This is a genomic window from Oceanospirillum sp. (assembly GCF_048265165.1).
Classification (GTDB): Bacteria; Pseudomonadota; Gammaproteobacteria; order Pseudomonadales; family Halomonadaceae; genus Oceanospirillum.
Window position 1 is genome coordinate 1 of the sequence record NZ_JBLXCD010000009.1, and the last position, 57,671, is coordinate 57,671.

Here is a 57,671-nt window from a genome sequence, read left to right on the forward strand (position 1 = left end):
AACCGTTGCCTGAAGACTTGCTCCGTGACAACGAGGGCGAATTATACGCACAAAACGGAGCAGCACAACCCCTAAAACGCAAAAAGATTGAAAAAATGATCTTTATTTAAAATAAGGCTGCAAATCTTTAGGTGCACAGGCTCAGCAAGGTTAAAGCTCTAGTTCGATGGCTAAAGAGGTACAGCTGCAAAAATAATGCAGCATCAAAAAAGCCAGCTTCAAAAGAAAGCTGGCTTATAAAGGTGTACTCTGTTGCTAGCTGGCTTTAACTACGCTGAGCATAAGCATCAATCAGCGTTTCCTGTGCGCTGATTTCTTCTGCGCTTTCCTCTCGGTTAGCTGCTGCCGATAAATAAGACCCGTCTGTTTGTAATATCCAGCTCTGGCAATTATCCAGCAGATACGTCTCAAGGTCATTGATAACTCTTTGAGCCAATTTCTTGGCTGTAACGGGGAAGCAGGTTTCAACCCGGTTGTAGAGATTACGTTCCATTAAGTCAGCACTTGCGCAGTAAACTTCTTCTTCGCCACCATTCTCAAAATAGTAAACGCGGGTATGCTCAAGAAAGCGTCCAACAATAGAGCGAACTGTTATATTCTCTGAAACGCCATTAATACCTGGCCGCAAGCAGCACATGCCACGAATAATCAGATCACACTGCACCCCTGCCTGGGACGCCTTATAGAGTGCCTTGATCATTTTAGGGTCTGTCAAAGAGTTACACTTAAAGACCAACCGCCCCCCTTTGCCTTTCTGAGCCAGCTCAGCCTCTCGTTCAATTTTCTCCACCAGCGCTTTCTGCAATGTAAAAGGCGCATGCAGCAGCTTCTTCATATTCAGGGTTTTACCCATACCTGAAAGCTGGAGAAAAACCTTATGCACATCATCACAAAGTGCCGGGTCACTGGTCAGCATACTGTAATCAGTATAGAGCTTAGCTGTTTTTGCATGATAGTTACCGGTTCCAAGATGAGCATAATGGCGAATTTTGTTCCCTTCACGGCGAACGATATGCATCATTTTGGCATGGGTCTTATAAGCTACGACACCATAGATCACAACGGCGCCAGCCTCCTGCAGCCGGCTTGCCAGTTGCAGGTTGTCAGCTTCATCAAAACGCGCCCTTAGCTCGATAACAACCGTCACCTCTTTATTGTTGCGGGCCGCATCAACGAGAGCGTCCACTATCTGCGAGTCGGCCCCGGTACGGTAGAGTGTCTGTTTGATCGCCAGTACATCAGGGTCCCGGGCAGCCTCACGCAACAGGTCAATAATGGGTGTAAAGGATTCAAAAGGGTGCTGCAGCAAAATATCGTTTTGCTGCATCGCTTCCAGAATACTGTTTCCTCTACGCAAAGGTTTGGCGGTTCCCGGCGTAAAAAGAGGATACATCAGGTTTGGCCGGTCCAGTTCACCCATAACGGCCATCAGGCGGGTCAGGTTTACCGGGCCGTTAACCTTGTACAATTCATGTTCAGTCAACCCAAACTGCAGCAGCAGAACATCAATCAACTCCTTGGGACAATTATCCACCACTTCGAGCCGAACAGCATCACCATAGCGCCGGGAAAGTAACTCCCCTCTTAACGCGCTGGCCAGATCACTAACTTCTTCAGGGTCGACAATCAGATCCGCGTTCCGGGTCAGGCGGAACTGATAACAACCTTTCACCTTCATACCCGGAAACAGTTCTTCTGCGTGGGCATGAATCATAGAAGAGAGGAAGACAAAATTATCGCCTTCTTTATCAATTTCATCAGGTACACGGATCAGGCGAGGAAGTGAACGGGGTGCAGGGATAATTGCCAGACCACCTTCTCGACCAAAAGCATCTTTGCCTTCCAGAGAAACAATAAAGTTAAGACTTTTATTTACTAGGCGTGGAAATGGATGAGAAGGGTCGAGACCGATTGGACTGATAACCGGCTGGATCTGGTCACGGAAAAAGTCTTTAACCCAGGCCGATTGTTTTTTATTCCAGTCTGCCCGCCGAAGAAAACGAATACCCTCTTCTTCCATTGCCGGGATAAGCTTGTCGTTCAGGATACTGTACTGACGCTCAATTTGCTCATGGCAGATGTCATTGATCTGGCGGATAACATCCTGAGGCATCAAACCATCTGCATCACTTTTTTCGCGACTGAAAGCGATCTGTCGTTTAAGACCGGCAACACGAATTTCAAAAAACTCATCCAGATTGCTGCTGAAGATCAGAAGAAACATCAGGCGGTTCAATAAAGGATGCGAGGTATCCAGAGCCTGCTCCAGCACCCGAATATTGAACTGGAGATGACTAAGCTCCCGGTTGATATAAAGTTCGGGGCTATCAAGACTAATAGTATTATCGGTTTCTCCCGCAGTTTTACCACGGGTACCACTATCGGAGCGATTAATTCTCAAAATAGGCCTTCCTGCGCCGTCCTGGGCAAAATAATCCTCTGTCGAGGGTGGTACAGTTTCATTCGTTTGGTCCATGGAATACTCTCCTTAGTTTTCACCGGCCCACCCTCGCTTCACTTAGTTTTGCAGAAGAATTGCAGCACGCTTGGCAAAATAGGTCAAAATCCCATCCGCACCCGCACGCTTCATACACACAAGGGACTCCAGAGTTACGACTTCTTCTGAAAGCCAGCCATTCTGGAATGCCGCCATGTGCATCGCATATTCACCACTAACCTGATAAACAAAGGTCGGCACTTTTAATTCATTTTTTACACGATGAACAATATCCAGATACGGCATACCTGGTTTAATCATCACCATATCTGCACCTTCAGCCAGATCCAGAGCCACTTCATGTAGGGCTTCATCAGAATTGGCTGGGTCCATCTGATAGCTGAATTTATTACCGCCACCCAAATTGCCCGCCGAGCCAACCGCATCACGGAAAGGCCCATAATAGGCAGAGGCATATTTAGCGGCGTAAGCAAGAATGCGGGTATTCACCAGATTCTCCTGCTCCAGAACACTTCGGATAGAGCCAATACGACCATCCATCATATCCGAAGGTGCAACAATATCTGCTCCGGCTTCGGCGTGAGACAAAGCCTGTTTAACCAGAGTTTCAACTGTTCTGTCATTCAGGACATAGCCGTGCTCATCCAGAATACCGTCCTGACCGTGAATTGTGTATGGATCCAGAGCAACATCTGTAATGATACCGAGTTCCGGATACTTATCTTTCAACGCCTTCACTGTGCGCTGAACAAGGCCACCGGCATTAAAGGCTTCTTCAGCAAACTCACTTTTAGCATCCGGAGACAACACGGGGAAAAGTGCGATTGCAGGAATTCCCAAAGCAACCAGCTCTTTGGCTTCTTTCAACAACAGATCAAGACTCAGGCGCTCGACCCCAGGCATGGAGGCAACAGCTTCCCGGCGGTTTTCGCCATCTAAAACAAAAACAGGATAGATAAGGTCATCAACAGTCAGGCGGTTTTCCCGCATGAGTCGACGGGAAAAGTCATCGGCCCGCATACGACGCATTCGGGTTGCCGGAAATAAACGTTGGCTGGGATTAAACACTGTGCTTTACACTCCACCAAAAAGGAGAATCACCTGCCTCTTTAAAGTATCCATTATCAATATGACAAAAATATTTCAAAAAAGCAGAGTCCGTCATTAACTTATCAGGTTAATGGTCACGCTCTGCCGCTATAAAATCAAGTGGGCAAACTTAAAGCCTGATCATGGAACCCTTTTTTAAGATCCAGATCATACATCAGAGTTCCCTGAATCAGATAAACCACACTAATATTACCGGCATCTATTATTTTGCCCCAAGGTTCCCCGATGGAAGAGTCCACTATTCGTTTTACTGTGTTTTTAAGCCTGATATTTATCCTCGGGGTTGCCCAGAAATTATTCCCCCGACGCAAGCTATCTCAGTCTCAACCCAAGCGCTGGCTGACAAATTTTAGTCTTGTCATTCTGGATAGCCTGATTGTCAGACTGACACTCGGATTGTTACTGCCGGTAATCGTCGCAAACTGGGCTCAGGAACAAAATATAGGCTTATTCAATATAGCGAATATGCCCTACGCACTGGCAGCCGTTATATCTGTCTTTTGTTTGGACGCCCTGATTTACTGGCAGCACCGCATCTTTCATCGGATACCTATACTGTGGCGGTTACACCGGGTTCATCATTACGATGCCGATTACGACTTATCCACAGCATTAAGGTTTCATCCAATTGAAATCATTCTCTCTGTTATGGTCAAAAATACTGCCATTATTCTATTGGGTGCTCCGGCAGCAGCCGTTATTTTGTTTGAGATTATTCTCAACGGAATGGCGCTATTTAATCACGCCAACCTTGCCCTGCCGGAAAAAGCCGACCGCATCCTGCGTCGTTTTGTTGTCACCCCCGACATGCACCGGGTACATCATTCGGTCTACAGTGATGAGATGCACAGCAACTTTGGCTTTAACCTAAGCATATGGGACCGGCTGTTCTCAAGTTATGTCCCCCAGCCCAAAGACGGCCACAAAAAGATGAGAATAGGTCAACCGGATGCTGGGAAATTACCAACGAACAGCCTAGTCTGGTTGTTAGGCCCGGCACTGAAACAGCCCCTAAAAAAGTAAAGAGACAGGTTACTCACCAGTCTTAGTTCACAGTGCATTAACTCTTGCAGCCCTGTTTTATAAAACCAATAACATTGATCAGAAAACTGATCTGAAGGAGTCCGCGATGAACAAAAAGAAAATTGCCGTTATTCTGTCCGGTTGCGGCGTATTTGATGGCGCTGAGATTTTCGAGGCAACCCTGACATTACTGCATCTTGATCGTCATAATGTAAATGTAACTTGCTTTGCTCCTGATATAGAGCAACATCATGTGGTCAACCATCGCACCGGAGAGGAGATGGTTGAGACGCGTAATGTACTGACAGAGGCTAGCCGCATCAATCGCGGTGAAGTGTTGCCTTTGCAGGAAGCAGATCCCGATGAATTCGATGCCATCGTTGTTCCGGGAGGGTTTGGCGTGGCTAAAAACTTATCTGACTTCGCCTTTAAAGGCGGAGAGTGTGATGTCTATGAGCCTTTTGCCGCGCTGATTCGAGGTTTCCATTCACAGAAAAAACCTATTGGGATGATCTGCATTGCACCCGTTTTAATTCCAAAAATTCTGGGTAAGGGCGTCAGTTGCACTATAGGTCGTGATGCTGCCGCTTCAGGCGAGATCGACAGCATGGGTGGAATTCACATCGGTTGCAATGTAGACGGAATCGTAGTGGATCATGAGCACAAAGTCATCACAACCCCTGCCTATATGGAAGCACAACGTATCTCTGAAGCAGAAAAGGGGATCTCAGCTCTGGTAGAGAAAGTGATCAGCCTGTGCTGATCACACCATACGAGGCTTTTTCACCTGAAGCGCCTGAATCCCCCACAGGGTTGCCGGGTTAACGGCAACCTGATCCTTCCGGGTACAGGTTGCCCGGATCATAAACTCCCGAATCCCTGTATTACGCCGACGAGGGTTCAGAAACACATTGCCGTCAGCCTTGCGTACACTCGCTACTAAAGGCTCTTTTGGGCTTTTTGTACGGCCAACGACCACGGCCAGCTCGCCATTCTGTAACTTCACATAAACACCAGGAGGATAGAGGCCCAGTTCGTGTACAAAAATCGTTGTCAGGCGTTCATCAACACTCTGCCCCCGTTGAACAAAAAGCTCCCTGAGTGTTGCTTTATAGGAGACCGGCTCACGATATGGCCGTGGGGTCACCATGGCGCAATAAACATCCGATAAAGCAATAATTTTAGCCTCAACCGGTAGTACATCCGCCTTCAACCCCCGTGGATAACCACTTCCGTCCGGTCGCTCGTGATGAGACTTCACTAGCTTTAGCCAGTAATCATCCTGTACTCCAGCAGAGCCAAGCATGACAGCGCTAACCTCAGGGTGCTTCTCAATAACCTCCCGCTGCTGCTCTGTCAGTGGTTTACGCTGCTGATGCAATCTCACCTGATAAGCATTCATTGCGATATTACCGGTAAGTGCCGCCGCCAGCATAGAAAGCTTCTTCTCCTGCTCAATCTCCAGCCGGAGTGCGATAACTTCACACAGAATAGCACTCTGGACAGGATGCAGAATATGGTAAGGAAAGCTATCCATCAGGTGTACAGCCCCAATCATTGCGTCTGCATCATAAGCCACCAAGCCTTGAAGATAGGTCACAATACCCATCGTACGCTTATAAACAGCATCCTCAGGCGGATTCTCTTTTTTCTCGATATACTGAAATAACTCTGACAGGCGTAAACAAAGATCATCAAACTCTGCAAAAGGGTTAACCTGGCGATTGAAAGTCACCGGTTTAAGAGTTTCGTTCTTCTCGTCATCATCATCGATTTCACGGGCATATAATCCTACCCGCATCAGGATATCGCGCTGCCGCTCAGTTCGAATCACAGAACCTTTGGCCATCAACAGCTTGCCAAACTCATCGTAAACCGGCCAGGGAACAGGCTGATTGACTACAAGCTCATCTGCTGAGATTGAGCTAAGCTCAAAATCCTTCATGATCATAGACTTACTTCCTAACGGGCCTAGAGGCCACTAAAAGCGTTCATCCTTGTAGATCTGCTCAATGTAATCACCGCCACAACGCAGCTCACTGAACCAGTCAAGAAAGCGTTCAATCTGTTCTTCCGGGAAAATAGAGCCATGCTGAGGAACAATCATTTTGATATCCATCTGCCTTATCTGCTCAACCCAGCGGGCACATACTTTATTACTGTGCATGTAACGCTTATGAAAGCCTTCCATATAAGGCAGATGTGCATCGAAGTCTTCAACAAACATCGTACGCTTACCGGGAGGGAAGATAGCTGCCCCGATATCACCAGAGAAGAGAATTTTGGACCGGCTGTCGTAAATACTGAAGTTGCCTTCACTGTGCAAAAAATGAGCAGGGACCATGGCAATGTAGTCCCCTGTATCGAGACTGATGCGGCCACCACCATCCGGCACAGCAACAACACGCTCAACATCTTCCATTCCAAAGTGAGACACAAAGTGCAGCCACAACCGGGAGATCAGCAGATCTGCATCGGTTGTTTTCATCCAATATGGAATTGAAGAACACACATCCGGGTCCTGGTGCGTCGCAAAAAGGTAGCGGATTTGACGCGGGTTAATAACCCGCATAATGTTCTCCAGTACATGATGAAAAACATAGGTGCCACCCGGGTCAAAGAAATATCCCTTGTCGTTGTTTACCACCAGGCATTGATTGGTTTGCACAAAAGAATCAGCGCCTTCCTGCTCCTCCCAACCAAACCAAACCACCTGATGTTCATCATCCTCAAACAGGATTTTACTCTCGTCTAACCGGGTAATCTGTTCAGACATCGCACACCTCTTTCTTATTGTTTTACACAGAAATGTCTATCACGACAGTGCATTATCATAGATCTGATCGATCAGGTCGGTGCCACACTCAAGTTGCTCCAACCAGTCAAAAAACTGCGTAATATGCTCTTTAGGAATAATCGCACCATGCTGAGGAACAATCCGGTCAATATCCAGGTCACGGACGCTGGCCACCCAACGGCGAGTCGCAGCATTGTTTCCCATATAGCGCTTATGAAAACCTTCCATATATTTCAGATGAGTATCCCAATCCTCAACTTCCAGGTAGCGCTCGCCCGTAGGAAAAACGGCAGCGCCAATATCACCAGAGAAAAGAGTCTTTGAGCGTGTATCGTAGAAACAGAAATTCCCCTCACTGTGCAAGAAATGAGCGGGCAGAAGCTTAATATATTCATCGTCCAGCAGGCGGATCTGCATACCGCTATCTTCAATAGCAACAAGGCGCGAGTTATCGCTAAAGCCAAAATGAGATACAAAGCGAATCCAAAGACGGGAAACCAGAAGTCTGGCATTAGTCGCTTTCAGCCAGAGGGTAATTGATGACAGGACATCCGGGTCCTGGTGAGTTGCCAGAATATAGCGAATCTGACTCAGAGGGACGTATTTATTCACCTCTGCAGCAACATCAGAAAAAATAAAAGCCCCACCAGGATCGAACAGATAGGCATTGTCGGCATTAATGATCAGTAACTGATTAGATTGTACGAGAGATTCATGTTCATGATCTTCCCAGCCAAACCAGATCACCTGATGATCATCATCTTCGTAGAGGATTTTACTCTGATCAACCATGATCAAAATATCCTTATTATCAAATGGAGAGGACCGGCACGCCACTAAACGGCTTACCGGTTTGAAGCTGTGATGCTGCTAATAGTTATAAAACGCAGCCATGCAAAAGAGAGCCACTCAAAAACAGGTAACTGCCGCAGGGGTCTATTTAAGACCAGATAGGGAGAGATTTACTTGATCTGAAACAAGAGAGGAAAGCTATAAGAAATATCTTACAGCAACAAGTCTTTAATCTTACATTTTGAAGGGTTATTACCCCGAACAAAAAACCGCTTACTCCGGTTTTTTGCCCGAAGCCTCATCGGTGGCTGCTTCCGCTTTTTCAGCAGAGCGCCTCACCAGTCGGGACATCATGATTCCCAGTTCAAACAGCAACCACATAGGCAAAGCTAACAACGTCTGAGAGATAACATCAGGCGGAGTCAGCAACATACCGATCACAAAGCAGAAGATCACAACATAAGGGCGCTTTTGTGCAAGGGATTCAACTGTTGTAATACCCGTCCAGACTAAGATAAAAGTGGCCACGGGAATCTCAAATGCCACACCGAAAGCGAAAAATAGCTTCAGAACAAAATTCAGATAAGAGTTAATATCCGTCATTACCGCAATATCGGTGGGGCCAGCGGATGTGAAAAAGGCAAAGATTAGCGGGAAAACCACATAGTAAGCAAAAACAGCACCGGAATAGAAAAGCACAACACTGGATGCGAGAAGCGGCATCGCAATTTTTTTCTCATGCTTATAAAGGCCTGGAGCGATAAAACTCCAAACCTGATAAAGCACATAGGGGATCGCAGCAAACAGCGCTGTCACCAGTGTCAGTTTAAAAGGCGCCAGAAATGGGGATGCCACTTCTGTTGCAATCATCTGGGTTCCCGGCGGTAACAGCGCGCGCAAAGGCTCAGAAACGATCAGGTAAAGTTCATTAGAAAATGGGTATAAGGCTAAAAACGCTACCAGAATCACAACCACCGAGCGCAAAAGCTTCCCTCTAAGCTCGATCAGATGTTCAATTAAAGGGGCATGCTTGCCTTCTTCTGGAATGACCGGCGGAAGCTGCGGTGATTCGTTTTGAGTCATAACTAGCCTTTTTGATTAGAAGCAGCAGATTTATCAGAAGGCTCTGCAGAGGGTTCAGGTGAAACCGGCGTTGATCCAAACGGGCCTTCATCCTCAGGACGAACCTGAACCGTCGGTGTTTCTGTGTCGGCAGCAGACTGACCGGAGTCAACAGGCTCCCCGGATGAGGCAGGTTGCGGGCCGGTACTATCGGTAATGGTCTGCTCCTGCTTACGCAGTGTTTCTTCCAGCTTGCGGCGATTCTCTTCCAGCTGTTTCTGCATCTCTTCCATGTGCAGCTGCTGATTCACCTCCTGCTGAATTGAGCTAAGCCCCTGCTTGATACGGCCAATCCACATACCCGCTGTGCGGGCAGCCTTTGGCAAACGCTCCGGGCCCAGCACTAACAGTGCCAGAATACCGATGACGATAAGTTCAAAAAAACCAATATCAAACATGTGCGGGGCTCACCCAGTTACTTTTTCTGTTCTGTTTTTTCAGCAGTGCTGTCGATCACCTGATCCGCTTCTTTCTTCTCGATTGAAGCCTGATCTTCTTTATTTTCAGCGTCTTTATCAGGGTTGTTAACCGCTTCTTTGAAACCCTTAACGGCACCGCCCAGATCACTACCGACATTGCGCAGTTTCTTAGTTCCAAAAATCAGAATAATGATGCCCAAAACAATCAGTAACTGCCAAATGCTGATACCACCTAACATAATGTTTACTCCCGTAAGTTCAAAACTAACACTCGGAGTGTTAGCCACTGAAACCAGTGTTTATTCTTGTTTCTTTCCTGCTGTCTCCGGCCCTATTATTCAGATGCGGAAACGTCAGAAGCAGATTACTTCTGGCGGGATGCTTTCTCTTCAATACCTGACATACCAAACCGGCGCGCCAGCTCATCAATAACAGCCTGTGGCGACTGCCCCAGATGGGACAATGCAACTAGGCTGTGGAACCACAGATCCGCTGTTTCATAAACGACGTCACTTACATCACCAGAGCGCTCAGCGTCTTTTGCCGCGATAATGGCTTCTGTAGCCTCTTCGCCAACCTTCTCCAGAATTTTATTCAGACCTTTATGATGGAGCTGTGCAACATAAGAGGTATCCGGATCAGCATCACGACGCTCCGCTAGAATATCACCTAATTGTTGCAGTACATCACTCATCAGATTCAGCCTTATTCTGTAATTTTTTTGTCAGAATGCAGCCTGACATGCTGCACCAAATTTAATTATAGCGCCCTAAATATCTGTTTTATAAACAGTTGTTACCAGTCATTCAATTACCCCAAGCGACGCTCAAGCATAATAGAATTTTTAACCACGCACCATGCCTAAAAAATAATGTATTCGCCTGTCCTGTCTGCCTTTATCGGCGCACCAGAAAGAAAACTCCCAGCAACATCAACACTTGAGCGCCCACAGGAAGCTGTTGCAGCCAGGGCAAGCCATCGCTGGCAACAAAAACACCAGAAATCAGTAACAGCCAGCCCAGCGAAGATGATTTCTTTCTGCTTCGGGTTTTAGAGCTGTCGACCAGCTCCTGAAGCAAGGCTTCCTGCCTGAGCTGACGCTCCTCAGTTTTACGCACCTGATCCAACGCACCATAGATCATATTTGGCAACTCAGGTGCCTGCTCCATCCAGTCCGGGAACTGGGTACGGATGTTTTTCCAGACACCTTTTGGCCCCATCCTTTCCTTCATCCAGTTTTCCAGATAGGGCTTCGCTGTACTCCAAAGATCCAGATCCGGATAAAGCTGACGCCCTAGCCCTTCAATATTGAGTAATGTCTTCTGCAGCAGCACCAACTGTGGCTGCACCTCCATATTGAAACGACGGGCTGTCTGAAACAAACCCAAAAGCACCTGACCAAAAGAGATCTCTTTCAGAGGTTTCTCAAAGATGGGTTCACACACCGCCCGGATTGCTGTGGCAAACTCATTGACCCGGGTTCCTTCACCCACCCAGCCGGATTCGATATGCAGGCGCGCTACTTCGTAATAGTCCTGACGGAAAAAAGCCAACAGATTACGGGCCAGATAATGCTGATCTTCTTCTGAAAGGCTACCAACAATACCGCAATCAATGCCAATATATTGTGGATCACGGGGCGTCTTATCCGAGATAAAAATATTGCCGGGATGCATATCCGCATGAAAGAAGTTATCCCGGAATACCTGGGTAAAGAAAACCTCAACACCCCGCTCCGCTAACTTTTTCATGTCGGTGCCATTGGCAATCAGTGCATCAACCTCTGCCACCGGAATGCCGTAAATCCGCTCCTGAACCATCACATTTTTACGGGTCAGCTCCCAATAAACCTGTGGTACATAAAGCGCTGGAGAACCTTCAAAGTTTCGGCGTAGCTGGGAGGTATTCGCAGCCTCTTTCTGCAGGTCCAACTCATCAAACAGTGTGGACTCGTAATCTTTAACAATGGCAACCGGATGTAACCGGCGCGCATCCGGCACCCAATAATTCAGACTGTAAGCCAGAGTATAAAGCAGTTTGATGTCTTTCTTCAGAATACGGCGAATGCCAGGGCGAATCACTTTCACCACAACCCGTTCGCCTGTATTCATCTCAGCAGCATGTACCTGAGCCATGGAGGCAGAGGCCATCGGCTCGCGCTCGAAGGTTCTGAAAAGTTCATCAACTGATTGCCCAAGAGAGGTCTCGATCTCTTTTACAGCCACACTGCTGGCAAAAGGAGGCACCTGATCCTGTAGCTTTTTCAGTTCATCCGCCACATCATCCGGCAGCAGATCCCGCCGAGTAGAGAGCATCTGACCAAACTTGATAAAAATAGGCCCCAGTTCCTCTAGAGCTAAGCGCAAGCGCTCACCACGGCTTTTCTTACCCACCGGCAAAAGCCGCATCGGGTTAAGGCGTAGCAGGAGGACTAAGAACCAGGGCAAGCGCTCTTCTGGAATCAGGCTGTCTAAGCGGTAACGACTGAAGACAAAAACAATTTTAAACAGACGAAGCAGACGGGACACGGTGACTCCGGTTTATGTATGAGATTCTGACGGGAGGTGAGGCTTGAGCTGATCACCGGACAAAGCCTGAACCTGTTGCTTCAGGCGCTCAACACGGGCATTAAGACGATCCATGCTACGGCGTGCATTCAGCACACCGTCACTGTAGCCTTTCAGCTCAGCTGCTGCAGGTAATAGCGCCAGCTCATACTGCAGGTATTCCTGCCAGTCCTGCATCGCAGTTCTACTCAAAGCAGGACACCAGCGGGCAAAGCCAGTGAAAGGTGCAGACAATACAGCAGTCGGTACCACACCAATCAGCTTTTCACTAAATGAAGCCAGATCCAGATCCAGAGTTGAGACTACCTGTTGTAGCTTGCGCACCAATCCGGTATTACCACGCAGCGTTAATGCGCCTTCAAACAATAACGTTTCTCGACGATCACCCGCCAACATAAAGCGGACAAAGTCGCTCAGACGACCTTCCACTTCAGCATCAACCTTCAGGTCTGAACCAGACAATTCAGCATCGGCAGCATTATCCAACTCAAAAGACACGCCTTGCTCTGATGGCCAGATCAGTACGGCCATCTCAGGCTGGATACAGCGCACCCGAATCACTTTACCAGCCATCATTCCCAGCTGAGAGCGAGCTGTCGCATCACGCTTCAGAAGAGGGCTAATCAACTGCTCGGCGCTTTCAAGAGCCCCGTGCAGCAATATTCTGGTAGGTTGTGCGAAAGTCATATCAGAGTTTAATACCACGGTGCAGCGCCACAACACCACTGGTCATATTGTGGTATTCAACCCGTGACAACCCGGCATCTTCCATCATGCCTTTCAGCGTTTCCTGATCCGGGTGCATACGAATCGACTCCGCCAGATACCGGTAACTTTCTGAATCATTTGTGACCAGCTTGCCCATAAACGGTAGGGCAGTAAACGAATACGTATCGTAAACCTTGCTCATAACAGGATTCGTAGGTTTGGAGAATTCAAGCACTAACAGACGACCACCGGGTTTCAGAATACGCGCCATAGAGCGCAGCGCTTTGTCTTTATCAGTCACATTTCTCAGACCAAACGCGATGGTGATGCAATCAAAGGTATTATCCGGAAACGGCAGACACTCAGCATTCGCCTGAACAAACTCAACATTGCCGCTACAGCCTTTATCCAGCAATTTATCACGACCTACCTTCAGCATAGAGTCGTTAATATCAGCCAAAACAACGCGGCCATCTTTACCCACCAAACGCGAGAACTTCAGGGTCAGATCTCCGGTACCACCGGCAATGTCCAGAACAGCATTTCCCTGACGCACACCACTCATCTCAATGGTCATGCGTTTCCAGAGGCGATGGATTCCCATGGACATTAAGTCATTCATCAGATCATATTTAGCAGCAACTGAGTGAAATACCTCAGCAACCTTGCCTGCTTTCTCTTCAACACCCACTTGCTGATAACCGAAGTGGGTGGTTTGATTTTCCTTTTCTGACTCGGACATGACACAACCTTTGCTTTCAAAATTGGCGACATTGTAAACCGGTCTGACAGGTTTGTCTTTGTCTGACCACCGGATCCCGTACGCTAACAGTCCAACCTTATAGTTGTCTGATGGAGATCAGTGAAGGCTCACGACTGGCTCCAGCTTCTTCGATACGGCGCAGATAGTCCTTCCAGAACGCGTCTTTATGCAACCCCAACTCATAGAGGTACTCCCAGGCATACAGACCGGAATCATGGCCATCATCAAAACAGATCTTGATGGCGTAACTACCGGATGGCTGAATATCCAGAATACGCACATCTTTTTTACCTGTCTGCAGTGTTTCCTGACCTGCACCATGCCCGCGCACCTCGGCTGACGGAGAGTAAACCCGCAAAAGCTCAGCCTCCAGCTCAAGTCTAGTACCATCGGCATAACTGAGTTCAAGAATGTTTGTCGATTTTCGATAGTTAATATTGCCAGGTACAGATGTCGTGTTACTGCTCATCGTTATATCCTCAATCGGTTAGCCTATGGCTTCATCAGATCAAAACGAAAAATCTCAGACTACAAACAAAAAAGCCGGCTGAAAACAACCGGCTTAACCATCAGAGTTCAGGTCTTATAGAATAAAACGACTCAAGTCCTCATCCGTTGCTAGGTCGTTCAGCTGTTTGTTCACGTAATCCTTATCGATGACAACTTTTTCCTGAATATCAGCAGCCTCATAAGAGATGCTTTCCAGCAAACGCTCCATCACAGTGTGTAAGCGGCGGGCACCAATATTCTCCGTCCCTTCATTCACCTGGTAAGCGATTTCGGCGATACGGCTGATCCCGTCTTCGGTAAATTCAATCTCAAGGCCTTCAGTTTTCATCAGTTCCTGATATTGAACGGTCAGAGCGGCGCTGGGTTCAGTCAGAATACGTTTAAAATCATCCGGCGTCAGGGCGCTTAATTCAACCCGGATCGGCAAACGGCCCTGTAACTCAGGGATAAGATCAGAGGGCTTACTCAGATGGAATGCGCCGGATGCGATAAACAGGATATGATCTGTCTTCACCATACCGTGTTTAGTAGAAACTGTACTGCCTTCAATCATCGGCAGCAGGTCACGCTGAACCCCTTCCCGGGATACATCAGCACCACCTGACTCGCCGCGCTTGGCAACTTTATCAATCTCATCAATAAAGACGATACCGTTCTGCTCAACAGCATCAATAACCTGAGACTTCAGCTCATCTTCATTGACCAGCTTGGCAGCTTCCTCATCTGTCGCCTGCCGCAAGGCATCTTTCACCTTCAGTTTGCGGGTTTTAGTACGCTCATTCGACAGGTTAGAGAACATGCTCTGAAGTTGACTGGTCATCTCCTCCATACCCGGAGGTGCCATAATTTCAACACCCACCTGAGGCGCTGCAACATCGATCTCGATCTCTTTGTCGTCCAGATCACCTTCACGTAGTTTCTTGCGGAACACCTGACGAGTCGAGCTATCCCGTGCAGGCTCCTCTTCACCAAACCCAGCACGTGCAGGTGGCAGCAAGGCGTCAAGAATACGCTCTTCGGCGGCCTCTTCAGCGCGAAAACGAACGCGCTTAACCTCTTGCTCCCGCAGCATCTTCATCGCCATATCCGTCAGGTCACGGATGATGGTTTCCACATCGCGTCCAACATAACCAACTTCCGTAAACTTGGTCGCTTCAACCTTGATAAAAGGTGCATTCGCCAGCTTAGCCAAACGACGGGCAATCTCGGTTTTACCAACACCGGTAGGACCGATCATCAGAATATTTTTTGGCGTCACTTCACCACGCAGCTCAGGGTCCAGCTGCATACGACGCCAACGATTACGCAGGGCGATCGCCACAGCACGCTTAGCATCAGCCTGACCCACAATAAAGCGATCAAGTTCGGAAACAATTTCACGAGGTGTCATCTGAGACATAACAGCTACTCTTTTTAATTTTAAAATTCAGTTTCTGACGCCCTGTTTGCCGATATTACTGGCTACCACCAGGGCGAGTTCATCCTAATGCTCTGTCAACAATCTACCAGGACAGCTCTTCGATCGTGGGTGAGTGATTGGTAAAGACACAGATATCACCCGCCATTTGCAGGCTCTTTTCAACAATCTCCTGAGCACTCAGCTCAGTATTTTCGTGTAACGCACGGCCAGCTGCCAATGCAAAGTTACCCCCAGAGCCAATAGAAACCACGCCATGCTCAGGTTCAACCACATCACCGGTGCCGGAAATAATCAGTGTCGCTGTATGATCAGCCACAATCAGCATCGCCTCCAGGCGTCGCAAAGCACGGTCGGTGCGCCAGTCTTTCGCCATCTCAACCGCGGCACGGGTCAGCTGTCCGGAGTGTTTCTCCAGCTGTGCTTCAAAGCGTTCGAAAAGAGTGAACGCATCTGCAGTGCCTCCGGCAAAACCCGCCAACACCTGGTTACGGTACAGACGACGTACTTTGCGCGCATTGCCTTTCATTACGGTATTACCCAGAGAAACCTGACCGTCACCGCCCAGTACTACCTGATTATCACGTCGCACAGCTACAATCGTTGTCATCTGTTACTCCAAATTGAGTTGAAAAGGCTTAACACCTCATCAAAAAATACTCGCTGACCCGCCTTTCCTAACAAAAGGAGATATCGAAAAAAAGCAGGCCGGCCTAAAAACTATTGAGAAAGGTGCACCACCTTAATGAACCATTTTAGATGGTGGTAACGCGGAATAATTTCAAGTTTAAAACCAGGTCAACTGAGAATAAAGTAAGGCGCTACAAATGAAAAAAGCTGTCAATCCACTCTGGCAGAGCAATTAACAGCCTTATTTATGCCGCAGTTTTTATAAGATAACTACTGGGGTGGTAAGCGAATCAATAGTGACTGAATATTATCACGCGCCATTGCATCCTGCGCCATATTGAGTTTGCGCCGGTCTTTGAAGGGACCAATCCGAACCCGATGCCAGGTGCCACTATCTGTGGTAATGCTGGATATCATCGCCTGATAACCATCTGACTTCAGCTTCGTACTCAGTCGCTCAGCATCCGGGACCGCACGGAACGAGCCAACCTGCAAAATATACTCAGGCAGATTTTCAGCATCCCGTGGTGTTGATTTATATTCTTCTACAGTATCAGTAACGACCTCTTGCTGAGGTAGCAGATTGTAAAAGTCAAAGCGCTTCCGCTCTTCACTCTGAGGCGCATTTTCTTCGGCAGTACTCTCCGCAGGGGCCGCCGGAACAGCCGCCATACGGGGCGCAGGAGCAACTGGATCTTCATCCAGCCACTCCGATAATCCAAAACCCAGCACCACGCCAAAAATCAACCAGCTCCATGGCGGTAACTCACGGCGAGCCGGAGCAGTTTCCTCCTCCTGTCGAGGAGAAGCACCACCCCGTCTTGACGATTTTTGAGCAAAATCCCGGCTCATAATACTTACATCTCCTCAGGTGCGCTCACACCCAATAGCCCCAACCCATTCGCTAACACCTGCCCAACCGCTTCACTGAGCGCCAGACGGGCATTACGGATTTCAGCATCGTCTTCCAGTACTTTCAGAGCGTTGTACCAGGTATGAAAATCAGATGCTAAATCCTTCAGGAACTGAGCCATAACATGGGGCTCATAATTTAAAGCACAGTTTTCCAGAACCTCCGGATAACGAGCCAGTGCAACCATAAGGTCTTTCTCATAATCACTGTCCAGTTTTTCCAGCGCCGCAAGTCCTGCAGACTGATCAAAGCTCCAACCATGCTCCGCCAGCTTACGCATTACGCTGCAAACCCGCGCATGGGCATACTGAATGTAATAAACCGGATTGTCTTTGGACTGCGATTTCGCCAGATCCAGATCGAAATCCATATGCTGATCCGATTTACGGCTTACATAGAAGAAGCGTGCGGCATCATTGCCCACTTCCCCCCGCAACTCGCGCAGGGTTACGAAAGAACCGGAACGTGTCGACATCTGAACCCGCTCAGAACCCCGGTAAAGAATAGCAAACTGCACCAGGCGGAAGTCCAGCTTCTCCAGTGGATAACCCAGCGCCTGACATACCGCCTTCAGGCGCGGCAGATAGCCATGGTGATCAGCACCAAAGACGTACAGCAGCTTGTCAAAGCCACGCTCAAACTTATTGTGCATGTAGGCAATATCTGAGGCGAAATAAGTGGTCATGCCATTATCTCGCACCACGCAACGGTCTTTGTCATCTCCAAACGCAGTAGAGCGGAACCACTGGGCACCCTTCTCTTCATAAATATGGCCTGCTTCGGTCAACTTTTTCAGTGCGGTTTCAACATCGCCACCACGGGTCAGGGAGCGCTCAGAGAACCATTCCTGATAGTGAACGCCAAACTCTCCCAGATCCTGTTCGATATCACCACGGATATCTTCCAGTGCGATATCGAACACCTGCTCGTAGATATCAGTTCCCAGTAGCGCTTTTGCCTGAGCGATCAGGCCATCAATATGAGCTTCTTTATCACCACCCTGAGGTTCATCAGCAGGCACACCGTCAAACACATCCGCTGCACTACGAACCAGGCTATCAGCAAACTGATCCTGCACCTTTTTAGCGATGTCCAGAATATAGCTGCCTTTATAGCCATTGCTTGGAAAATCAAAAGCAGTGCTGTCAGCGTCCCCATTTTCCAGTTCTAAGTAACGAAGCCATACACTCGTTGCCAGAATATCCATCTGACGACCGGCATCATTGACATAGTATTCACGATGAACATCAAATCCCGCCGCGGCCAGAAAATCAGAAACCGTTGCACCATATGCTGCCCCACGGCCGTGACCGACGTGAAGAGGGCCGGTCGGGTTCGCCGAAACAAATTCTACCTGAATCTTCTGATGGCCACCCGCGCTGCTCAAACCAAAGCTTTCTTTCTGGGAAAGAACATCAGCAACAACCGCTGTGATCGTCGCTGCACTGGCAAAAAAGTTAATAAAGCCAGGGCCTGCGATATCAACCTGAGTCACACTGCTGCTTTCCGGCAGCGCATCAACCAGCTTCTGAGCCAATTCACGGGGTGCACAACCCGCCGGTTTTGCCAGCATCAGTGCGATATTCGTCGCAAAATCACCATGGGCCTTATCTTTGGTATTTTCCACCATGATTCGGGGTGACAGATCCGCAGGCAGGATCTCCTGCTGCTTCAGAGAGTCGATGGCACCAGCAATTAATTCAGCAATATGTTCTTTCATTTCAATCCGGATCTGCTAAGCAAGAAGTTTACCGCCCGAAGCCAACGTAAAGACTTCGACCCACTCATAATCAATAACCCGACATTATCATCTTTATTCCCGCGTCTGTTAACCATAAAACGACGCTTTTCGGTAATAAGTGCCGGCTATTTTTTCACAAATAACCCTCAGGTTGTTAAATCAGCTCCTGGGGATCTACATCCAACGACCAGCGTACCTTGCGCTGCAGCGGGTGACGACTTATCAGCTCCAGCAGGCATGAGATACCCTGGTGCAAAGGTCCACGCCGATCACAAATCAGCCAGATCTGCATATGGTAGCGACCAAAACGCCGCTCCATGGGTGATGGCACAGGCCCTGTTACCTCCAATCCTTGGATCTGAGACGTTACCGGCTCGGCAGCCTGCACAACATCCGTCAGAAAGCCGGACACCAGATCACTCTGGTTGGCCTCCGCCCGAATAATCGCCATAAAAGAATAGGGCGGCAGTAAAGTATCTTTTCGTTCCTCAAGCAAACAGCGGGAAAATTCACTGTAATCGTGCTGAGCCAATAGTTTTAACAAAGGGTCATCCGGGCGATGGGTCTGCACAACAACCTTACCCTTACGTCTTTCACGGCCGGCACGACCTGCAACCTGTGTCAGCAACTGCCCCATGCGCTCCAGCCCCCGAAAATCAGAGCTGTAAAACCCTCCATCGGCATCCAGCACCACGACCAGTGAAACCCCCGGAAAATGATGTCCTTTAGCCAACATTTGAGTCCCCACTAGCACGCAAGGTTCCTCTGTATTCACCCTGGCCAGCAGCTTCTCCATCATGCCTTTTTTACTGACCGTATCCCGATCCACACGAAAAACCGGCCAGTCTTTAAATGCCTGTTCAAGGGTTTCTTCCATCCGCTCGGTGCCTGACCCCACCGGTTTTAGTTCAGAGTTAAAACACTTGGGGCACTGATGGGGAATAGCACTGACACTATCGCAATGGTGGCAATGCAGACGTGGCGGCTCCCGGTGCAGAGTCATGCGGGCATCACAGAAGGGACAATCGGAAACCCAGCCACAGTCATGACACATCAATGCCGGAGCAAACCCCCGGCGATTGATAAAAGCCAGCACCTGACCTCCCTGCTCGAGGTGAGTACGCATCACCTGCAATAGGCCGCCATCAATGCCGTTGGTCAGCTTCTTATGTTGAATATCATGCAGATAGACATCCGGCAGCTGTACACTGCTCCCCGCCCTCTGAGTCAGCTTCAACCATTGAAAACGCTTTTCTGTCGCATTGTGCAGCGTTTCCAGGGAGGGAGTCGCCGAGCCAAGAACAACCGGACAGCTCAACATCTTACCCCGAACAATCGCCAGATCCCGTGCAGAGTAGCGGATGCCATCGCCTTGCTTATAGGAAGCATCATGCTCCTCATCCACGACAATTAATCCAAGGTCTTTAAAAGGCGTGACCGCCGCTGAGCGGGTACCGATCAACACACCTGCGCGGCCATCTCTTGCCAACAGCCAGGCATCCAGACGCTCTTTATCATTCAGGCCGGAGTGAAGCGTCATTACCGGAACGGAGAAACGCTTCTTAAATCGGTTAACTGTCTGGGGAGCAAGGCCGATCTCGGGCACCAGAACCAGCACCTGGCGCCCCTGCTTTAATACAGCTTCTATTACCTGCAGATAAACTTCTGTTTTACCGCTGCCGGTCACCCCCTCCAGAAGGAAAACTTCCGGTTGACCAAGCTGTCCTGTAACCTCGCTAACCACATGCTTCTGGTCATCATTTAGCTGAAGCGGTATTTCAGCCAATACTGAGCGTGTCTCATGATCGCGACCTTCCAAATGGCGGGATTGCAGGTAACGCTCAGCCAAGCCTTTGTCTTCAAGGGCTGCCATCTGAGTGGATGTAAAGCCGAGAGATCGCAGCATTGTAGCGGCCACCGGCTGCTGATGCTTTTGCAGTGCCCGCAATAGCTCTGCCTGCTTAGGCGCGCGGTGCATCTTTTCCGGCTCCAGAGCCCGACCACTCTGAGTTGCCATCCAGTAAGTTTCTTCCTGAATATGAGCCGCCGCCCCCTGCCTTAAAGGCGCTGGTAACATCATACTGATCACTTCACCCACCGGGCCATGACAATATCGTGCCAGCCATTTGGCTAAAGCCAGCTGATGATCATCCAGTAACGAAGCATCATCTATCACCTCCGTCAGAGGTTTGAGTTTTTCCAGAGGAATATCAGGACTGACCTGGCGGGCCATCACGACACCTACCAGGGTTTTATTGCGATAAGGTACTCGTACCCTGGCACCCAGAGGCAGATAAGCATTCTGTAAATTCGGCGGTAAAATATAGTCAAAACAGCGCGTTAACGGTACAGGTAACGCAACGCGAATGACCGGTGGCTCATCATCAAATAATGAGTGCATGCTTACCTCTTGCCTCAGAAAAAAACTCTGCTATTATGCCTCACCTTCTTATAAGGCTCATCCTATTAAGATGTTTCTGTCGCAGACAGTCGCATCGCTATAGTCGTGGTCAACACGGTATAGCAGAAATGCCTGCAAAGAATAACCGGTTAACAGCCCCTGAACGGTGCCTGGCAAGACCAGGTGGCGGTTCAAACTTATTGAGGTTTTAGAAAATGAAACAAGGTATTCACCCAGAGTACAACGAAGTAACTGCAACCTGCAGCTGTGGTCACACTTTCCAACTGCGTTCTACGCTGGCTAAGCCACTGCACCTGGACGTTTGCTCTCAGTGTCACCCTTTCTACACCGGCAAGCAGAAGCAAGCTCAGACTGGCGGCCGTGTTGATCGCTTCAAGCAGCGTTTCTCAAGCCGTATCAAGAAGAGCTAAGCCTTCTTATCCGGACCAAAAAGCAGCTACGGCTGCTTTTTTTTGTGCCTACTAAGAATCCGAAGCACACATCAAAACCACTAACCTCATCTTACTTCCTCAGAAAAAACACCTCTTTATTCTACCTGTAAGTTGGCAATCAGAAATAACAGTAGTCAAATTACAACATTATGATTTCGATAGTGTTTTTCCTCATAAAACTGCATTCTTTTTGTAAAAAAAGTTCTTTGACTTTTGTTTAATATCCGCCTTGTTCGGCTGGTTTTTTTTCTATATGCTCTGAAAGTGCTAAACCCTAACAACCGGAACTTTTCTAATGTCAGACGAAATGAAAAAAGCAGCGCTGGATTACCATGCTAACCCTACTCCAGGCAAATTAAGTGTGGAAATCAGCAAGCCTGCTGAGACCGCGCGCCATCTATCTCTTGCTTATAGCCCTGGTGTAGCAGAGCCTGTGCGCGAGATCGCAAAAGACCCGGAAAACGCATACCGTTACACGGGCAAAGGCAACCTGGTTGCTGTAATTTCTGATGGTTCTGCGATTCTGGGCCTGGGTAACCTTGGCCCTCTGGCCAGCAAGCCTGTTATGGAAGGCAAAAGCCTTCTGTTCAAACGTTTTGCAAACATCAACTCCGTTGATATCGAAATCAATGCCGAAAGCCCGCAAGCTTTCATTGATACTGTTGCCCGTATTGCTGACACCTGGGGTGGTATCAACCTGGAAGATATCAAAGCACCGGAGTGCTTTGAAATTGAACGCACCCTGATCGAACAGTGCGATATTCCAGTTTTCCACGATGATCAGCACGGAACAGCCATTGTAACAGCAGCAGGTATGCTGAACGCTCTGGAAGTTCAGGGCAAATCCATTGAAGAAGCTAAAGTAGTTTGCCTGGGCGCCGGCGCGGCTGCCGTTGCCTGCATGAAGCTTCTGATCAGCTGTGGCGCTAAAATCGAAAACATCTACATGCTGGATCGCAAAGGTGTTATCCACACTGGCCGTGATGATCTGAACCAGTACAAAGCGATGTTCGCTAACGATACAGACAAGCGTACGCTGGACGACGCCATTGACGGAGCGGACGTATTTGTCGGCTTGTCAGGTCCGAACCTGCTGGCCGCTGAGCAACTGGCGAAGATGGCTCCTAAGCCGATCGTATTTGCTTGTTCTAACCCTGATCCGGAAATCAGCCCTGAGCTGGCCAATGCAACCCGTGATGACCTGATCATGGCCACTGGCCGTTCTGATTACCCGAACCAGGTGAATAACGTACTGGGTTTCCCATTCATTTTCCGTGGTGCTCTGGACGTTCGCGCCAGCCGTATCAACGAAGAGATGAAAGTTGCTGCAGTTCATGCCCTTAAAGATCTGGCGAAACAACCTGTAACTCAGGAAGTAATCGACGCTTACGACGGTATCAAGCTGGAATTTGGCCCTGCTTACATCATGCCAAAGCCAACAGACTCCCGTCTGCTGGGTGCAGTATCAGCAGCAGTCGCTAAAGCAGCTGTTGACTCTGGTGTTGCACGCCTGCCTTACCCAGAGCACTACCCTCTGTAAGACAGCTTATAAAATAAAGCACCTGATATTCAGGTGCTTTTAAGCTTGAAAATGTCCTATCGACATTTGTTCCGGCACAAAAAAACGGCACCTCACAAGGGTGCCGTTTTTCGTTGTGGCTAATACTTTAGCCAGTCTTCTTTAGAACAGAGCTTCCGGTGCCGGTGCATCGTCTACAGAAGGCACAGAGCCATCGCCGCTCTGGATAATCTCCACAGGTGTTTCCGACGTGTTCGTCACTTCCTCTTCCGGTACATTCTCAACCCGGAACACTTCGAAAATCGCATTTTTCTGCCCCGGGCGAGCACGCTTGCCGGTTTCAGAGTCGATACGAACAGTCACCAACCCCGGAGGCTGAGCCATGCTACGCTCAGGCTTACCGGCCAGGTATTCCTGCATAAAGCTGACCCAAATCGGTAGTGCGGCTTTACTACCGTACTCACCGATATTAGAAGGCTGATCAAAACCTACCCAGGTAGCAGCCACAACATCCTGATTAAAGCCTGCAAACCAGGCATCTTTCAGGTCATTGGTGGTTCCGGTTTTACCCGCAATGTCTGAACGTCCCAACGCACGTGCCCGACGACCCGTTCCCTGTTGAATAACATCCTTCAACATAGTCTGCATAATGTAAACACTGCGTTTATCCGCAATGGCGGGCGCCACAGGATAGACTCGACCACCGATCTGAACCTTGTCGGCTTCCTGAGGGCAGTCGCGGCAGACTCTGGCAGGCTCGGCCTGATACAGCACCTCACCGTCGCTGTTTTCGATGCGCTCAATGAAGTAAGGATTTACCTTATATCCACCATTGGCTACGGTCGCATAGACCATCGCCATTTCATAAGGGGATAAGGTGGCACTACCCAGTGCTAATGATAAATCACGGGGTAGTTGATCCGGGTTCAGGCCGAAACGTGTCGCAAACCGAATAGCCGTATTGATACCAATTGAACGCAAAATACGAATCGATACCAGATTCCGGGATTTATAAAGAGCATGTCGCAGGCGGGTAGGCCCGTAAAACTTACCACTAGAGTTACTGGGTCGCCATGTGGACTCCAGCTCTTTATCATTAAAAACAACAGGGGCATCGTTAATGATGCTGGCAGCCGTCATGCCGCTTTCCAAGGCAGTCATATAGATGATCGGCTTAAAAATAGACCCTGCCTGACGCGCCCCCTGATAGGCCCGGTTAAATTTGTTCTGGTAGAAGTTAAAGCCACCAACCAATGCCAGTAAGCTACCGTCTTCCGGTGACATCGAAACAAAAGCGCCCTGCACATTGGGAACCTGTGACAGCTGCCAACGGCGCTGAACCAGCCCCTCTGCATCCGGCTCATCATCTGCAGGTTCGATATAGACCAGGTCTCCCCGTCGTAGAATATCGCTGCTTGCCTTAAGAGCAGGGCCTTTCCAGTAGGGGTTATGGTGAGGCTTAGCCCAGGTAATAAGGTCCCAGGGCACATCGATATAGGAGCCGTCTTCGGTAACCACCTGCAGAGTCTTTTCTTCTGCTGAAGAAACAATCACAGGCTTCAGGTCTCCATAGGTCGGAGTTGAGCGGAGTACTTTTTGCCAATTGCTGGTATCTTCGCCAATAACCAGTTCACCGCCACCTTCATTCTCTTGCGGCTCAATACCCAGATCAAGCTCACCTTCCTGGGATAGTTCATCTGCTTCAGTATCAAGGGCAGCAGGTATATCCCGCTGCACAACGCCCCGCCAGCCGTGACGTTTATCATAATCCAGCAACCCTTGGACTAGAGCAACATTCGCCGCTGACTGGGCCTCGGAGTCCAGTGTTGTGTAAACCCTGTAACCCGCTGTGTAGATATCATCACCCAGTTGTTCTGCAACCTCAGCACGTACCATCTCCGCCACATAAGGGGCCTGCACTTCAGGCTTAAGGCCATGGTATCGGGCAGAAATAGGCTCTCGGATAGCCGCTTCATAGGTCTGTTCATCAATCATGCCGAGAAAGTGCATACGATGGACAATCCAGTTACGGCGTAACAATGCCCGGCGGGGGTTAACAACCGGATTATAACGGGAGGGCGCTTTGGGCAATCCGGCAATCATCGCTAACTGAGCGAGACTCAGCTCATGCAGCTCTTTGCCGTAATAAACCTCTGCCGCAGCATCGATACCATATGCACGGTTGCCCAGATAAATTTTATTAACATAGAGCTCCATGATCTCCTCTTTAGAGAGGATCTTCTCCATTTGCAGAGAGATCATGATCTCTTTAAATTTCCGGGTAAATGTCTGATCCAGAGTCAACAGATAGTTTCGGGCTACCTGCATCGTAATGGTACTGCCTCCGGACTGGATACTGCCGGACTGCGCCAGTTGCAGAACAGCCCGGCCAAGGCCTTTGATATCAATACCGGAGTGATTGTAAAAATTAGTATCTTCAGCCGCCAGAATCGCCTGAATAAAGTACTGGGGAATTTGCTCATACTGAACCGGGGTACGACGCTTTTCCCCAAACTCTGCCACTAACTTTTCGTCACGAGTGTAGATACGCAACGGTGTTTGCAGCTGGATATTTCTCAACTGTTCAATATCCGGCAACTGAGGCCCAAGATAAAGCGCGACACTGAATGCAACAGCCGTGCCGAAGGCGAACAAGCCAAACAACAGATAGATCAACCACTTAAAAAATACTTTTGTTGCATTCATGGGTAAATCGTTTCCCCTTATCAAGGTTTACATATTAGCCAGGCTGCGCTTTTTACAGCAAAACCGCCATTATAGGCTGGTAAAGTCATAGGATGCCAATGGCACTACAGGTTTAAGATAGATTTACCCATTTATTGATTTAATGACTATAGTTATAACCATGGTTTTATATCTTTTTTAGGACAGTACGTTAATGTAAAAAATTCTTCCCCCTCTCAGATTATTAAGAAGGGCGGTAAACCAAAAGCGACAAGGATGGCGCCTTTGCTCAGTTTATTACGCAACAAAAAGCAAAATACGTTAGGGCTCGACCTCAGTGGCTCTTCAGTCAAGCTGCTGGAACTCAGCTGTCACAACGGCCAACTTCAGATTGAAAGCTATGCCATAGCATCTCTGCCTAACCGTGCTGTTGTTGAACGTAAAATCCGGAACCCGGAACAGGTCAGCCAAACTCTTTTACAGGTGATTCCCACCACCTGTTCAGGTGCCTACCAAACGATTACAGCAGTCCCTGATGCCGCCGTTATAACCCGAACCATTTCGATGGACTCAGACCTCTCTGCTGACGAAATGGAAAGTGAAATCATACTAGAAGCTGATCAGTTTATTCCTTTTCCTATCGATGAAATTGCCATCGATTTCGAGGTTATCGGCCCAACAAAAAATCAGCCCGAAAAACAGGATATCCTATTGGTTGCCTGTCGAATTGAGACTGTGGATACTCTGCAGAAAACACTTAGACTCGGAGGACTGACACCTTCAGTGGTCGATGTCGAAAGTTACGCACTTGAGCGCGTTGTATCTCAGCTGCTTCCCCGTCTGAACATCAAAACAGCAGACCCTGTGATTGCCGTTGTGGATATCGGTGCAGCAATCATGAATTTAACCATACTGCACCAGAAACAAACTCTCTATAGCCGGGACCAGCTTTTCGGTGGGCAGAAGCTGACTGACGAAATTGCACAGCGCTTCCAGATGAGTTCTGATGATGCAGAGCTTGCCAAGAAAAATGGCCAGCTACCTGATGATTTTCACCAGAACACACTCCCCGCTTTTCTGCACACAACAGTGCAACAGATCAGTCGCGCACTACAACTCTTTTACTCATCCAGTACCTATAAACATGTCGACTATATTCTGCTGGCAGGAGGTTGTGCTGCTACCGAAGGACTTTCAGCTAGGATTGAGACATCCTTGGCAATCCCCACATACATTGCCAACCCCTTAGAACTGGCCACGAGCAAGAGCACCATCGACCAGAAAGCTCTGAACAGAGATGCTCCGGCACTTCTGATCGCATTCGGTCTGGCTATGAGGTACCTGGAAAATGCCCCAGATTAACCTTTTACCATGGCGTGAAGTCTTGCGCCAAAAGCACCAAAGACAGTTCAGTCAGCAGACCTTGCTGGTTATCTTCTGCACGCTGTTTGCAATTATGGCTTTTGGTCAATTTATTGAGCACAAAATCGATAATCAGAATAAGCAAAACAGTTTTATTCAGACAGAGACCCGTAAACTGGATACTCAGGTCCAAGAGGCAACCGACCTGCGAAAAAAGCGCAACCAACTGATTCAACAGATCAGGGCTACGCAGAGTTTACAGCGTCATCGTGGTGACCTTGTGCGGATATTAAACAGTATTTCACATGCCACAGAACCGCAGCTTTATTTGACCGATCTCAGACGGGAGGGCGAGACCTTAACACTGAAAGGTGAAGCCGCAGATAATCAGCAAATCTCCTCTCTGATACGCCACCTTGCTCAATCAGAGGTATTGGAAAACCCGGCCCTTAAAAATGTCGGCAGCAGTGCTCTGAACAAAGGCTTTCATCACTTCACAATACAGGTTCAGCATTGGAAGCTGAGATCTGCCATTCAACATGAGAAGCAGAGAGGCCAGCGATGACCACCAACATACCGATGAGAAGATACCCGCTCAAAACATTACTGGAAAGGCTCTTACAGACGGACCTGACTGAGATCGACTTCAGAAGCGCCGGCTCTTGGCCTAAGGCAGGGAAAGTGCTCGCCTGGATTCTGACTGTAATCATCACAGCACTTCCAGGATACCTGCTTTACCTTTCACCAAAATTTGAGCGACTCGATCAGGCGGGCAAGCACAGAGAACAGCTACTGAACAACTATAAGGCCCAGGCATCTCTGGTGGCATACCTTACTGTTTATAAGCGCCAGCTACAGGGTCTTCAGCGACAGGACCACAATCAGACCTCCCAGATACCAACGGGAAAGTCGATTCCTCAGTTTATGGAGCAGGTTGGCACGCAGGCGCAATTATATGGCGTTGATCTTCACACATTTAAGCTGGGGGACGGAAGGGAACATAAAATATACCAAGCTCAACCTATCACCCTAACGGTAAAAGGGAGCTACCATAATCTGGCTCAGTTTCTGTCAGCAATAACCCAGCTTGATCGCCTGGCAACACTGCACGACTTCAGACTCCAGCCAAGCGATAACCAACTCAACCTTAGCATTGAGGTCAGGGTCTATCACCTTGAGCAGGATAATCAACAGCAAGGGGAACGGCATGATTAAAAAGCTGATCACTTTTCTGTTTTCCGGAGTTACCTTGCTGACACTTCTGGCGGGCTGCAGAGGTCATGATGACCACTCAGCTCTGCTTACCTTGCTGCAAGACATTCGTAACCGGCCGCCGGGCACCATTGCACCACTTCCAGAAACACTGACACCGCCATTGGTACACTACACAGGTAGCCAACAGCCCAGTCCTTTCAAGCTGCATAAAGAGCAACGGACACCTGCATCCTCTATCGGAGCCGATCCTTTTACCCCTGATAGCGTCAGCCCCCAGGGAGTACTGGAACAGCACCCTCTGCAGGAACTATCTTTTGTCGGTACTCTTCAGCTTTCAGACGATCGCACCCCCAAGGCTTTTATTGATGACGGCCATGGAGAAGTACATAAAGTCATAGCAGGCCAATATATGGGACAGAATTTTGGTCGGGTGGTGAAAATTTCAGAAGATACCATCTATATTGAAGAAACCGTTCAGGATGAACAGGGCACCTGGGTGACACGCCCCAGGCAGCTTAAACTGGTGATGGAAGCAGATGAATAATTTGTCTCAATACGTATCAAATCTTTCGGTCAATTTTTACAGCATGCGGCAAATCGCAGTCTGGGGAGCCCTATTTCTATTGATCTTGAAGATACCATCAGTACTTGCCGCGCCCTCCGCGCTGAAGTCACTGGATCTGCATATGACTGAGAGCCAACAGACAGAACTTCGCCTGCAGTTGAGCCAACCCTTAACGAAGATTGAGAGTTACCAGATCAGCACTCCTCCCCGCCTTATTATCGATCTGTTTGATACTGAGAACCACCTGCCACAAAAGAAGCTAAATTTTAAGCGAGCCCTGGTGCAGAGTGTGACGGCAGTGCAGGCAGGCACCCGTACCCGGCTGGTCATAAATCTAAGCCAGACGGCTTTTTTTCAAACCCGTACCGAGGGTAACCGGGTCAGCCTACTTATCGGTCGGCCAGTTACAGCCAAACAGGCTCGAAAGAGACCATCAGACTCCAGCAAAACACTGTCGCTTAATTTTCAAAACATCAATATACGCTCCGCTCTGCAGATCATCGCAGAGGAAACCGGCCTGAACCTGGTTACCAGCGACAAGGTTCAGGGCACGGTCACTCTACGTCTGAAGCAGATTCCCTGGGATCAGGCGCTAAAATTGATCATGGAGAGTAAAGGGCTGGCCAGCCGAAAAGATGGCAACGTACTGATAGTCGCCCCCGCAGAGGAGTTAGCAGAGCGGGAACGAAAAGAGCTGGCATCGCTCCAGGAACACCGCGATCTGGCCAATCTTAGCTCTGAGCTTATTCAGATCAACTATGCAAAGTCTTCAGATATTGCAGCCATCCTGAACGGTCATAATGGAGGCCCCGGTCTGCTTTCAAAACGCGGTAAAGCCCTGGCGGACGCGCGTACCAATACCGTGCTGCTACAGGAGATACCGAGCGCAATCAAAACCATCAGAAAGGTGATCAGAACACTGGATATTCCAGTCCGGCAAGTACTGATCGAAGCCCGCATTGTCGTTGCCCGCAGCAATCTCAGCACTGATCTTGGCATACGCTGGTCCGGAGTCAGTAACCAGGGGCAGAGAGGTATCGACTCAGGGGATCTCGCGGTAGATCTGACAGCACGCTCAGGTGGTTATGCTAACATCAACCCCGGAGCTGGCACATTTGCTCTTGGCTATGCCGACTCCAGTATTTTGGTGGATATGGAACTGGCCGCTCTGGCCAGCGAAGGGAAAGGTGAAATCATCTCACAACCCAAAGTGATTACAGCCAACAAGCGCAAAGCCCTGATTAAGTCAGGTAAGCAAATCCCCTACCGTGAAGAGTCTTCCTCAGGCGGCACCAAAGTCTCCTTTAAAGATGCTGTATTAGCTCTGGAGGTAACACCACAAATTACGCCGGATGAACATATCATCATGGATCTGCAGATCACTCAGGACGCTTTGGGTAATCAGGAGTATGATGGCGCACCGGCAATCGATACTAACGCGATTGAAACACAGGTATTGGTTAATAATGGCGAAACTATTGTCTTAGGTGGCATTTACACCTCGGAAAGCTTCGACCAGAATTTCAAAGTTCCGCTATTGGGTGATATTCCACTGCTCGGAGCGCTATTCCGGCGTTCCGAAAAGTCCCAGGAAAAAGTAGAATTACTGATATTTATTACGCCCAGGTTGATTGAAGACAGCCTCAGCCTGAACTGAACCGATTCATTCAGCAATTAACGCGATGCACTATAACCATAATATTGTTCTCGTTGGCCCTATGGGGGCTGGCAAAAGTACGATTGGCCGATTACTGGCCACCGAACTGGGTTTACCTTTTTTTGACTCCGACCGGGAAATAGAAACCCGTAGCGGAGCCAACATTCCCTGGATATTCGATGTTGAGGGTGAGGAAGGGTTCCGCCGTCGCGAAACCCAAACCATCATAGAGCTACTGCAGGAAGAGGGCCCGATCGTTCTGGCTACTGGTGGCGGGGCTATTATGCGCCCGGAAAACCGTGCGGCTATAAGCCAAAGCAGCACCGTTATCTATCTTCACACCACCATTGAGCAGCAACTGCAACGTACTGCAAAAGACAAAAATCGCCCGTTGCTTCAAAATGACAACCCCAGAATGGTACTGGAAAACCTGTTCGCAATTCGCGACCCGCTCTATCGGGAAACGGCAGACCTGATCATTAAAACCGATCGCCAGGCACCTAAAAGCGTTGTCCGCCTGATAACCAAAAAACTGAAAAAATTGTGAGCCAGCACACCATGCAAACTCTGAATGTTGATCTCGGTGCCCGTAGTTACCCAATCCATATTGGCAATGGTCTAATAGCAGATATATCTCTGATAACGCCCTATATCAAAGGCCGCCAGGTCATGATTGTCAGCAACACCACTGTTGCGCCGCTATACCTGGATCGGCTAAAAGCGACACTTGGGGATCAGTATCAGGTTGCAGAAGTTATTCTGCCTGATGGCGAAGCCTACAAGACTCTTGATAGCGTTAATCTGATCTTTAACGCTCTGTTAGAAAACCGTTTCAATCGCACCTGTACCCTGATCGCCCTGGGCGGCGGAGTTATTGGCGATATGACAGGGTTTGCTGCTGCCAGCTATCAGCGTGGTGTCAACTTTATTCAAATACCCACGACCCTACTGTCCCAGGTTGACTCCTCTGTTGGCGGTAAAACCGGCGTCAACCACCCTCTGGGTAAAAATATGATCGGTGCCTTCTGGCAACCCCAGCTTGTTCTAGCCGACACCGATACACTGCAAACCCTACCGGACAGAGAACTGGCTGCAGGTATTGCGGAAGTGATCAAGTACGGCCTGATACGTGATGCCGACTTTTTCAGTTGGCTGGAAAGCAATGTACAAACTCTGAAACAGAAAAATAACATTGCGCTCTCTGAAGCCATCTATCGTTCCTGCCAAAATAAAGCTGAAGTTGTTACTCTGGATGAGCTGGAGGGAGGCGTTCGGGCGACTCTTAACTTAGGTCACACCTTTGGCCATGCAATTGAAACAGAACAAGGCTATGGTCAATGGCTCCATGGAGAAGCTGTCGCCACCGGGATGTTTATGGCTGCAGATCTGTCCGGCCGCGAAGGCTGGCTGAGCCAGACTGATGTAGCCCGTATTAAAGCCCTGCTGGAGAAATTTGACCTGCCCACTGCACCACCGGAATCAATGACAGCTGAAACCTTTATTAAACACATGCTGGTGGACAAAAAGGTATTAGATGGGAATCTTAGGCTGGTACTTATGACGGCGTTCGGTAAATCCGTTGTCACTGAGCAGTTCTCTGAAGTTAATTTACAGCAAACACTCGCTGCTGGAAAAAAACTCGGTTTTTTTTAATATTTTAGTCTTCCCGTGGCTTTTATAACCGCCTATTATCAAGGGTTCAGGGTTGTTTCTATAAGTGAATTTGATGCTTATTAGCTGAACCTTTGCACAGGATAAATGGGATTAAAAACCTATGTTTGGAAAAAACAGTAACAATAAGGATTCTGATATGCCTGGGGATAATTTCTCCTTTACGAACATCACCGCTTCGCTCACCGATGGCGTTGTTGAAGAATCTTTGTTTTTTCCCTCCCAACAGCACTCGCAAGTCATCGAGCTTATAGGCCATTTGAGCCGTTACAGCAGTTTGCTGCTGACTATTACCGGACCTCAGGGCTCCGGTAAGAGCCTGATCAAACGCAAAGTGCTCGAAGGCATGGACTCCGGTGTTCAGATTTGCGATTTCGATCACACCCAGGTAAACCAACCTCAGACTTTTATGCAGGCGCTCAACTCCAGCCTACAGCTAGGACTGGAGAGTGACAGCGACCTGAACCAATACCTGACACGCCTTAAGCAGCACTTCAGCTTACTCCATAAAGAAGGGAACAGCTGCCTGATTGTTGTCGATGACGCAGACCAACTCAGCCCGGAAACTCTTGAGTTAATGGTCATTCTACTCTCTGACGATGATGACCAGAAGCGTCCACATGTTCTTCTTCTCGGGGAAGACCCCCTAATTGAAGTTTTGCAGGGTTCCCGCCTGAAGGAGCGCTTCAACGCCATTGGTCATCACCTGGCACTGCAGCCCTTCAGCAATGAAGAATCCTGGGGTTATCTCGATTATCGTCTGAGTGCCGCAGGCCTGACCGGCCAGCTCAGCGAGTCAATAAAAGCAGATATTATTCGCGCTGGCGGCGGGGTTCCCGGACAGATCAACAACATGGCAAACCTGGCTCTCAGTGATCCAGATGCCTTAAAGAAAGTAGCCAGCATCACCCCCAAAGTAAAACCTAAAGCTGAGAAAAAAACCGCACCGGTCAAAGCTGAGAAAAAAGAGCAGCCACCGAAATCCACATCAGCCAAGCGTTCGGCCGTTCCGATCTGGCACGTCACCGCTCTGGCTATTGTTGCTGGCTTACTGGGCGCCGCTTATATCTATCAGGACGAGCTGATGGGGATCGAGCAAGAGCCCATTGCTGCTGAAGGCACACCGCTGACAGACCTTAATCGCTTGTCGCGCCCGGCAGAAGAGACCCTGGCTGAAGCGGAAGAAGCCGCTGCTAAAATCGAACAGGAAGAAGCTATAACCATTATTAAACCGGTTTATCCTGAAGATGAGGAAGACGCCAGCGATGAGCAGAGTAAACGCGACGCGGACGCTGAACTACTGGGTATAGAAACAACACCTGCCGAAGAGCCCGTAAAACAACAGGCAGTGCCAGAAACAACAATCGTTGCGCAGGCTCCTGAGCCTGAAAAAGCGCCAGTTCCGGTTGAGAAAGCGCCAGAACCAGCTGAAACAGCACCAAAACCGGTTGTAGAAAAAGCGCCTGAACCCCAAAAGACACCTGAAACAAAACCCGTAAAAAACAACGCAAAAAGCCCTTATAAGCAAGAAAAAGAGCTTATGGCGCTTAAGAAAAGCCAGTATACCCTCCAACTTCTGGGTAGCCATATTGAAGCCAACGCTATCCGCTTTATTGATGGCCTGAAGAACAAATCCAAGGTTCGCTACTTTGAAACCATCTATCAGGGTAAACCCTGGTTCGTAGTAATTTATGGTGAATTCGACAACCGGGATAGCGCTATTGCCAGCATTCCCAAACTGCCCAGCGAGTTCCAGAACCGTAAGCCCTGGGCAAGGAGTATGGCCAGCGTGCAGTCCGATATTCTAAAGAAATAATCCATTAAAACACCTTGTTTTCAATCCAACGACACCGCCCGGGGAAATTACCGGGCGGCGCCAATTACAGTCATTAACACTTCATTTTTTCGAAATTAGCCGCATTTAGCCATCATATTTCCGTAGTTAGCCGCTATATCTCACCCTTAAATCAAACTTACATTTGAGATTCTGCCTTCAGCTGTGTAGAATCTCTCTCCCTTTGCCTCAAAGAAACCTGTCTAACGGAAGACGCATATCGATTAATAATTAAAGACAACACAAGAAGTTTCTGGGGCAGACAACTACGATTTTTTTGTACTAGCGAGAGTTAGCTTTATGAGAACTGGTCTGTATCACCCTGACGAATTTAGGGATAACTGTGGTTTCGGCCTGATCGCACACATGAATGGCGACGCAAGCCATGACTTGTTACAGACAGCGATCGAAGCACTAACCTGTATGACCCACCGTGGTGGTATTGCCGCCGACGGCAAAACAGGTGATGGCTGTGGTTTGCTGCTGAAAAAACCCGATTCCTTCCTACGCACCATCGCAAAAGAGCAGTTTGATACCGAGCTTTCCGAGCACTTTGGTGTAGGCATGGTCTTTCTGTCACAGGATCAGTCCAACGCAGAAAACGCCCGTTCTGTTCTATCCAGCGAAATCACGGCTCAGGGCCTGAATGTCATTGGCTGGCGCCAGGTACCTATTGATACTTCTGTTTGCGGCCCTATGGCTTTAGATTGCCTGCCGCAGTTTGAGCAGGTTTTTGTCGATGCACCCGAGGTATCCACTCAGCAGCTGGCCGTTAAGTTGTTTATGGCCCGTCGTAAAGCTGAGATGGCGCTGAAAGATGACAGCGAGTTCTACGTTGCCAGTTTGTCATCACAGGTTATTTCTTATAAAGGTCTGGTCATGCCAGCAGACCTGCCTAAGTTCTATAAAGATCTTAGCGATGAGCGTCTGGAAACAGCCATCTGCGTGTTCCACCAACGCTTCTCCACCAACACCGCACCCAAGTGGCCTTTGGCACAACCGTTCCGCTATCTGGCTCACAACGGTGAAATCAACACTATCGAAGCCAACCGAAGCTGGGCCAACGCCCGTAAGAAAAACTTCCACAACGATGTCCTTAGTCTGGATGAGCTGGATCAGGTCGTGAATACCACAGGCTCTGACTCCTCCAGCATGGATAACATGCTCGAAGTACTGCTGACTGGCGGTATGGATCTGTTTAAAGCCGTACGTCTGATGATTCCGCCTGCGTGGCAGAACAACGATACGATGGATGCCGATCTGCGTGCATTCTACGAATACAGCTCTATGCACATGGAGCCATGGGATGGCCCCGCGGGTCTGGTACTGACTGATGGCCGCCATGCGGTTTGTATGCTCGACCGTAACGGTCTGCGCCCTGCACGTTGGGTTATCACCAAGAATGGCTATATCACTCTCGCTTCTGAGATCGGTGTTTACGATTATCAACCAGAGGATGTTGTTGCTAAAGGCCGCGTTGCTCCGGGCCATATGCTGGTGGTTGATACCGAAACCGGCGAAGTGATGCATCGTGAAGATATCGACAACCGCCTGAAGTCTGCACATCCGTATAAACAATGGATGCGAGAAAAAGCAACTTTCCTGGAGTCTACTCTGGGTGAAATTCAGGGCCCTAACTTTGAGCCAGTTACTCAGGAAGAGTTGCAGGCACATATGAAGATGTATCAGGTCAGCTTTGAAGAGCGTGATCAGGTACTGCGCCCACTGGCAGAGCAAGGCCAGGAAGCTGTCGGCTCCATGGGAGATGATACTCCGATGGCGGTTCTGTCTCGCAAGCATCGCCTGACATCAGATTACTTCCGTCAGAAATTTGCTCAGGTGACAAACCCACCTATCGATCCTCTGCGTGAAGCGATCGTTATGTCACTAGAGACCTGCCTGGGCACTGAGCTAAACGTATTTGAGGACAGTGTCGATCACGCTAACCGTATCGTTCTGACCACACCTGTCCTGTCACCACGTAAATTTAAAGCTCTGCAGCAGTTAGATGATAAAGGCTTCCCATCCCACACCATCCGTCTGCAGTACGACCCGGAAACAACAGGGCTAAAACAAGCGATTCAAAATGCCTGCGAACAGGCGGAAGCTGCTATCCATTCCGGAAAAGTCGTACTGGTTCTGTCTGATCGTGAGATCGAAAAAGGCCTGTTACCGATAGATGCACTGATGGCAACCGGGGCTGTACACAAATACCTTGGTTCCAAGGGTCTGCGTTGTAATTCTAACCTGATCGTGGAAACCGGCCTGGCCCGGGACTCCCATCAGATGTCCGTGTTCTTTGGCTTTGGGGCGACTGCAGTTTATCCATACCTGAGTTACAACGTACTGGCAGATCTGCAGCGCACAGGTGAACTTCAGGGTGACCCTGCCGAGATCCGCGAAAACTACCGTCGCGGTATCCAGAAAGGTCTGCTGAAGATCCTATCCAAAATGGGTATCTCTACGATCGCCTCTTACCGTGGAGCACAGCTGTTTGAAGCGGTAGGCCTGTCTGACGAAGTTTGCGAACTCTGTTTTAAAGGTGTTGCATCCCGCATCCAGGGTGCCGGCTTTGCACACTTCCAGATGCAACAGGAGCTGCTGGCAGCTCTGGCATGGAACCCACGCAAGAAAATCGGCCAGGGCGGCCTACTGAAATATGTTCATGGCGGTGAATATCACGCCTATAACCCGGATGTGGTCAAAGCGGTACAGGAAGCGGTTCAGACCGGAAGTTATGAAGCATTCAAGCGCTTCGCCAAGCTGGTTAACGAACGCCCGGCTGCAACCATCCGTGATCTGCTGAAAGTAAACAAAGCCTCCAGCCCGATCCCTCTGGCAGAAGTCGAGCCGGCAGAATCCATTCTGCGTCGCTTTGATTCTGCGGCGATGTCGCTGGGGGCGCTATCCCCTGAGGCTCACGAAGCACTGGCTCAGGCGATGAATGAGCTGGGTGGTCGCTCTAACTCCGGTGAGGGTGGTGAAGATGCGGCTCGTTTCGGCACGCTGAAAAACTCCAAGATCAAACAGATCGCCTCCGGCCGTTTCGGTGTGACACCACACTATCTGGTCAATGCTGAAGTGCTGCAGATTAAAGTCGCTCAGGGTGCCAAACCCGGTGAAGGCGGCCAGCTGCCGGGCGGTAAGGTCAACGCTCTGATTGCACGTCTGCGGCACTCAGTACCGGGCGTAACCCTGATCTCGCCTCCGCCGCACCACGATATCTACTCCATTGAAGATCTGGCACAGCTGATCTTCGATCTGAAACAGGTAAACCCGGATGCACTGGTTTCGGTGAAACTTGTTTCTGAGCCTGGTATCGGCACCATCGCTACCGGTGTAGCCAAAGCCTATGCGGATCTGATTACGGTATCCGGGTACGATGGTGGTACTGCAGCCAGCCCGCTAACCTCCATCAGACATGCCGGTTCACCTTGGGAACTGGGTCTGCCGGAAGTCCATCAGGCACTGCGTATCAACAATCTGCGTGACAAGGTACGTCTGCAGACTGATGGCGGTCTGAAAACCGGCCTGGATGTCATCAAAGGAGCGATTCTGGGCGCGGAAAGCTTTGGCTTCGGCACCATTCCTATGGTGGCTCTGGGTTGCAAATACCTCCGTATCTGTCACCTGAATAACTGCGCTACCGGTGTTGCCACTCAGAACGAACAACTGCGTGAAGAGTACTTTATCGGTACCGTTGAAATGGTTAAGAACTACTTCCGCTTTGTAGCGGAAGAAGTACGGGAGATCATGGCGGAGATGGGGCTTCGTAAATTTGAAGATCTGATCGGCCGCACGGATCTTCTGACAGCTATCAGCGACGACGATGCTCCGGCTAAAATTCAGAACCTGGATCTGACCAACCTGCTCAACAATGACTTTGTGCCAAAAGACGCACCTCAGACTTGTCAGGTGGCCCGTAATGAGCCATTTGATAAAGGCACTCTGGCAGAGCGCATGGTTGCCGAGACTCTGTCGTCCATTGAAAGCGGTCAGGGTGGTGAGTTTGAATTTAAAGTCACCAACTGTGATCGCTCCATCGGTGCTCGTCTCTCCGGTGAAATCGCCAAACGCTGGGCCGAAAAAGGCCTGCCAAGCCCACTAACACTGAAACTTACCGGTGTAGCTGGCCAGAGTTTTGGTGTCTGGAACGCCAAAGGTTTGAATCTGTATATCGAAGGCGATGCCAACGATTACGTCGGCAAAGGCATGAACGGCGGCAGCATTACACTGACGCCACCGAAAGGTAGTCCGTTCGAGTCACAGAAAACATCTATTATCGGTAACACCTGCCTGTACGGTGCAACCGGAGGTAAGCTGTTTGCTGCGGGTCAGGCCGGTGAACGTTTTGCCGTTCGTAACTCCGGCGCTCACGCCGTTATCGAAGGCGCTGGTGATCACTGCTGTGAATATATGACCGGCGGTCTGGTAACGGTTTTGGGTGATACCGGCTATAACTTCGGTGCAGGTATGACAGGCGGTTTTGCCTACGTTCTGGATATGGATCGTACCTTTGTCGATAAATACAACCACGAGCTGGTCGATATCCACCGTATCAGCTCCGAGCCGATGGAAGCCTACCGCAACCATCTGCGCAGCATTATCGCTGAATTCGTTGAAGCCACAGGTAGTCAATGGGGTCAGGAAATTCTGAATAACTTCCTCGATTACTATCGTCATTTCTGGCTGGTTAAACCAAAAGCAGCAAGCCTTGGCAGTCTGCTGGACAGCACCCGTCAGCGCCCTGAGTAATCAGGGCCTGATTTTCAACGACGCAGATTTTGTGAATTTAGGTTTTTAATGAGGTGAGGCTGCTATGGCTGAACAACTGAACAACGATTTCCAGTTTATCGACGTGGGCCGTCAGGACCCGAAAAAAACGGCTGCTAATGTACGAAAAAAGCAGTTCAAAGAGATTTATGCGCCTTTTAAACCTGTGGATGCATCCTCTCAGGCCCACCGCTGTCTGTCATGTGGTAACCCGTACTGCGAATGGAAGTGTCCGGTACACAACTACATCCCGAACTGGCTGAAGCTGGCAACGGAAGGCAACATTATGGAAGCTGTCGAATTGTGTCACAGCACCAATTCATTGCCGGAAGTGTGTGGCCGAGTTTGCCCTCAGGATCGCCTGTGTGAGGGCTCCTGTACTCTGGGCGAGGGCGGCTTTGGTGCCGTTACCATCGGCTCTGTTGAGAAATACATTACCGATACCGCCTTTGCCATGGGCTGGCGTCCGGACATGTCGAAAGTGGTTTGGACAAATAAAAAAGTCGCTATCATAGGTGCCGGCCCAGCAGGCCTTGCCTGTGCGGATATTCTGGTGCGTAATGGCGTTAAGCCTGTTGTATTCGATAAGAATCCAGAGATCGGCGGCCTACTGACTTTCGGTATCCCTGAGTTCAAACTGGAGAAACATGTGATGGTTCGCCGTCGTGAAGTCTTCTCCGATATGGGTGTTGAATTCCGTTTGAACACGGAAGTGGGTAGCGATATCACCATCGATAAGCTCATGTCTGACTACGATGCCGTCTTCATGGGCATGGGCACTTACACCTATATGAACGGTGGCCTGCCAGGTGAAGACCTGCCAGGTGTTCACGCAGCCCTGGATTTCTTGATATCCAATGTTAATCATTGCCTGGGCTACGAGAAATCCCCGGAAGATTACATCAGCATGGAAGGCAAACGCGTTATCGTTCTGGGCGGTGGTGACACAGCAATGGACTGTAACCGTACTTCGATTCGTCAGGAAGCTAAATCGGTAACCTGCGCCTATCGTCGTGATGAGGCCAATATGCCGGGTTCCAAACGTGAAGTTCAGAACGCAAAAGAGGAAGGCGTTAAATTCCTGTTTAACCGCCAGCCAGTTGCCATTGTCGGTGAAGATAAAGTTGAAGGCATCAAGATGGTCAGCACCCGCATGGGTGAACCTGATGCCAATGGCCGTCGCCGCCCTGAAGTGGTTCCGGGCTCAGAAGAGATCGTACCGGCTGATATTATTCTGGTGGCCTTTGGCTTCCGCCCAAGCCCTGCTGACTGGTTCGAAGGCAATAATATCGAAACCGATGACAGCGGACGTGTTATCGCCAAAGAAGACGCCCGGTTCCCATACCAGACTACCAACCCTAAGATTTTTGCCGGTGGTGACATGGTACGCGGCTCGGATCTGGTCGTTACTGCGGTTGATGAAGGACGCAAAGCTGCTGAAGGCATCCTGGATTTTCTGGACGTTTAAAACGCAGTAAAATAGCAGAAGCTTCCTTTGGAAGCTTCTGATAAAAAGCCGCACTTGAACGTAGCTGACGTTTTGTGCGGTTTTTTTATTCCAGGCTGACTAATCTGCATCATTTATCCTACATATTGATTAATCGATTAAATCAATCAAACCTTTCGATAATAACTGATTTTTCTCTCTTTGCTTCATCCGCCAAATACTCTACCCTAGCTTTTAATCAACCGATTAAAAGATGCCATCCCCATGAATGCAGAATTTAAACCCGTACCAGCTAAGAAGCGTGGCCGCCCAACCAGCAAAAGCGCACGAAACGTTCGTGAAAATCTGATTATCGCGGCTCGATCCTGCTTTATTGAGAAAAACTACCAGCAGGTTACTACCCGTGAAATTGCTGCCCGTGCGCAGTCAACCATGGCGATGATTCATTATTACTTCGGTAATAAAGAAGGCCTGTTTCAGGCGATGTTTATCGAGACGTTTGAGCCTTTGCATCAGCTGGTTCTTGATGGAGTCGAAAACCCACCTGAGAGCTTCTCAGACTTCTTTCAGCGCTATTACGCCCTGATGTCTGAGTATCCGGGGTTTATTGTCGTCATTCTGAAGTGCCTGCTGTTTGAAGATGGCCCTCTGGAAGATGACTTTATTCAACAACGCTTTCGGGAAAAGTGCCGCCCGATGGAAATCATGCTGCGAAAAATGCAGGAGCGTGGTGTTCTTAACCCTAAACTTGACCCGAAAATGCTGCATATCAGCATGTTGAGTCTTATGAACCAACCTTTCCTGATGGCACCCAACCTTGAGGTCACCATGGGTATCACGCCTGACAAAGCCTTTTGGATGGAGCTTGCTGAGCATCAATGTAATCTATTAGAGAACGGTTGCCTGAACCGCCAGACAACAGCCTGATATTAAGCACCAGCCAAACGCCCGGCGAGATCACATTTGTACAAAAAATGATTGAGCCGGGGGGCGCTTTTTGCCTGTCCTTGCCCGCAATAAAACCGGTCAGCGGTTTAATCGTGCTTCCACCTCTTCTCGTAAACCACGGGATTCCGCATACCGGCGATTAAAGGCCGCAAAGTAGTTTTCCACAGCGTCTACCGCTTCGTTTTCCCCCGCCTGCCGCAGTAGTTCTATACCCACTTCCACGGTACACAGGTGCTGGTCACTGGCCGGTTTACGTAGGGCGTAACGGGTCAGGCGGTCGGTTTTTAACGGCAGTACAGGCAGGTTATCCAGATACGGGCTCTTGCGGAAAATCCGCCGTGCCTGTCGCCAGGTGCCATCCAGAATAATAAACACCGGAATCTTTTCCGGTGACTTTTCCCGCTCCGGCTGAAAAGACACCACCCGATGAGCATAGTCCTCCATATCATCCGGAAAGATAATAAAGGGCTGATACTGATCGTTTTCTAACAGCGCCAGCAACTTCGAATCAGGGCTGGTACGGTACCAATAAAACACCTGAGTCTCCGGTAAACAGTCCGCTAACAAACGCCCGGTATTGGTGGGTTTGTAAATCTCCTCCGGGTGCATTATCAGCCAGACCTGAGCACGGCAGGCGACATTTTCCGGGCGCAGGTCACAGATACAGAAATGTTTTGCCATCAGGCAACCGGTACAACGGTTCACTCGGGAACCCCGGGCAGCAAAAGGCTTGCGTGGTGTATCTGGCGCAGGGGGCATAGGCAGAGAAAACGGCTTGGACATTCAGTAATTTTCCGGGGAATTAGTGTATAGGGAGTAGGTGTTCAGGGTTAAAACCGCTTTATGCATTCCCACGCAAACATGGGAATGAGTTATGCGATACAGAAAAAGCCTCAAAAGAGAAGATTCAGGCGTGCTGCAGGCCAGGAATACCGGACAGATCTTCAATGCCGTTTTCCAATAAATAATCCACCAACACAGGCATAGCGACACCAGCGGCATCACGCAGATAAAATGCCGGAGTATCTGCAGATGCTTTCGGATCCACCACAATACGGGCAACATGATGAGGTGCAGCACTGGCCAGAAATGAAGCGGGTTGTACCAGCAATGAGGTGCCCACCACAATCACCAGATCTGCCGCTTGAGTGACCTCATGGGCAATGGGGTACATAGGCACATCTTCGCCAAACCAGACAATATGCGGGCGCAGCTGGCTGCCTTTATCACACAGGTCACCGGGGTAGATATCGCTCTGCCCCAAACTCACCACCAGACGCTCATCAAACGTACTGCGGGCTTTGCCAATCTCACCATGCAGGTGCAACACCTCGGACGAGCCGCCGCGCTCGTGCAGATCATCAATATTCTGGGTAATAACCGTCACTTTAAAACCGTCTTCCAGATGGGCAATCGCTTTATGGCCGGCATTAGGCTCCGCCTTGCGGATCTGCTGGCGACGCTCATTATAAAAGCGCAGCACCAGTTCAGGATCGCGCTGCCAGGCTTCAGGTGTAGCGACATCCTGAACGTTATGATTTTCCCACAGACCATCACCATCGCGGAAAGTCTGAATACCGCTCTCCGCACTAACGCCTGCACCACTTAGCACCACAATGTGTTGTTGCTTAGCCATATTATCCTGCGCTCTTATTTTTCCTGTTATACCAGCCCTCACCGGAGGGCAATTTTCCGGTGTTTTAGCAGTCTGATGTCGGTTCAAAAACCCACCGGTAAACCTGCTGACCGCTGCCTAGGTACTTACGTTCAAACGGTGTCAGTATCGGGTCAGGCTCAATAGCCACAACCTGAGCGGCAGCATGATCCAGCATTGAGGTTTTAACACCGCCCAGATCTTCATCCAGCGTTTCATTGGTAGGTAGACGTAGCAGGCTAATGGCCTGAGCCATCTCTTGCACATAAATTTGCCAGTTACTGCGGCACTCAAAGCGACCGCCCAGCTCTGCGATATAAGGCAGCATAGGTCCACCCTGCCAGCGCAGTTTAAACTGACTCTTTTTAGGGTAAGGGTTTGGGTAAAGTAAGTAATGGCGCACAGGCTTCCAGCCTGCATCCACTGCTGAACGCCAAAAGTCCAACAGGTTAGCACGTACTAACAGTACATTATCCGGCAGTTCGCCTAACTTCCGACTCAGACGATCCTCTGACTGGTCAACACCGATCACAGCATGATCCGGAAACATTTGTGCTAACTGGCGCGTACTCTCACCAACACCGCAGCAACTGTCCAGAATCAGGGGTTTTTTCTGACCCCGCAACCAATTATTGGCCTTATTAAAAGCATCAAGATTATGCTGCTGATAAGGTTTTTTGAATGGCTCCCGACAGTGCTTAAACACCCGGTCAACCAACTCATCATGGGGGCCATCCTGAGTGGTATGGATCTCACGGGAGTTACCAAAACTCTTATTGCCGTGTGGGCGATGTTTCATCGTTGTGGCTCCATGAAGCCTGCTGGCTTCTTCACCTGTGAATTCAGATTTATGCCGACACTCATGTTCATACGGGTACTCATACCGATATTCAGGCTCATACCGGCATCTGGCCCTGCTCAAAACGGCGCAGCATCTGGATCTCATCCGCCCAGATCTCCGGCTCAATGGTTTCCAGCACCAGAGGAATGCCATCAAAACGACTGTCCTGCATCATCCAACAAAATCCCTCTAAACCTATCTCACCCTTGCCTAAGCTGTGATGACGGTCAAGGCGACTGTTTAACCCGCCTTTGGAATCATTAAGATGCATACCGTACAGGTAGTCAAAGCCAACCGTACCTTCAAAATCAGTAAAGGTGTTATCACAGGCTTCTGCAGTACGTATGTCATAGCCTGCCGCAAACATATGACAGGTATCCAGGCAGACACCCACCCGTTTTTTATCTTCGACCTGATCGATAATTGCCGCCAGATGATCAAAGTGCCAGCCCAGGTTACTACCCTGACCGGCGGTGCACTCGATCACAGCAATCACACCTTCCGTTTGAGCCAACGCCCAGTCGATAGATTCTGCAATACGGCTCAGGCAGTCGGCTTCGTCAATCTTTCTCAGATGACTACCTGGGTGGAAATTCAGATAGGTCAGCCCCAATTGCTCGCAGCGCCGCAACTCATCCAGAAAAGCATCCCGTGATTTTTGCAGTGGCTCCACTTCCGGGTGGCCCAAATTGATCAGATAACTGTCGTGGGGGAGAACCTGCTCCGGCTTAAAGCCGTGTTTTTCGCAATTGTGTTTAAACTTGCGGATGGTCAGGTCATCCAGTGGCTTGGCCTGCCAGCGGCGCTGATTTTTAGTGAACAGAGCAAAAGCATTGGCACCGATCTCTTTGGCATTCAAAGGCGCGTTAAATACGCCGCCACTGGCGCTGACATGGGCACCGATATACTTCATTACATCACTCCTGAATCATTCGGGACACGGAAAACCACTACAAAATCAGGTTCATGCCCGACAATCCCAACACCACAGACAGCCTGTGGGTAAAAGGCACTATTGTACCCGAAACCCATGTACCTGTCCGTTCCACCACTGATCGGGAAGCTTTAATCCTAAAGGCATTAGTTCTTACATGGATTAGAATGCCGGGTTATTTAAAATCAAAATTGAAATATAAAAATTCTTTAAAAACAAAAGAATATTTTAATTCTACCTACTGGTAGTTTTGCAAATTTAACCAAGAGTTAATCGTATCCGGTAGGCGGAATAGAGGCAGCAAGGTATGCTAGAGTAAATTTGTCAGGAGACTAGGATATGTCTGCAACACCCCCTCCTCTGATTAATGCTCAACAGCTCTGTCAGCAGCTACAGTCCTCTGATGCCCCTGTGGTACTGGACTGCCGATTTTATCTACAGCAACCAGCGGCAGGTCAGGAAGTTTATATGACCGAGCATATTGTTCGTGCTCAATACGCTGATTTGGATCAGCACCTCTCAGGAGCAGTCCAGGCGGGAGTGACAGGTCGACACCCCCTGCCTGCCAAAGAAGCTTTTACCCGCCAATTACAGCAATGGGGAATCACCCATGAGCGGCCTGTTGTCGTTTATGACCAGAATAATGCTGCAATGGCAGCGGCACGCGCCTGGTGGCTGCTGCGTTATGCTGGCATCGAACAGGTGCAGGTGTTGGACGGAGGCCTGGATGCCTGGTTGGCAGAAGGACTGGCTACGGAAACTGGTGAACAGCGCAGCGACAATGCTCTGACTGAAGTACCGAGACTGAATTGGCAGGATGAAAAACTGATCAACGCCCAGCAACTACTGCTGAAAAAACCGGTGTTGCTGGATGCCCGTGGTGTTGAACGCTTTGCCGGTGAGGTAGAGCCGATTGATCCGGTGGCCGGCCATATTCCGGGTGCTCAGTGCCTTCCCTTCACAGAGCTGGTGGATGAACAGGGTATGTTCCTGTCACAGGAGCAGCTGAAAGAGAAGCTCAGTGCGCTGGATACCGATGCCGCCACTGCCGTGTATTGCGGTTCCGGTGTGACAGCCTGTCACCTGATATTGGCCGCAACCGTTGCCGGGCTGCCGGAGCCGCGTCTGTATGCCGGTTCATGGAGCGAGTGGATTACGGACAGTGTGCGCCCGATTGAGACCGGAAGGGAGTAGAAGGCAGGCAAGTCTGACGGGCTGAAGCCCGACCCACAGGTTCTCCGTTTTGTTGTGGGTCGCCCTTCAGGGCGTCAAACGGGTTATTCCTGCTTCCATACTCTGGGTGTAAGCCCATCAGCATTTGTCGGATGGCGCGCCATTAAAGATCTTCGCATATTGAATGCTCTTTGAGTGGCGCTTATCCGGCCTACACCGGGAAAAATCACAAGGTTGGAAAAGCGGCGTGGGCGCGCCTTCCGACAAAGAAAATAGCTAACCGTAGTTTGCCAGATTCTACGACTTTTAAGTCACTACTGAGCTACTACCACGGCCCCACCACGTAACCCAGCTTCTCCGGTAACCATAGGGCGATCCCCGGCACCAGCATCACCAACAGCAAGCTACAAGCCATAGCGGCAATAAAGATCAATGCCCAGCCGATGGTATGTTCAAGACGGATACCCGCGATACGGGTGGTCACCATCAGGTTTACTGCCACCGGCGGTGTAAACTGACCAATAGCAATATTCATCGCCAACAGAATACCAAACCAAACCGGATTCCACTCAAAGTGCTGCATCAACGGCAACAAAATGGGTATCAGAATCAGATAGATAGATACCGCATCCAGCAACATCCCCGCCAATAAAACCAATAACATCACCAACAGCAGCAACACCCAACCACTGTCTGACAAAGAAAGAAGCGCTTCTGCCAGATGTTGGAAGGTGCCTAATGTTGTACCTGCCCAAGCAAAAATACCCGCCAGTGCAATAATAAACATCACCACACCTGAGGTCACAGCCGCCTCGGTAATCAGCTCGTACAGAGCTTTAAAGCTCAGATTGCGATAGACCAACGTACCCACCAGTACACCGTAAGCCACGGCTACAACGGCAGCCTCTGTTGGTGTGAATAAACCGGAGCGCAAACCGCCCAGAATAATCACAGGGGCAAACAGAGCCGGAATGGCAGCTTTAAAGCTTTCCCACAAAGGAGGTCGTTCTGATGCGTCCGGATCTTCCCAGCCATGTTTACGGGCCAGCCATAACGCCGGAACCAACAGTGACAGGCCCGCCAGTACACCGGGGAAAAGTCCTGCAGCAAACAGCGCTCGCAGATCAACACCAGGCACCACAATGGAATAAAGAATCAAGGCGATGGAGGGTGGAATCAGAATTGCGGTAGATGAAGAAGCGGCAATCAAAGTCGCCGAAAAAGGTTGTGGATAACCTGCTTTGCGCATACTTGGCAACATCACCATGGCAACAGCAGCAGCATCAGCCGGTCCTGAGCCACTCATGCCACCCATAATCAAACACACAAGGACCGCAACAACCGCCAGACCACCATGACGTGGGCCGATAATCGCCTGAGCAAAACGCACGAGACTTGCAGCGACACCCGCACGTTCAAAGATCAGGCCAGTAAGAATAAACAGAGGAATCGCAATCAGCGGATATTTAGCAACACTGTTATAAGTGTTAGTACCCAGTGTCGCCAGCATATCAGGCGACAGTCCGGTCACAATACCGACCACACCACCTAACCCCAGAGCAATAGCGACCGGCACGCCTAACAATAAAGCCAGGAGAAAACTGACAATCATCAGAATATCAGGACTCATGGATCACCTCTCCATCCTGCTTACCCTGCAGACGATCAACAAGATTCTGAGTCGTACGTACCATAATGGCTAACGCCATTACCGGCAGCCAAATCACATAAATCCAATTAGGGAGCCCTAAACCCGGCGACAGAGATTCCCATTGATACTCCTCCAGCGCAAAGTGAGCGCCATACCAAAGAGTAATCCCCATCACGATAATGCCTGCCATCCATTGCAGGAGATACACCAGTTTTAACATAGGCTTTGGAAGATGGTGCTCAACCAATTCAATACGGATATGCTGATTATGCCGGGCCGCAACCGCAGCTCCAGCAAAGGTCAGCAACACCAGAAAAAAAACCGAAAACTCTTCGGTAAAGGCAAAAGAAGCATCCGTGGCATAACGCACGATAACATTACCCAAACTGATCAGACAGATAGCGATCAGCGCCAGACTGGCCAGCCAGGCCTCTGGACGGAATTTTGGACGACGGGACATAACAGCTCCGCAGGAACAAACAGACACTCATTGAAAGACCATAGGCCGGTGACACCAGCCTACCGTCATCAGGAACAGTAAAAGCGACCATCTTTTCAGACTGTCGCCAGATCAAACCAACGCAGCATCAGTTACGGTTAGCAACCGCTTCCTGAGCCTGTTTAACCAGCGCAGCACCGATACGTGGTGTCCATTTTTCATACACCGACTCCGTCGCTTTAACAAAAGCAGCATGCTGTTCTGGTGTCAGATCCGTTACGGTTATGCCCCGCTCTTTAATTCTCGCCAACGTTGACTCTAGTTCACTACGGGATTTCTCTTTTTCCCATTTACCTGCGTCAATAGCCGCTTGTTTTAGCAGTTTTTGGTCTTCTGGTGAGAACTGACGCCACACCCGAGTACTGACACCAAACACTAAAGGATCTGCCATATAACCCCAGCGGGTTAGGTGAGCCTGACCAACCTGATCAATACGCGCCACATCAAAAACCGAGATTGGGTTTTCCTGTCCATCAACCGCACCTGTGGTTAATGCAGGTTTTGCATCCGCCCAGCTCATCTGGGTAGGGTTAGCACCCAAAGCGGTAAACGTATCCTGGAATAGCGGTGAGCCAACAACGCGGATTTTCAAACCTTTAAGATCTTCAGGCTTATCAATTTTCTGCTTAGAATTAGATAACTGACGGAAACCGTTTTCACCCCAAGCCAGAGGCGTAACGCCACGTTTTTCGATGCCCTTAAAGACCGCCTTACCGGCTTCGCCTCCAGTAATCGCATCAATCGCCGCATGATCAGGCATTAAAAACGGTAGCGAGAACAGGTTCAGTTCCGGCACCTGTGGCGACCAGTTAATCGTAGAGCCCACAGCCATATCAATCAGGCCAGAGCGCATCGCCGAAAACTCTTTCGTTTGGTCACCAGAGACCAGCTGAGAGTTACTGTAAATTTTCATATTAATACGGCCTTCCGAGCGCTCTTTAACCAGCTCGACCCATTTATCAGCGGCCTGCCCCCAAGGGAAGGCAGAAGGCAGTACGGTTGAAACGGTATATTCTTTTTTGTATTCCGCCTGAGCGAAAGGACTGATCAGCAGACAGGTCGCCAGCGCAGCCATAAGGGTTTGACGTTTAAACATTGTTCAGGTCCAGGTTGTTAGCTTGCAGGATAGATTCGCATTTAGGTTGCCAGCTGCTTAAGGGTATTGAGCTGCCAGTTAGCGTGCGGTCTGTCGGTTGGTCAGTAAGACCTTGTGGGTCGTAATGCCACCGAACATTATTTATGGATAGTAGAAAAACCGCAGGCCTGATTATGGCGGGGGCGGAAAGGCTTCGTAAAAAGAAATATTTAAACAGTTGATAATTTAAAGAAAGGCGCGCCCCGTAAAGAGGGCGTTTTCGCCCTGCATGATCTACAAAGGTCTAACCCCTACTCCGACAGCAACTGAAACAAATCAACAAACTGACCGGTGAGTTTATGGCGTGGCACATGGTAGATCAGAGGCTTGCTTAACTGGTGGGACTCCCGCATTTTTACCGATGACATAAGATAGACCGGCAACACAGGATGCCCTTCATCGACCAGCTCATTCACCAGTTGCTGTGGCAGCTTCGCCTGGGGTTGCATCTGGTTAACAACAATTCCCTCAACCTGAAGCTCCGGATTATGATCCATACGCATCTCATCAATATTGCTCAGTAATTGCCCCAGTGCCTGCCGGGAAAATGCATCGCAGTCGAAAGGAATCAAACAGCGCCCGGCCCCGATAAGCGCGGATCGGGAAAAGAAATTCAGAGCTGGAGGCGTATCAATAAAAATCTGATCATAAACTTCAGCCTGCTCCTGCAACATCTCTTTGAACTTATAGATCTTGTAACGTGACTCCAGCTTAGCTTCCAGACTTTCCAGCTCACCATGGGCAGGCAGCAGATAAAGGTTCTCCCACTGAGTCTGCCGAATCAGCTGTTCCACCGGCTTACGTTGGGAGGAGATCGTCAGACACTGCTCAAAGAAATCAAACAATGTATCATGCATCTCCTGCACACTTTCGCCAGTGAGATAATGACTGGAATTCCCCTGGGGGTCGAGATCAATCACCAGTGTTTTCAAGCCCTGTTGAGCACTGATTGCCGCAAGATTACAGGTGATACTGGATTTACCGACACCACCTTTCTGGTTAAAAACTACCCTGATCATAATCGTTCCCTCAGTACTGATACCTTTATCACTCCGGCACTGGTTTTATCCCGCACCGCAGCATAAAACCTGAGTGTATTCATTTTATCGAATGGGGTCGAGCCCGATAGTGCCACCCAGGCTACTTGTGTAGCGCAATTAAAAAGCGGTTAAAATACCGTTATGATTTCAAACAGAAAAGGCGTAAAAACCTGCATAAAATCCACATTTGACGGGCATTCAGCCATAGCCGCGCTGTTTGGTAAGTGATAACATTCTCCGCTTAATTTTTCAGGTCAGTGTTTTGTTTAAAACGCTGCCCTTCAGAGTTTAGCTTCCAGGTTGTGCATCACCTCTTGGCCATCCCCAACAAGCTAAACTGCAGGCTGACTTTCAGGTCATTCGTGCTATCCAGTATCATTGCGACTCCATAAGTTGCGACACCGTTATGAGGAGTGGGGCTTGTCACAGTTACCGGTAATTATTGGTTTTGGCGGCGTTAATGCTGCTGGTCGAAGCTCAGGTTTTCAGAGTTTTCGCCGCACCGTTTTAAACAGTCTTGATAGTGAGCAACAAGCACAGACGTTGGTTAGCCTCGCCTGTATGATGGGGCTACTGACAGAAAAAGAGGGTCAGTGGATTACTGCTGAAGGGGAAAGCCTGGATCTGAATACAGCTGCAAGCAAGGTTCGCCCCCAAGTTCTGAGTAACACACTTATCCGTAAAACCCATCCCGACCTGTTTGATGTGGATGCAATGCCCGCCAATGCCCGGATCACCATCAAACCGGATCAGGAAGCGATCAGTTTTACCCTGCGTCCCCGCCAGATGCCGAAAACAACTCCGGATAACTGGCAAGTCGCAGCACTGGACAATGGCCATTACCAGATCACCATTACCGGCGACTTTGAAGCCCTGATTCCCGATGGGCGCGAAGCCGGCGTAAAAGCCTCAGCTCAGATCCCCACAGGCTTTAATCCAGGTAAACATTACCGATCAGTGCATCATCCCCGCGGCCTGCAGATGGCGGTATTTGCAGCTTCCGATATGCTGGGCAGTACTGGTCTGGACTGGGATGCAGTGAAAGACACCTTGCGCCCGGATCAGATGGCGGTCTATGCCGGTAACTCCATCGGTCAGATGGATCAGTATGGTTGGGGCGGTTTGCTGCAGAGCTTTGTTAACGGTAAACGTGCCACCTCCAAGCAGATGCCTTTGGGCTACGGCCAGATGCCTGCAGATTTTATCAACGCCTATGTACTGGGCAGCGTCGGCGCAACTGCGGGTCATCTCGGTGCCTGCGCCAGCTTTCTATACAACCTACAGGCAGCTGTAACGGATATCCGCTTGGGTCGTCGTCGCTTAGCCGTTGTCGGTACCAGTGATGCGCCGGTAACCCCCGAAGTCATTGAAGGCTTCCGTGTAATGGGCGCTCTGGCGGATGATGCCAGCCTGATGGCACTGGATGCACTGGAAAAGCTAGCGGATGCGGATTACCAGAAAGCCTGCCGCCCTTTTGCGGAAAACTGTGGCTTCACCATGGCGGAAGGTGCTCAGTACCTGATGCTGACGGATGATACTCTGGCTCTGGAGCTGGGTGCTCAGATCTTTGGTTCTGTGCCGGAAGTGTTTGTAAATGCTGATGGTTTTAAAAAATCCATCAGCGCCCCAGGGATTGGCAACTATGTCACCCTGGCAAAATCTGCCGCTCTGGTACGCTCCGTTCTGGGTGAAGAGTCTCTGCGCCAACGCAGCTACGTTCATGCCCACGGAACCAGCACCCCGAAAAACAGAGTGACGGAATCCCATGTACTGAATCAGGTCGCTAAAGCCTTCGATATCAGAAGCTGGCCTGTTGCTGCGATTAAGTGCTATGTCGGTCACTCCCAAGGCACTGCAGCCGGGGATCAGACCATTAGCGCACTAGGCACCTGGGCTCACCAGATGATCCCAGGTATCGCCACCACAGACAAAATTGCCGATGATGTTCACCAGAGTCATCTGGAGTTTTCTCAGCAGGCAATTGACCTGACTGAGCGCCCGATGGATACCGCCTTTATCAACGCTAAAGGCTTTGGCGGCAACAACGCCACCGGCGTGATCTTCTCACCGGAGGTAACACTCCAGATGCTGACTAAAAAGCACGGCCAGACCGCCATCAGCGCATGGGAAGACAAGGTACAGCAACAGAAAGCCCGTGCAGAAGAGTATCAGACAGATGTTGATGCTGGGCGCTTCAGTGTGGTGTATCACTTTGGAGACCGTGAGGTGCTGGAAGGTCCCGAATTGCAGATCACCGACAGCAAGCTGCATATTCCGGGTTACGCTCAGGATATCAGTCTTGAACTGGACAATCCGTTTGCGGATATGGGCTGATCTTAAGCTTGTAACTGCAAACAGCAGCGACAAAAAAGCTCGTCTTTCATCACTGAAAGGCGAGCTTTTTTACGACCGGTCTCGTCCCCCTTATCGCGGATCAATAATCCGCAATAAAAAGCGCATCAATCACTTCACGGGACAGGATCGTACCCAACTGCTTGGCCGCCAGATGCTGCGCCCTATCTTTCATGCCGGAAACCCCTTTCGCCTCACGGTCAAAAGAACCCATAATTCGGTTTTCGCTGTCACGAATCTGAACGGCAGAGCGGGCAAAAACATAGTGAGTACGTCTGACTTCCCGACTGCTCATAGTCAAAGAATAGCTTAGGCGAAGGTCTGCTTCGTCATCATCAGATGCATTCAAACGCAGGCCCAGTTTTGTCATCTCCTCCGCCAGAGACGCATCCAGCTTCCGGGCTGCAGTATTAACCGGCGAAAGCTGAATCCGTAAAGAGCTCACCAGCCGATTCAGTTCATGGCGCAGATTGACCAGCGCTTCATCCGGTGCAAAACGGCTGAAGCCGGACTCCGCAACAAACCTCAGCTGACGCACCAGCTTATCCCGCTGGGCAAACCGCAGCAAAACCGGCATCGCTGCACGAGCTTGGTCGAGTCGACTAACAGGCTGTCCTGTCGGAGTTTCCGTGGCAGGCAGAGCTTTCCCTTCCAGCTCCAGATCAATAGCTGCCAGCTGCTCTGCTAATCTTGCTTCCGCTGAGTGACGATTCAGCTCCGCCAGTGCATAGTGCGTTTTAGTTACCGGGTTAACCCAACTATCACTCCAGCCAAGACCCGGCAGTTCAACCTCGGGGATACGGCTACGTACTTTATCGTTAACTTCCTCAATAAAGCTGGTATTTTGCCCGTCGGTCATCTGCAACTGTGTCTGACTACTAAAATCACCACTGACCATAACCTGCATCTGACGAATCAGGTCGGCACGGGCACGCTCTTTAGCATTCTCAGCTGCAGCAGACTCACTACCGGTATTATCAGCGCTTCCCACCCCATACACATACCCTGCCCGTTGCGGAAGCTGATCAACCCATGCCGGTGCTTCACCCAACCGTTGCTCAGGGGCAGATGAACAACCGGCTAGCGCTACAGCAACCAGCAGCAATAAGGTCAAACCGTTTCTTTTTCCGATATTCCGGGTTGTAAAGGCCAAATTAACTCTCCTGTTTATTGACTTCTGGCGCTGCGGTTAGCGATTCATTTTCTTTTTGATTTTCTTCTGACCATTCCATACTTCCCGGTTACTGGTCATATCGATCAGCTTCATATCCACCTGATAACTGGTTACGCGAGTGTCTCCAAGCTGATCAACAAAGCTGTTAATACTGCCGGAAAGTGCAAAGTTAGCGCCGGTCTCCTGCCCCATTTGAGCCTGTGTTCCAGCGGATGCATTCAGTTCCTGATCCCGGCGTTCATCCCGGATCTGGTCACGCTCATCGCCACTGACGACAAAGTCAACGTCACCGGAACGCAGCAACTCACGCTTAATGTCATTAACAAAGGTTTCTGAAGGAATATGCTCGCTGGTTTTATTACGGATCGTATGAATCACAACCGTCGGGCGACGAACATCATCGGTACTCATCTTATAGCGCGTTAACCACGGAAAGGTCAGCATATCCTGCATCATCTCCTTGGCCACCAAGCGGGAGTCCTCATCATTCCAGCGATCTGTCAGGGCGATCTCCTGATTCACATCAACCCGTTCAACAGAGGGGCCGCCACAACCCGCCAGCAGCAATGCGCTTCCCATCAGAGCAGCAGCACCCAGTTTAGCCATCATACGCATATCATTTCTCCTTGAAGCTTAAATCAGTGGCTTTCGAGCTATATCGAAACACCTTGCAGGAAACTGCCTGTAGCCTGTAAATGTAAATTGTACCAAACCACTTCAAACCCTATACGGTTAATCAGGCTTTCCAGCCAATGGCAAAAAAGTTCTCAGTGTCAGGATTTCAAGTTCACCGGCCTTCAGATCCACGGTGTACTCCTGCCTTATATTTTGCCCGTTCGCTGACCGGCTATTAAGGACAACGGTATGCTGCCCCGGCTCAAGCTGAAGCCGCTGCACCCGGATATGATGGGGCAAAGACAGCCAGCTTCGGGTATCGGCATTGGTCGTGCCGGCAGCGAGCAGCTTACCCCCGAACACACCTAAAGCGCCCATATCTTTCACCGCCTCCTGCATCACTTTATTACGCAGAACTTCCCGCGCCATGGCACTGTTCAGTTCGGCCTGGGCTTCCAGTGCCTGTTGCAGCAAACCCAGCATCGCCACAGAGTCTGCTTTTATCATTGGCCGGATGATCGCACCTTTTTTCGACGAAACACTCACTTCCGCAGCTTGCAGGGGCGCATAAGGAATCGGGTAATACGGTACCGCGATACGGACACCCCCATTGCCCAGGATATAATCCAGCCCGGTATCCTCCACCAATGACCAAACCGGTCGCAGTGTTGTGGCCCGACTGTTAAATAAAACGCCTTCGCTATTCAGGATGGAGCCATCGGAAAAATCACGCACCACATTATAAAGCCCTTTATCCGCATAAAGCAGATAAAACCAAGCTACTTGCTCACGCTGCTCCTGACGACTGCCTACAGGAATAGGACGCACCACCAGCTGACGACTATCACTATTAATCATCAGGTGCATATTCAGCACTTTACGCTGGGGTGACAGGTCCACATGCTGCAGAATCAACAGCTCAGCTTTTTCCGGCTGATAGTGATATGCACCGGTAGCCGATGAGTTATCAGACTCCGCTGACTGTAGGCTTTTGCTTTTTACCAGCTGACGCCACTGCTCTTCGTAGCCACCGGCTTTTTGCATCACCCGGACCACATCACTCCAGGCTTGAACCGTCATCGCCGTATCCAGACCATACTGTTTGGTATAGCCATCTTCATAAAGCGTGGCAGAACGCTGATAGCTGATACGGGCATTATCTAACTCACCATACTGTTCATAAAGCGCCCCCATCACATAGTGGGCAAATGCCTGATCACGAAAGATAAGTTCATCCGGGTTTACCGGATCGCCATTAAACTGGCGAAATACTTTAGCAATTTTGCTGAATAGCTTTTCCTGATCAGACGCCGCCTGACTGTAGTCGCCAGTTATAAAGACATTTTCATCCAGCAGAATCTGAATACGACGATTCTCAACCCGGGCACTATCCAGTAGTTGCTCCTGTTGGCTGCCTCTGTTTTGTTGCTGCGCCAGCATAAGGTAGTTGAGCATTTTGATGTAATGCAGATAGACACGTTCATACAGCTGCCCACGGTATGAAGCATTCCCCGGGTGTGTCATTGCCACCGCCAGCCAGTCGCGGAGATCGGACCGGTAAAGCGACTCAGAGATTCGGTAAGCCTGCTCAAGAAGTGAATTACTCGCCTGATAACGACCATCCAGGTGAGCAATCATACCCCGTTCAAGAAAGTAAAGCAGACGATCGCTTCCGGAAGGAGAAAGCACCGTCTGAGCTGTATCGTCAGCCGCAGCATAGTTCTCTCTGCGCACCTCATTTAGCACTTCCTGAACGCTGTCACCATAGGTACTGCAGCCAGCCAGTACGCTATAAAAAATAGCCAGTACCGCAAGCCTTGTCCCAGAGACTGAAGCAAAATAGAGCTTAATTAGCCGACGAAACACCTGACATCCTCTATCATCGCAGCCCCAGGATTGTCCATACCAGAGACTGACCGGAGTTATTTATGTCGCAAAAAAGAACGTAAGCCCGCCATCCACTGTAAGCGATATATCTCACTTTCATTTACCAGATGGTGCCGTGCATCCGGGTAGCGGCAAACTTCAGCATTAGGGAATTTCTCCAGCAAGGTACAGAGATTATTTTGCCAGTCCACCGTGCGATCTTCCTCTCCCTGCAAAATCAGACAGTTCGCCGAGACCGGGTCAGCGGCTTCAATCGCTGGAATCCAACGGGACAACGCCCGCACCCAATCCACTGCCAGATAGTTGTACTGCAGCGGCTCTTCTTTAAGAAAACGCAGAAAGTTCTCATCATGACTGTTTTTAGAGAAGCGGCGCTTCAGTCGATTGATAAAGGGCGACAGCAGGTAAAAACTGATCAGCCCCTGAGTCCAGTTCCAGGGCTTCACCAGGGGGGCCATCAGTACAACTTTATCAAGCGTAAACTCATCTTTAAAAGGACTGCGTAGCAACCAGTCAATAATCACAGCCCCCCCCGTACTCTGACCAATCAGATTAAGAGGCTTAGCCCGCTGCTGCGCAGTAAGCTGCATCACTTGCCAAAGTGCCCGGCTGTATTCATCAAAAGAGATAATCGAAGCCCTTGGGCCCGAGGATAAACCATGTCCCGGCAGATCCACCGCCACAACCTCGTACCCCTCAGCCAACAAAAATTGAATCAGGTGAGTATAAAGGCCGACATGATCATAATAACCATGCAACAGATAGAAACAGCCGTTGGCGACCTCGCCTTCCTCCAATGACGGAAGAAATGTCTGATAGACCACCTCATAGCGATCAGACCGTACGCAACCCCAGAGGTGTTCCGATGACGGCAAGCGGCTCAGGCCGTAGAAATCACTATAAGTACGCTTGATCCTGTGGAGCATGGAGTTATCCGGCAGCACCTCTGCCAGCAGTATTTTACGCAGCATAGCGGCATGAAAAGGGTCTGCATTTTGTATATTTTTTGCAGTCATGGCTGAGCGTTTTTCCCTACATCGGTCTGCAATTCAATAGAATCGGGTTTGGCATCCTACCTCAGAAACACTTATTTATAAAAACGTCCCGTTTAAGAAGCTCATACCTGACTCAAGCCATGACTGCGCCCTGTACCCTCAACTTTGTGACCTGCCCGTCGCAATGGTCTTATTCATTAGGCGTACATCTAGGGACAAATG

Annotated in this window: 48 protein-coding genes; 17 read left to right on the forward strand and 31 right to left on the reverse strand. The window is 49.6% G+C overall.

The window, feature by feature from the left end; genetic code table 11:
• Nucleotides 1-265: 265 nt before the first annotated feature.
• Nucleotides 266-2,476 (reverse strand): polyphosphate kinase 1, encoded by a 2,211-nt coding sequence (ppk1, locus tag ACN0R8_RS14515; protein ID WP_417598677.1) that lies wholly within the window; start codon nt 2,474-2,476, stop codon nt 266-268.
• A 42-nt stretch (nt 2,477-2,518) separates the two neighbouring features.
• The gene (gene hemB, locus ACN0R8_RS14520) at nt 2,519-3,526 is read right to left on the reverse strand and encodes a porphobilinogen synthase (RefSeq protein ID WP_417598679.1); all 1,008 of its coding nucleotides are present in this window, start codon (nt 3,524-3,526) and stop codon (nt 2,519-2,521) included.
• Nucleotides 3,527-3,793: 267 nt separating this feature from the next.
• Here hemB and ACN0R8_RS14525 point away from each other — a divergent pair, with 267 nt between their 5' ends.
• Together ACN0R8_RS14525 and elbB are read left to right on the forward strand one after the other, a co-directional pair.
• Complete coding sequence (locus tag ACN0R8_RS14525; RefSeq protein WP_417598681.1) at nt 3,794-4,591, forward strand: sterol desaturase family protein; 798 nt, start codon at nt 3,794-3,796, stop codon at nt 4,589-4,591.
• Nucleotides 4,592-4,697: 106 nt separating this feature from the next.
• A complete protein-coding gene (gene elbB, locus ACN0R8_RS14530) occupies nt 4,698-5,354 on the forward strand; it encodes an isoprenoid biosynthesis glyoxalase ElbB (protein WP_417598683.1) in 657 nt (218 codons plus the stop codon).
• Here elbB and ACN0R8_RS14535 read toward each other — a convergent pair whose 3' ends face one another.
• The 16 genes from ACN0R8_RS14535 to ACN0R8_RS14610 all read right to left on the reverse strand — a co-directional run bounded on the left by ACN0R8_RS14535 (nt 5,355) and on the right by ACN0R8_RS14610 (nt 21,371).
• Nucleotides 5,355-6,542, reverse strand: coding sequence for an HD-GYP domain-containing protein (locus ACN0R8_RS14535; RefSeq protein WP_417598685.1), 1,188 nt, complete (start codon nt 6,540-6,542; stop codon nt 5,355-5,357). It abuts the gene before it with no gap.
• Nucleotides 6,543-6,572: 30 nt separating this feature from the next.
• Nucleotides 6,573-7,367 (reverse strand): MBL fold metallo-hydrolase, encoded by a 795-nt coding sequence (locus tag ACN0R8_RS14540; protein WP_417598687.1) that lies wholly within the window; start codon nt 7,365-7,367, stop codon nt 6,573-6,575.
• Nucleotides 7,368-7,406: 39 nt separating this feature from the next.
• On the reverse strand, nt 7,407-8,180 hold the full coding sequence (locus tag ACN0R8_RS14545) for an MBL fold metallo-hydrolase (RefSeq protein ID WP_417598689.1): 774 nt from the start codon (nt 8,178-8,180) through the stop codon (nt 7,407-7,409).
• Nucleotides 8,181-8,453: 273 nt separating this feature from the next.
• A complete protein-coding gene (gene tatC, locus ACN0R8_RS14550) occupies nt 8,454-9,263 on the reverse strand; it encodes a twin-arginine translocase subunit TatC (protein WP_417598691.1) in 810 nt (269 codons plus the stop codon).
• 2 nt (nt 9,264-9,265) lie between these two features.
• Entirely contained in the window at nt 9,266-9,700 is a 435-nt protein-coding gene (tatB, locus tag ACN0R8_RS14555; protein ID WP_417598693.1) for a Sec-independent protein translocase protein TatB, read from the reverse strand.
• A gap of 17 nt (nt 9,701-9,717) precedes the next feature.
• The gene (gene tatA, locus ACN0R8_RS14560; protein WP_078320711.1) at nt 9,718-9,960 is read right to left on the reverse strand and encodes a Sec-independent protein translocase subunit TatA; all 243 of its coding nucleotides are present in this window, start codon (nt 9,958-9,960) and stop codon (nt 9,718-9,720) included.
• 125 nt (nt 9,961-10,085) lie between these two features.
• The gene (locus ACN0R8_RS14565; RefSeq protein WP_417598695.1) at nt 10,086-10,415 is read right to left on the reverse strand and encodes a phosphoribosyl-ATP diphosphatase; all 330 of its coding nucleotides are present in this window, start codon (nt 10,413-10,415) and stop codon (nt 10,086-10,088) included.
• A gap of 202 nt (nt 10,416-10,617) precedes the next feature.
• The gene (gene ubiB / locus ACN0R8_RS14570) at nt 10,618-12,249 is read right to left on the reverse strand and encodes a ubiquinone biosynthesis regulatory protein kinase UbiB (RefSeq protein ID WP_417598697.1); all 1,632 of its coding nucleotides are present in this window, start codon (nt 12,247-12,249) and stop codon (nt 10,618-10,620) included.
• A 12-nt stretch (nt 12,250-12,261) separates the two neighbouring features.
• Nucleotides 12,262-12,975: an SCP2 sterol-binding domain-containing protein gene (locus ACN0R8_RS14575; RefSeq protein ID WP_417598700.1), complete on the reverse strand. Its 714-nt coding sequence runs from the start codon at nt 12,973-12,975 to the stop codon at nt 12,262-12,264.
• Nucleotide 12,976: 1 nt separating this feature from the next.
• Nucleotides 12,977-13,738, reverse strand: coding sequence for a bifunctional demethylmenaquinone methyltransferase/2-methoxy-6-polyprenyl-1,4-benzoquinol methylase UbiE (gene ubiE, locus ACN0R8_RS14580; protein ID WP_417598702.1), 762 nt, complete (start codon nt 13,736-13,738; stop codon nt 12,977-12,979).
• Nucleotides 13,739-13,835: 97 nt separating this feature from the next.
• The gene (locus tag ACN0R8_RS14585; RefSeq protein ID WP_417598704.1) at nt 13,836-14,228 is read right to left on the reverse strand and encodes a gamma-butyrobetaine hydroxylase-like domain-containing protein; all 393 of its coding nucleotides are present in this window, start codon (nt 14,226-14,228) and stop codon (nt 13,836-13,838) included.
• A 114-nt stretch (nt 14,229-14,342) separates the two neighbouring features.
• Nucleotides 14,343-15,668 (reverse strand): HslU--HslV peptidase ATPase subunit, encoded by a 1,326-nt coding sequence (gene hslU / locus ACN0R8_RS14590; protein WP_078320705.1) that lies wholly within the window; start codon nt 15,666-15,668, stop codon nt 14,343-14,345.
• 103 nt (nt 15,669-15,771) lie between these two features.
• Entirely contained in the window at nt 15,772-16,296 is a 525-nt protein-coding gene (gene hslV, locus ACN0R8_RS14595; protein WP_078320704.1) for an ATP-dependent protease subunit HslV, read from the reverse strand.
• A gap of 290 nt (nt 16,297-16,586) precedes the next feature.
• A complete protein-coding gene (locus tag ACN0R8_RS14600; RefSeq protein ID WP_417598707.1) occupies nt 16,587-17,168 on the reverse strand; it encodes an SPOR domain-containing protein in 582 nt (193 codons plus the stop codon).
• 5 nt (nt 17,169-17,173) lie between these two features.
• Nucleotides 17,174-18,949, reverse strand: coding sequence for an arginine--tRNA ligase (gene argS, locus ACN0R8_RS14605; RefSeq protein WP_417598709.1), 1,776 nt, complete (start codon nt 18,947-18,949; stop codon nt 17,174-17,176).
• 175 nt (nt 18,950-19,124) lie between these two features.
• The gene (locus tag ACN0R8_RS14610; protein ID WP_417598711.1) at nt 19,125-21,371 is read right to left on the reverse strand and encodes a primosomal protein N'; all 2,247 of its coding nucleotides are present in this window, start codon (nt 21,369-21,371) and stop codon (nt 19,125-19,127) included.
• A 215-nt stretch (nt 21,372-21,586) separates the two neighbouring features.
• Between ACN0R8_RS14610 and rpmE the strand changes: the two genes are divergently transcribed.
• Both rpmE and ACN0R8_RS14620 read left to right on the forward strand, forming a co-directional pair.
• On the forward strand, nt 21,587-21,802 hold the full coding sequence (gene rpmE / locus ACN0R8_RS14615) for a 50S ribosomal protein L31 (protein WP_417598713.1): 216 nt from the start codon (nt 21,587-21,589) through the stop codon (nt 21,800-21,802).
• Nucleotides 21,803-22,118: 316 nt separating this feature from the next.
• The gene (locus ACN0R8_RS14620) at nt 22,119-23,363 is read left to right on the forward strand and encodes a malic enzyme-like NAD(P)-binding protein (RefSeq protein WP_417598715.1); all 1,245 of its coding nucleotides are present in this window, start codon (nt 22,119-22,121) and stop codon (nt 23,361-23,363) included.
• A gap of 141 nt (nt 23,364-23,504) precedes the next feature.
• On the opposite strand, the gene ACN0R8_RS14625 is transcribed toward ACN0R8_RS14620, so the two are convergent.
• Complete coding sequence (locus tag ACN0R8_RS14625; protein WP_417598717.1) at nt 23,505-26,048, reverse strand: penicillin-binding protein 1A; 2,544 nt, start codon at nt 26,046-26,048, stop codon at nt 23,505-23,507.
• A gap of 264 nt (nt 26,049-26,312) precedes the next feature.
• On the opposite strand from ACN0R8_RS14625, the gene pilM reads away from it, so the two are divergent.
• The 11 genes from pilM (at nt 26,313) to ACN0R8_RS14680 (ending at nt 41,478) form a co-directional block, all read left to right on the forward strand.
• On the forward strand, nt 26,313-27,389 hold the full coding sequence (pilM, locus tag ACN0R8_RS14630; RefSeq protein ID WP_417598719.1) for a type IV pilus assembly protein PilM: 1,077 nt from the start codon (nt 26,313-26,315) through the stop codon (nt 27,387-27,389).
• Nucleotides 27,376-27,954, forward strand: a complete 579-nt coding sequence (locus tag ACN0R8_RS14635) for a PilN domain-containing protein (protein WP_417598721.1) — start codon at nt 27,376-27,378, stop codon at nt 27,952-27,954. The genes pilM and ACN0R8_RS14635 overlap by 14 nt, the downstream gene beginning before the upstream one ends.
• A complete protein-coding gene (locus ACN0R8_RS14640) occupies nt 27,951-28,604 on the forward strand; it encodes a type 4a pilus biogenesis protein PilO (protein WP_417598723.1) in 654 nt (217 codons plus the stop codon). Before ACN0R8_RS14635 ends, ACN0R8_RS14640 begins: the two co-directional genes overlap by 4 nt.
• Entirely contained in the window at nt 28,597-29,148 is a 552-nt protein-coding gene (locus ACN0R8_RS14645) for a pilus assembly protein PilP (RefSeq protein ID WP_417598725.1), read from the forward strand. Before ACN0R8_RS14640 ends, ACN0R8_RS14645 begins: the two co-directional genes overlap by 8 nt.
• 142 nt (nt 29,149-29,290) lie before the next feature.
• The gene (locus ACN0R8_RS14650) at nt 29,291-30,826 is read left to right on the forward strand and encodes a type IV pilus secretin PilQ (protein ID WP_417598727.1); all 1,536 of its coding nucleotides are present in this window, start codon (nt 29,291-29,293) and stop codon (nt 30,824-30,826) included.
• A 25-nt stretch (nt 30,827-30,851) separates the two neighbouring features.
• Nucleotides 30,852-31,373 carry a shikimate kinase AroK gene (gene aroK, locus ACN0R8_RS14655; RefSeq protein WP_078320691.1) on the forward strand — a complete coding sequence of 174 codons (522 nt, stop codon included), beginning with the start codon at nt 30,852-30,854 and terminating at the stop codon, nt 31,371-31,373.
• A gap of 11 nt (nt 31,374-31,384) precedes the next feature.
• Entirely contained in the window at nt 31,385-32,479 is a 1,095-nt protein-coding gene (gene aroB, locus ACN0R8_RS14660) for a 3-dehydroquinate synthase (protein WP_417598849.1), read from the forward strand.
• Nucleotides 32,480-32,636: 157 nt separating this feature from the next.
• A complete protein-coding gene (locus tag ACN0R8_RS14665; protein WP_417598729.1) occupies nt 32,637-34,313 on the forward strand; it encodes an AAA family ATPase in 1,677 nt (558 codons plus the stop codon).
• A 318-nt stretch (nt 34,314-34,631) separates the two neighbouring features.
• Entirely contained in the window at nt 34,632-39,086 is a 4,455-nt protein-coding gene (gene gltB, locus ACN0R8_RS14670; protein ID WP_417598731.1) for a glutamate synthase large subunit, read from the forward strand.
• A 64-nt stretch (nt 39,087-39,150) separates the two neighbouring features.
• A complete protein-coding gene (locus tag ACN0R8_RS14675) occupies nt 39,151-40,572 on the forward strand; it encodes an FAD-dependent oxidoreductase (RefSeq protein ID WP_417598733.1) in 1,422 nt (473 codons plus the stop codon).
• Between the two features lie 243 nt (nt 40,573-40,815).
• Nucleotides 40,816-41,478: a TetR/AcrR family transcriptional regulator gene (locus ACN0R8_RS14680; RefSeq protein WP_417598735.1), complete on the forward strand. Its 663-nt coding sequence runs from the start codon at nt 40,816-40,818 to the stop codon at nt 41,476-41,478.
• A gap of 99 nt (nt 41,479-41,577) precedes the next feature.
• Here the strand turns inward: ACN0R8_RS14680 and ACN0R8_RS14685 are convergent, their stop codons facing one another.
• From ACN0R8_RS14685 to nfo, 4 genes are all read right to left on the reverse strand, one after another.
• Nucleotides 41,578-42,282, reverse strand: a complete 705-nt coding sequence (locus ACN0R8_RS14685; RefSeq protein ID WP_417598737.1) for a tRNA-uridine aminocarboxypropyltransferase — start codon at nt 42,280-42,282, stop codon at nt 41,578-41,580.
• A gap of 124 nt (nt 42,283-42,406) precedes the next feature.
• Nucleotides 42,407-43,135 (reverse strand): SIR2 family NAD-dependent protein deacylase, encoded by a 729-nt coding sequence (locus ACN0R8_RS14690; RefSeq protein ID WP_417598739.1) that lies wholly within the window; start codon nt 43,133-43,135, stop codon nt 42,407-42,409.
• A 64-nt stretch (nt 43,136-43,199) separates the two neighbouring features.
• Nucleotides 43,200-43,952 (reverse strand): tRNA (guanine(46)-N(7))-methyltransferase TrmB, encoded by a 753-nt coding sequence (trmB, locus tag ACN0R8_RS14695; protein ID WP_417598741.1) that lies wholly within the window; start codon nt 43,950-43,952, stop codon nt 43,200-43,202.
• A 97-nt stretch (nt 43,953-44,049) separates the two neighbouring features.
• On the reverse strand, nt 44,050-44,907 hold the full coding sequence (gene nfo, locus ACN0R8_RS14700; protein ID WP_417598743.1) for a deoxyribonuclease IV: 858 nt from the start codon (nt 44,905-44,907) through the stop codon (nt 44,050-44,052).
• 360 nt (nt 44,908-45,267) lie between these two features.
• Here nfo and ACN0R8_RS14705 point away from each other — a divergent pair, with 360 nt between their 5' ends.
• Complete coding sequence (locus tag ACN0R8_RS14705; protein ID WP_417598745.1) at nt 45,268-46,122, forward strand: sulfurtransferase; 855 nt, start codon at nt 45,268-45,270, stop codon at nt 46,120-46,122.
• Between the two features lie 304 nt (nt 46,123-46,426).
• Here ACN0R8_RS14705 and ACN0R8_RS14710 read toward each other — a convergent pair whose 3' ends face one another.
• The 4 genes from ACN0R8_RS14710 to ACN0R8_RS14725 form a co-directional block, all read right to left on the reverse strand.
• Nucleotides 46,427-47,731, reverse strand: coding sequence for a TRAP transporter large permease (locus ACN0R8_RS14710; RefSeq protein WP_417598747.1), 1,305 nt, complete (start codon nt 47,729-47,731; stop codon nt 46,427-46,429).
• On the reverse strand, nt 47,721-48,212 hold the full coding sequence (locus tag ACN0R8_RS14715) for a TRAP transporter small permease (RefSeq protein ID WP_417598749.1): 492 nt from the start codon (nt 48,210-48,212) through the stop codon (nt 47,721-47,723). Before ACN0R8_RS14715 ends, ACN0R8_RS14710 begins: the two co-directional genes overlap by 11 nt.
• A gap of 127 nt (nt 48,213-48,339) precedes the next feature.
• The gene (locus tag ACN0R8_RS14720) at nt 48,340-49,347 is read right to left on the reverse strand and encodes a DctP family TRAP transporter solute-binding subunit (protein WP_417598751.1); all 1,008 of its coding nucleotides are present in this window, start codon (nt 49,345-49,347) and stop codon (nt 48,340-48,342) included.
• Between the two features lie 290 nt (nt 49,348-49,637).
• The gene (locus tag ACN0R8_RS14725) at nt 49,638-50,405 is read right to left on the reverse strand and encodes a ParA family protein (RefSeq protein WP_417598753.1); all 768 of its coding nucleotides are present in this window, start codon (nt 50,403-50,405) and stop codon (nt 49,638-49,640) included.
• A gap of 441 nt (nt 50,406-50,846) precedes the next feature.
• Between ACN0R8_RS14725 and ACN0R8_RS14730 the strand changes: the two genes are divergently transcribed.
• A complete protein-coding gene (locus tag ACN0R8_RS14730) occupies nt 50,847-52,760 on the forward strand; it encodes a beta-ketoacyl synthase (RefSeq protein WP_417598755.1) in 1,914 nt (637 codons plus the stop codon).
• A 100-nt stretch (nt 52,761-52,860) separates the two neighbouring features.
• Here the strand turns inward: ACN0R8_RS14730 and ACN0R8_RS14735 are convergent, their stop codons facing one another.
• The 4 genes from ACN0R8_RS14735 to ACN0R8_RS14750 form a co-directional block, all read right to left on the reverse strand.
• Nucleotides 52,861-53,931, reverse strand: coding sequence for an LPP20 family lipoprotein (locus tag ACN0R8_RS14735; protein ID WP_417598757.1), 1,071 nt, complete (start codon nt 53,929-53,931; stop codon nt 52,861-52,863).
• Nucleotides 53,932-53,967: 36 nt separating this feature from the next.
• On the reverse strand, nt 53,968-54,567 hold the full coding sequence (locus ACN0R8_RS14740) for a penicillin-binding protein activator LpoB (protein WP_417598759.1): 600 nt from the start codon (nt 54,565-54,567) through the stop codon (nt 53,968-53,970).
• Between the two features lie 117 nt (nt 54,568-54,684).
• Entirely contained in the window at nt 54,685-56,433 is a 1,749-nt protein-coding gene (locus ACN0R8_RS14745) for a hypothetical protein (RefSeq protein ID WP_417598761.1), read from the reverse strand.
• 56 nt (nt 56,434-56,489) lie between these two features.
• A complete protein-coding gene (locus ACN0R8_RS14750) occupies nt 56,490-57,470 on the reverse strand; it encodes an alpha/beta hydrolase (protein WP_417598763.1) in 981 nt (326 codons plus the stop codon).
• Nucleotides 57,471-57,671: the final 201 nt, after the last annotated feature.

Excerpts from the sequence above, each read along its gene's own strand:
- ACN0R8_RS14665 (WP_417598729.1), top strand. The coding sequence starts at position 32,637 with ATGCCTGGGGATAATTTCTCCTTTACGAACATCACCGCTTCGCTCACC.
- tatB (WP_417598693.1), bottom strand. The coding sequence starts at position 9,700 with ATGTTTGATATTGGTTTTTTTGAACTTATCGTCATCGGTATTCTGGCA.
- ACN0R8_RS14715 (WP_417598749.1), bottom strand. The coding sequence starts at position 48,212 with ATGTCCCGTCGTCCAAAATTCCGTCCAGAGGCCTGGCTGGCCAGTCTG.
- ACN0R8_RS14690 (WP_417598739.1), bottom strand. The coding sequence starts at position 43,135 with ATGGCTAAGCAACAACACATTGTGGTGCTAAGTGGTGCAGGCGTTAGT.
- ACN0R8_RS14625 (WP_417598717.1), bottom strand. The coding sequence starts at position 26,048 with ATGAATGCAACAAAAGTATTTTTTAAGTGGTTGATCTATCTGTTGTTT.
- tatA (WP_078320711.1), bottom strand. The coding sequence starts at position 9,960 with ATGTTAGGTGGTATCAGCATTTGGCAGTTACTGATTGTTTTGGGCATC.
- ACN0R8_RS14645 (WP_417598725.1), top strand. The coding sequence starts at position 28,597 with ATGATTAAAAAGCTGATCACTTTTCTGTTTTCCGGAGTTACCTTGCTG.
- aroB (WP_417598849.1), top strand. The coding sequence starts at position 31,385 with ATGCAAACTCTGAATGTTGATCTCGGTGCCCGTAGTTACCCAATCCAT.
- ACN0R8_RS14710 (WP_417598747.1), bottom strand. The coding sequence starts at position 47,731 with ATGAGTCCTGATATTCTGATGATTGTCAGTTTTCTCCTGGCTTTATTG.
- ACN0R8_RS14525 (WP_417598681.1), top strand. The coding sequence starts at position 3,794 with ATGGAAGAGTCCACTATTCGTTTTACTGTGTTTTTAAGCCTGATATTT.
- ACN0R8_RS14535 (WP_417598685.1), bottom strand. The coding sequence starts at position 6,542 with ATGATCATGAAGGATTTTGAGCTTAGCTCAATCTCAGCAGATGAGCTT.
- ACN0R8_RS14585 (WP_417598704.1), bottom strand. The coding sequence starts at position 14,228 with ATGAGCAGTAACACGACATCTGTACCTGGCAATATTAACTATCGAAAA.
- rpmE (WP_417598713.1), top strand. The coding sequence starts at position 21,587 with ATGAAACAAGGTATTCACCCAGAGTACAACGAAGTAACTGCAACCTGC.
- ACN0R8_RS14705 (WP_417598745.1), top strand. The coding sequence starts at position 45,268 with ATGTCTGCAACACCCCCTCCTCTGATTAATGCTCAACAGCTCTGTCAG.
- ACN0R8_RS14635 (WP_417598721.1), top strand. The coding sequence starts at position 27,376 with ATGCCCCAGATTAACCTTTTACCATGGCGTGAAGTCTTGCGCCAAAAG.
- ACN0R8_RS14650 (WP_417598727.1), top strand. The coding sequence starts at position 29,291 with ATGACTGAGAGCCAACAGACAGAACTTCGCCTGCAGTTGAGCCAACCC.
- hslV (WP_078320704.1), bottom strand. The coding sequence starts at position 16,296 with ATGACAACGATTGTAGCTGTGCGACGTGATAATCAGGTAGTACTGGGC.
- ubiE (WP_417598702.1), bottom strand. The coding sequence starts at position 13,738 with ATGTCCGAGTCAGAAAAGGAAAATCAAACCACCCACTTCGGTTATCAG.
- ACN0R8_RS14720 (WP_417598751.1), bottom strand. The coding sequence starts at position 49,347 with ATGTTTAAACGTCAAACCCTTATGGCTGCGCTGGCGACCTGTCTGCTG.
- trmB (WP_417598741.1), bottom strand. The coding sequence starts at position 43,952 with ATGAAACATCGCCCACACGGCAATAAGAGTTTTGGTAACTCCCGTGAG.
- ACN0R8_RS14685 (WP_417598737.1), bottom strand. The coding sequence starts at position 42,282 with ATGTCCAAGCCGTTTTCTCTGCCTATGCCCCCTGCGCCAGATACACCA.
- ACN0R8_RS14540 (WP_417598687.1), bottom strand. The coding sequence starts at position 7,367 with ATGTCTGAACAGATTACCCGGTTAGACGAGAGTAAAATCCTGTTTGAG.
- ACN0R8_RS14750 (WP_417598763.1), bottom strand. The coding sequence starts at position 57,470 with ATGACTGCAAAAAATATACAAAATGCAGACCCTTTTCATGCCGCTATG.
- ACN0R8_RS14575 (WP_417598700.1), bottom strand. The coding sequence starts at position 12,975 with ATGACTTTCGCACAACCTACCAGAATATTGCTGCACGGGGCTCTTGAA.
- gltB (WP_417598731.1), top strand. The coding sequence starts at position 34,632 with ATGAGAACTGGTCTGTATCACCCTGACGAATTTAGGGATAACTGTGGT.
- nfo (WP_417598743.1), bottom strand. The coding sequence starts at position 44,907 with ATGAAGTATATCGGTGCCCATGTCAGCGCCAGTGGCGGCGTATTTAAC.
- ACN0R8_RS14680 (WP_417598735.1), top strand. The coding sequence starts at position 40,816 with ATGAATGCAGAATTTAAACCCGTACCAGCTAAGAAGCGTGGCCGCCCA.
- ACN0R8_RS14725 (WP_417598753.1), bottom strand. The coding sequence starts at position 50,405 with ATGATCAGGGTAGTTTTTAACCAGAAAGGTGGTGTCGGTAAATCCAGT.
- tatC (WP_417598691.1), bottom strand. The coding sequence starts at position 9,263 with ATGACTCAAAACGAATCACCGCAGCTTCCGCCGGTCATTCCAGAAGAA.
- ACN0R8_RS14600 (WP_417598707.1), bottom strand. The coding sequence starts at position 17,168 with ATGAGCCGGGATTTTGCTCAAAAATCGTCAAGACGGGGTGGTGCTTCT.
- ACN0R8_RS14620 (WP_417598715.1), top strand. The coding sequence starts at position 22,119 with ATGTCAGACGAAATGAAAAAAGCAGCGCTGGATTACCATGCTAACCCT.
- ACN0R8_RS14675 (WP_417598733.1), top strand. The coding sequence starts at position 39,151 with ATGGCTGAACAACTGAACAACGATTTCCAGTTTATCGACGTGGGCCGT.
- argS (WP_417598709.1), bottom strand. The coding sequence starts at position 18,949 with ATGAAAGAACATATTGCTGAATTAATTGCTGGTGCCATCGACTCTCTG.
- ppk1 (WP_417598677.1), bottom strand. The coding sequence starts at position 2,476 with ATGGACCAAACGAATGAAACTGTACCACCCTCGACAGAGGATTATTTT.
- ACN0R8_RS14610 (WP_417598711.1), bottom strand. The coding sequence starts at position 21,371 with ATGCACTCATTATTTGATGATGAGCCACCGGTCATTCGCGTTGCGTTA.
- elbB (WP_417598683.1), top strand. The coding sequence starts at position 4,698 with ATGAACAAAAAGAAAATTGCCGTTATTCTGTCCGGTTGCGGCGTATTT.
- hslU (WP_078320705.1), bottom strand. The coding sequence starts at position 15,668 with ATGTCTCAGATGACACCTCGTGAAATTGTTTCCGAACTTGATCGCTTT.
- ACN0R8_RS14545 (WP_417598689.1), bottom strand. The coding sequence starts at position 8,180 with ATGGTTGATCAGAGTAAAATCCTCTACGAAGATGATGATCATCAGGTG.
- ACN0R8_RS14640 (WP_417598723.1), top strand. The coding sequence starts at position 27,951 with ATGACCACCAACATACCGATGAGAAGATACCCGCTCAAAACATTACTG.
- ACN0R8_RS14565 (WP_417598695.1), bottom strand. The coding sequence starts at position 10,415 with ATGAGTGATGTACTGCAACAATTAGGTGATATTCTAGCGGAGCGTCGT.
- aroK (WP_078320691.1), top strand. The coding sequence starts at position 30,852 with ATGCACTATAACCATAATATTGTTCTCGTTGGCCCTATGGGGGCTGGC.
- ACN0R8_RS14740 (WP_417598759.1), bottom strand. The coding sequence starts at position 54,567 with ATGCGTATGATGGCTAAACTGGGTGCTGCTGCTCTGATGGGAAGCGCA.